At 62.6% G+C, this 52351-nt stretch carries 73 protein-coding genes and 4 tRNA genes (1 of these 77 running past the window's edge); 64 read left to right on the forward strand and 13 right to left on the reverse strand.

What is annotated here, in order from left to right:
* Positions 1 to 190 precede the first annotated feature (190 nt).
* From FF100_RS04660 to FF100_RS04685, 6 genes are all read right to left on the reverse strand, one after another.
* Positions 191 to 817, reverse strand: a complete 627-nt coding sequence (locus FF100_RS04660) for a trna delta -isopentenylpyrophosphate transferase (RefSeq protein ID WP_139034415.1) — start codon at positions 815 to 817, stop codon at positions 191 to 193.
* Positions 814 to 1002: a hypothetical protein gene (locus FF100_RS04665; RefSeq protein ID WP_139034416.1), complete on the reverse strand. Its 189-nt coding sequence runs from the start codon at positions 1000 to 1002 to the stop codon at positions 814 to 816. The genes FF100_RS04660 and FF100_RS04665 overlap by 4 nt, the downstream gene beginning before the upstream one ends.
* On the reverse strand, positions 999 to 1205 hold the full coding sequence (locus FF100_RS04670) for a hypothetical protein (protein ID WP_139034417.1): 207 nt from the start codon (positions 1203 to 1205) through the stop codon (positions 999 to 1001). Before FF100_RS04670 ends, FF100_RS04665 begins: the two co-directional genes overlap by 4 nt.
* A gap of 4 nt (positions 1206 to 1209) precedes the next feature.
* Positions 1210 to 1533 carry a hypothetical protein gene (locus FF100_RS04675; protein ID WP_139034418.1) on the reverse strand — a complete coding sequence of 108 codons (324 nt, stop codon included), beginning with the start codon at positions 1531 to 1533 and terminating at the stop codon, positions 1210 to 1212.
* A gap of 438 nt (positions 1534 to 1971) precedes the next feature.
* Positions 1972 to 2214 carry a hypothetical protein gene (locus tag FF100_RS04680; protein ID WP_139034419.1) on the reverse strand — a complete coding sequence of 81 codons (243 nt, stop codon included), beginning with the start codon at positions 2212 to 2214 and terminating at the stop codon, positions 1972 to 1974.
* A gap of 83 nt (positions 2215 to 2297) precedes the next feature.
* Positions 2298 to 2999, reverse strand: coding sequence for a LexA family protein (locus FF100_RS04685; protein WP_246101925.1), 702 nt, complete (start codon positions 2997 to 2999; stop codon positions 2298 to 2300).
* A 548-nt stretch (positions 3000 to 3547) separates the two neighbouring features.
* On the opposite strand from FF100_RS04685, the gene FF100_RS04690 reads away from it, so the two are divergent.
* The gene (locus FF100_RS04690) at positions 3548 to 3802 is read left to right on the forward strand and encodes a hypothetical protein (protein WP_139034420.1); all 255 of its coding nucleotides are present in this window, start codon (positions 3548 to 3550) and stop codon (positions 3800 to 3802) included.
* Between the two features lie 699 nt (positions 3803 to 4501).
* Here the strand turns inward: FF100_RS04690 and FF100_RS04695 are convergent.
* On the reverse strand, positions 4502 to 4768 hold the full coding sequence (locus FF100_RS04695; protein WP_139034421.1) for a hypothetical protein: 267 nt from the start codon (positions 4766 to 4768) through the stop codon (positions 4502 to 4504).
* A gap of 164 nt (positions 4769 to 4932) precedes the next feature.
* Between FF100_RS04695 and FF100_RS04700 the strand changes: the two genes are divergently transcribed.
* The 40 genes from FF100_RS04700 (at position 4933) to FF100_RS04890 (ending at position 30034) form a co-directional block, all read left to right on the forward strand.
* Entirely contained in the window at positions 4933 to 5301 is a 369-nt protein-coding gene (locus FF100_RS04700) for a hypothetical protein (RefSeq protein WP_139034422.1), read from the forward strand.
* Positions 5298 to 5669 (forward strand): LexA family protein, encoded by a 372-nt coding sequence (locus FF100_RS04705; protein WP_139034423.1) that lies wholly within the window; start codon positions 5298 to 5300, stop codon positions 5667 to 5669. The genes FF100_RS04700 and FF100_RS04705 overlap by 4 nt, the downstream gene beginning before the upstream one ends.
* Positions 5666 to 6187 carry a VRR-NUC domain-containing protein gene (locus FF100_RS04710; RefSeq protein WP_139034424.1) on the forward strand — a complete coding sequence of 174 codons (522 nt, stop codon included), beginning with the start codon at positions 5666 to 5668 and terminating at the stop codon, positions 6185 to 6187. The genes FF100_RS04705 and FF100_RS04710 overlap by 4 nt, the downstream gene beginning before the upstream one ends.
* Positions 6150 to 6338, forward strand: a complete 189-nt coding sequence (locus FF100_RS04715) for a hypothetical protein (protein ID WP_139034425.1) — start codon at positions 6150 to 6152, stop codon at positions 6336 to 6338. The genes FF100_RS04710 and FF100_RS04715 overlap by 38 nt, the downstream gene beginning before the upstream one ends.
* Positions 6339 to 6343: 5 nt before the next feature.
* Positions 6344 to 6619, forward strand: a complete 276-nt coding sequence (locus FF100_RS04720; RefSeq protein ID WP_139034426.1) for a hypothetical protein — start codon at positions 6344 to 6346, stop codon at positions 6617 to 6619.
* A gap of 121 nt (positions 6620 to 6740) precedes the next feature.
* Positions 6741 to 7712 (forward strand): helix-turn-helix domain-containing protein, encoded by a 972-nt coding sequence (locus FF100_RS04725; protein WP_139034427.1) that lies wholly within the window; start codon positions 6741 to 6743, stop codon positions 7710 to 7712.
* Positions 7713 to 7824: 112 nt separating this feature from the next.
* On the forward strand, positions 7825 to 8346 hold the full coding sequence (locus tag FF100_RS04730; protein WP_139034428.1) for a hypothetical protein: 522 nt from the start codon (positions 7825 to 7827) through the stop codon (positions 8344 to 8346).
* A 133-nt stretch (positions 8347 to 8479) separates the two neighbouring features.
* Complete coding sequence (locus FF100_RS38300; RefSeq protein ID WP_281287256.1) at positions 8480 to 8614, forward strand: hypothetical protein; 135 nt, start codon at positions 8480 to 8482, stop codon at positions 8612 to 8614.
* A gap of 27 nt (positions 8615 to 8641) precedes the next feature.
* Complete coding sequence (locus FF100_RS04735) at positions 8642 to 9115, forward strand: hypothetical protein (RefSeq protein WP_139034429.1); 474 nt, start codon at positions 8642 to 8644, stop codon at positions 9113 to 9115.
* Positions 9116 to 9141: 26 nt separating this feature from the next.
* A complete protein-coding gene (locus FF100_RS04740) occupies positions 9142 to 9567 on the forward strand; it encodes a Ros/MucR family transcriptional regulator (protein ID WP_139034430.1) in 426 nt (141 codons plus the stop codon).
* A complete protein-coding gene (locus FF100_RS04745; RefSeq protein WP_139034431.1) occupies positions 9567 to 9800 on the forward strand; it encodes a hypothetical protein in 234 nt (77 codons plus the stop codon). The genes FF100_RS04740 and FF100_RS04745 overlap by 1 nt, the downstream gene beginning before the upstream one ends.
* Positions 9801 to 9864: 64 nt before the next feature.
* A complete protein-coding gene (gene nusG / locus FF100_RS04750; protein ID WP_139034432.1) occupies positions 9865 to 10704 on the forward strand; it encodes a transcription termination/antitermination protein NusG in 840 nt (279 codons plus the stop codon).
* A 243-nt stretch (positions 10705 to 10947) separates the two neighbouring features.
* Positions 10948 to 11024, forward strand: a tRNA-Pro gene (locus tag FF100_RS04755).
* A 33-nt stretch (positions 11025 to 11057) separates the two neighbouring features.
* Positions 11058 to 11133 (forward strand) — tRNA-Thr (locus FF100_RS04760).
* 17 nt (positions 11134 to 11150) lie between these two features.
* Positions 11151 to 11224, forward strand: a tRNA-Gln gene (locus FF100_RS04765).
* Between the two features lie 4 nt (positions 11225 to 11228).
* A tRNA-Met gene (locus tag FF100_RS04770) sits at positions 11229 to 11304 on the forward strand.
* A 1461-nt stretch (positions 11305 to 12765) separates the two neighbouring features.
* Positions 12766 to 12990: a hypothetical protein gene (locus FF100_RS04775; protein WP_139034433.1), complete on the forward strand. Its 225-nt coding sequence runs from the start codon at positions 12766 to 12768 to the stop codon at positions 12988 to 12990.
* Positions 12991 to 13684: 694 nt separating this feature from the next.
* Complete coding sequence (locus FF100_RS04780; protein ID WP_139034434.1) at positions 13685 to 13855, forward strand: DUF3309 domain-containing protein; 171 nt, start codon at positions 13685 to 13687, stop codon at positions 13853 to 13855.
* A gap of 4 nt (positions 13856 to 13859) precedes the next feature.
* Positions 13860 to 14342: an HNH endonuclease signature motif containing protein gene (locus tag FF100_RS04785; RefSeq protein WP_139034435.1), complete on the forward strand. Its 483-nt coding sequence runs from the start codon at positions 13860 to 13862 to the stop codon at positions 14340 to 14342.
* Positions 14343 to 14606: 264 nt separating this feature from the next.
* Positions 14607 to 15326 carry a terminase small subunit gene (locus tag FF100_RS04790; RefSeq protein ID WP_139034436.1) on the forward strand — a complete coding sequence of 240 codons (720 nt, stop codon included), beginning with the start codon at positions 14607 to 14609 and terminating at the stop codon, positions 15324 to 15326.
* 9 nt (positions 15327 to 15335) lie between these two features.
* Positions 15336 to 15521 carry a hypothetical protein gene (locus FF100_RS04795; protein ID WP_139034437.1) on the forward strand — a complete coding sequence of 62 codons (186 nt, stop codon included), beginning with the start codon at positions 15336 to 15338 and terminating at the stop codon, positions 15519 to 15521.
* Positions 15522 to 16189: 668 nt separating this feature from the next.
* Complete coding sequence (locus tag FF100_RS04800) at positions 16190 to 17833, forward strand: TerL protein (protein WP_171070051.1); 1644 nt, start codon at positions 16190 to 16192, stop codon at positions 17831 to 17833.
* Complete coding sequence (locus FF100_RS04805) at positions 17833 to 19218, forward strand: DUF1073 domain-containing protein (RefSeq protein WP_139034439.1); 1386 nt, start codon at positions 17833 to 17835, stop codon at positions 19216 to 19218. The genes FF100_RS04800 and FF100_RS04805 overlap by 1 nt, the downstream gene beginning before the upstream one ends.
* Positions 19219 to 19319: 101 nt before the next feature.
* Positions 19320 to 19595: a hypothetical protein gene (locus FF100_RS04810; RefSeq protein ID WP_139034440.1), complete on the forward strand. Its 276-nt coding sequence runs from the start codon at positions 19320 to 19322 to the stop codon at positions 19593 to 19595.
* An 80-nt stretch (positions 19596 to 19675) separates the two neighbouring features.
* Entirely contained in the window at positions 19676 to 20233 is a 558-nt protein-coding gene (locus FF100_RS04815) for a hypothetical protein (protein WP_139034441.1), read from the forward strand.
* Positions 20233 to 20832, forward strand: coding sequence for a hypothetical protein (locus FF100_RS04820; protein WP_139034442.1), 600 nt, complete (start codon positions 20233 to 20235; stop codon positions 20830 to 20832). Before FF100_RS04815 ends, FF100_RS04820 begins: the two co-directional genes overlap by 1 nt.
* A 13-nt stretch (positions 20833 to 20845) precedes the next feature.
* Positions 20846 to 21361, forward strand: coding sequence for a hypothetical protein (locus tag FF100_RS04825; RefSeq protein WP_139034443.1), 516 nt, complete (start codon positions 20846 to 20848; stop codon positions 21359 to 21361).
* Positions 21362 to 21367: 6 nt separating this feature from the next.
* Positions 21368 to 21769 carry a gp53-like domain-containing protein gene (locus FF100_RS04830; RefSeq protein ID WP_139034444.1) on the forward strand — a complete coding sequence of 134 codons (402 nt, stop codon included), beginning with the start codon at positions 21368 to 21370 and terminating at the stop codon, positions 21767 to 21769.
* Positions 21770 to 21774: 5 nt separating this feature from the next.
* The gene (locus FF100_RS04835; protein ID WP_139034445.1) at positions 21775 to 22656 is read left to right on the forward strand and encodes a phage head morphogenesis protein; all 882 of its coding nucleotides are present in this window, start codon (positions 21775 to 21777) and stop codon (positions 22654 to 22656) included.
* A 10-nt stretch (positions 22657 to 22666) separates the two neighbouring features.
* The gene (locus tag FF100_RS04840) at positions 22667 to 23857 is read left to right on the forward strand and encodes a DUF2213 domain-containing protein (RefSeq protein WP_139034446.1); all 1191 of its coding nucleotides are present in this window, start codon (positions 22667 to 22669) and stop codon (positions 23855 to 23857) included.
* A gap of 24 nt (positions 23858 to 23881) precedes the next feature.
* Positions 23882 to 24358, forward strand: coding sequence for a structural cement protein Gp24 (locus FF100_RS04845; RefSeq protein ID WP_139034447.1), 477 nt, complete (start codon positions 23882 to 23884; stop codon positions 24356 to 24358).
* A gap of 30 nt (positions 24359 to 24388) precedes the next feature.
* Positions 24389 to 25348: a DUF2184 domain-containing protein gene (locus FF100_RS04850; protein WP_139034448.1), complete on the forward strand. Its 960-nt coding sequence runs from the start codon at positions 24389 to 24391 to the stop codon at positions 25346 to 25348.
* A 10-nt stretch (positions 25349 to 25358) separates the two neighbouring features.
* Positions 25359 to 25676: a hypothetical protein gene (locus tag FF100_RS04855; protein WP_139034449.1), complete on the forward strand. Its 318-nt coding sequence runs from the start codon at positions 25359 to 25361 to the stop codon at positions 25674 to 25676.
* Between the two features lies 1 nt (position 25677).
* The gene (locus tag FF100_RS04860) at positions 25678 to 26088 is read left to right on the forward strand and encodes a DUF4054 domain-containing protein (protein ID WP_139034450.1); all 411 of its coding nucleotides are present in this window, start codon (positions 25678 to 25680) and stop codon (positions 26086 to 26088) included.
* A complete protein-coding gene (locus FF100_RS04865) occupies positions 26085 to 26567 on the forward strand; it encodes a hypothetical protein (protein WP_139034451.1) in 483 nt (160 codons plus the stop codon). The genes FF100_RS04860 and FF100_RS04865 overlap by 4 nt, the downstream gene beginning before the upstream one ends.
* Positions 26567 to 26968, forward strand: a complete 402-nt coding sequence (locus FF100_RS04870) for a hypothetical protein (protein WP_139034452.1) — start codon at positions 26567 to 26569, stop codon at positions 26966 to 26968. Before FF100_RS04865 ends, FF100_RS04870 begins: the two co-directional genes overlap by 1 nt.
* Positions 26922 to 27494 (forward strand): phage neck terminator protein, encoded by a 573-nt coding sequence (locus FF100_RS04875; protein WP_139034453.1) that lies wholly within the window; start codon positions 26922 to 26924, stop codon positions 27492 to 27494. The genes FF100_RS04870 and FF100_RS04875 overlap by 47 nt, the downstream gene beginning before the upstream one ends.
* A 4-nt stretch (positions 27495 to 27498) precedes the next feature.
* Complete coding sequence (locus FF100_RS04880) at positions 27499 to 28929, forward strand: DUF3383 family protein (RefSeq protein ID WP_139034454.1); 1431 nt, start codon at positions 27499 to 27501, stop codon at positions 28927 to 28929.
* A gap of 16 nt (positions 28930 to 28945) precedes the next feature.
* Positions 28946 to 29566, forward strand: a complete 621-nt coding sequence (locus FF100_RS04885; RefSeq protein ID WP_139034455.1) for a hypothetical protein — start codon at positions 28946 to 28948, stop codon at positions 29564 to 29566.
* Positions 29567 to 29575: 9 nt separating this feature from the next.
* Complete coding sequence (locus FF100_RS04890) at positions 29576 to 30034, forward strand: phage structural protein (RefSeq protein WP_139034456.1); 459 nt, start codon at positions 29576 to 29578, stop codon at positions 30032 to 30034.
* Positions 30035 to 30049: 15 nt separating this feature from the next.
* Here FF100_RS04890 and FF100_RS04895 read toward each other — a convergent pair whose 3' ends face one another.
* Positions 30050 to 30517 (reverse strand): Arc family DNA-binding protein, encoded by a 468-nt coding sequence (locus FF100_RS04895; RefSeq protein ID WP_205824769.1) that lies wholly within the window; start codon positions 30515 to 30517, stop codon positions 30050 to 30052.
* A 54-nt stretch (positions 30518 to 30571) separates the two neighbouring features.
* Between FF100_RS04895 and FF100_RS04900 the strand changes: the two genes are divergently transcribed.
* The 4 genes from FF100_RS04900 (at position 30572) to FF100_RS04915 (ending at position 32378) form a co-directional block, all read left to right on the forward strand.
* On the forward strand, positions 30572 to 30775 hold the full coding sequence (locus FF100_RS04900; RefSeq protein ID WP_171070053.1) for an Arc family DNA-binding protein: 204 nt from the start codon (positions 30572 to 30574) through the stop codon (positions 30773 to 30775).
* Positions 30776 to 30801: 26 nt separating this feature from the next.
* Positions 30802 to 31200 (forward strand): hypothetical protein, encoded by a 399-nt coding sequence (locus FF100_RS04905; protein WP_139034458.1) that lies wholly within the window; start codon positions 30802 to 30804, stop codon positions 31198 to 31200.
* A 106-nt stretch (positions 31201 to 31306) separates the two neighbouring features.
* Entirely contained in the window at positions 31307 to 32173 is an 867-nt protein-coding gene (locus tag FF100_RS04910) for an ORF6N domain-containing protein (protein WP_171070054.1), read from the forward strand.
* Entirely contained in the window at positions 32166 to 32378 is a 213-nt protein-coding gene (locus FF100_RS04915) for a hypothetical protein (RefSeq protein WP_139034460.1), read from the forward strand. The genes FF100_RS04910 and FF100_RS04915 overlap by 8 nt, the downstream gene beginning before the upstream one ends.
* Before the next feature lie 375 nt (positions 32379 to 32753).
* Here the strand turns inward: FF100_RS04915 and FF100_RS04925 are convergent, their stop codons facing one another.
* Positions 32754 to 33218 (reverse strand): hypothetical protein, encoded by a 465-nt coding sequence (locus FF100_RS04925; protein WP_139034462.1) that lies wholly within the window; start codon positions 33216 to 33218, stop codon positions 32754 to 32756.
* Between the two features lie 39 nt (positions 33219 to 33257).
* On the opposite strand from FF100_RS04925, the gene FF100_RS04930 reads away from it, so the two are divergent.
* The 18 genes from FF100_RS04930 (at position 33258) to FF100_RS05015 (ending at position 50704) form a co-directional block, all read left to right on the forward strand.
* On the forward strand, positions 33258 to 33653 hold the full coding sequence (locus FF100_RS04930; protein WP_139034463.1) for a phage tail assembly chaperone: 396 nt from the start codon (positions 33258 to 33260) through the stop codon (positions 33651 to 33653).
* Between the two features lie 241 nt (positions 33654 to 33894).
* On the forward strand, positions 33895 to 35781 hold the full coding sequence (locus FF100_RS04935) for a phage tail tape measure protein (RefSeq protein WP_139034464.1): 1887 nt from the start codon (positions 33895 to 33897) through the stop codon (positions 35779 to 35781).
* Positions 35782 to 35820: 39 nt separating this feature from the next.
* Entirely contained in the window at positions 35821 to 36312 is a 492-nt protein-coding gene (locus FF100_RS04940) for a phage baseplate protein (RefSeq protein ID WP_139034465.1), read from the forward strand.
* Positions 36312 to 36620, forward strand: a complete 309-nt coding sequence (locus tag FF100_RS04945; RefSeq protein WP_139034466.1) for a phage baseplate plug family protein — start codon at positions 36312 to 36314, stop codon at positions 36618 to 36620. The genes FF100_RS04940 and FF100_RS04945 overlap by 1 nt, the downstream gene beginning before the upstream one ends.
* Positions 36620 to 37513, forward strand: a complete 894-nt coding sequence (locus FF100_RS04950) for a phage protein (RefSeq protein WP_139034467.1) — start codon at positions 36620 to 36622, stop codon at positions 37511 to 37513. The genes FF100_RS04945 and FF100_RS04950 overlap by 1 nt, the downstream gene beginning before the upstream one ends.
* Positions 37513 to 38148 (forward strand): Gp138 family membrane-puncturing spike protein, encoded by a 636-nt coding sequence (locus FF100_RS04955; protein ID WP_139034468.1) that lies wholly within the window; start codon positions 37513 to 37515, stop codon positions 38146 to 38148. The genes FF100_RS04950 and FF100_RS04955 overlap by 1 nt, the downstream gene beginning before the upstream one ends.
* 1 nt (position 38149) lies before the next feature.
* Positions 38150 to 38593 carry a contractile injection system sheath initiator gene (locus FF100_RS04960; protein WP_139034469.1) on the forward strand — a complete coding sequence of 148 codons (444 nt, stop codon included), beginning with the start codon at positions 38150 to 38152 and terminating at the stop codon, positions 38591 to 38593.
* Complete coding sequence (locus FF100_RS04965; RefSeq protein ID WP_139034470.1) at positions 38593 to 39498, forward strand: hypothetical protein; 906 nt, start codon at positions 38593 to 38595, stop codon at positions 39496 to 39498. The genes FF100_RS04960 and FF100_RS04965 overlap by 1 nt, the downstream gene beginning before the upstream one ends.
* Complete coding sequence (locus FF100_RS04970; RefSeq protein ID WP_139034471.1) at positions 39495 to 40319, forward strand: baseplate wedge 1 family protein; 825 nt, start codon at positions 39495 to 39497, stop codon at positions 40317 to 40319. The genes FF100_RS04965 and FF100_RS04970 overlap by 4 nt, the downstream gene beginning before the upstream one ends.
* 9 nt (positions 40320 to 40328) lie before the next feature.
* Positions 40329 to 41630, forward strand: a complete 1302-nt coding sequence (locus FF100_RS04975) for a hypothetical protein (RefSeq protein ID WP_139034472.1) — start codon at positions 40329 to 40331, stop codon at positions 41628 to 41630.
* Positions 41605 to 42081 (forward strand): hypothetical protein, encoded by a 477-nt coding sequence (locus FF100_RS04980; protein WP_139034473.1) that lies wholly within the window; start codon positions 41605 to 41607, stop codon positions 42079 to 42081. Before FF100_RS04975 ends, FF100_RS04980 begins: the two co-directional genes overlap by 26 nt.
* A gap of 112 nt (positions 42082 to 42193) precedes the next feature.
* Complete coding sequence (locus tag FF100_RS04985) at positions 42194 to 44692, forward strand: hypothetical protein (protein WP_139034474.1); 2499 nt, start codon at positions 42194 to 42196, stop codon at positions 44690 to 44692.
* 2 nt (positions 44693 to 44694) lie between these two features.
* A complete protein-coding gene (locus tag FF100_RS04990) occupies positions 44695 to 47688 on the forward strand; it encodes a hypothetical protein (protein WP_139034475.1) in 2994 nt (997 codons plus the stop codon).
* 7 nt (positions 47689 to 47695) lie between these two features.
* Entirely contained in the window at positions 47696 to 48553 is an 858-nt protein-coding gene (locus FF100_RS04995) for a hypothetical protein (protein WP_139034476.1), read from the forward strand.
* A gap of 63 nt (positions 48554 to 48616) precedes the next feature.
* A complete protein-coding gene (locus FF100_RS36905) occupies positions 48617 to 49288 on the forward strand; it encodes a phage tail tip lysozyme (RefSeq protein WP_171070055.1) in 672 nt (223 codons plus the stop codon).
* A gap of 1 nt (position 49289) precedes the next feature.
* Positions 49290 to 49853, forward strand: a complete 564-nt coding sequence (locus FF100_RS05005) for a hypothetical protein (RefSeq protein ID WP_139034477.1) — start codon at positions 49290 to 49292, stop codon at positions 49851 to 49853.
* Positions 49854 to 49862: 9 nt separating this feature from the next.
* Positions 49863 to 50246 (forward strand): hypothetical protein, encoded by a 384-nt coding sequence (locus tag FF100_RS05010; protein ID WP_139034478.1) that lies wholly within the window; start codon positions 49863 to 49865, stop codon positions 50244 to 50246.
* A gap of 5 nt (positions 50247 to 50251) precedes the next feature.
* A complete protein-coding gene (locus FF100_RS05015; RefSeq protein ID WP_139034479.1) occupies positions 50252 to 50704 on the forward strand; it encodes a hypothetical protein in 453 nt (150 codons plus the stop codon).
* A gap of 51 nt (positions 50705 to 50755) precedes the next feature.
* Here FF100_RS05015 and FF100_RS37550 read toward each other — a convergent pair whose 3' ends face one another.
* From FF100_RS37550 to FF100_RS05030, 3 genes are read right to left on the reverse strand one after another with little or no spacing between them, the layout of a single operon-like run.
* On the reverse strand, positions 50756 to 51250 hold the full coding sequence (locus tag FF100_RS37550) for an HNH endonuclease (protein ID WP_205824771.1): 495 nt from the start codon (positions 51248 to 51250) through the stop codon (positions 50756 to 50758).
* 2 nt (positions 51251 to 51252) lie between these two features.
* The gene (locus FF100_RS05025; protein WP_139034480.1) at positions 51253 to 51492 is read right to left on the reverse strand and encodes a hypothetical protein; all 240 of its coding nucleotides are present in this window, start codon (positions 51490 to 51492) and stop codon (positions 51253 to 51255) included.
* Entirely contained in the window at positions 51492 to 51839 is a 348-nt protein-coding gene (locus FF100_RS05030) for a hypothetical protein (RefSeq protein ID WP_139034481.1), read from the reverse strand. The genes FF100_RS05025 and FF100_RS05030 overlap by 1 nt, the downstream gene beginning before the upstream one ends.
* Before the next feature lie 129 nt (positions 51840 to 51968).
* On the opposite strand from FF100_RS05030, the gene FF100_RS05035 reads away from it, so the two are divergent.
* Complete coding sequence (locus FF100_RS05035) at positions 51969 to 52208, forward strand: hypothetical protein (protein WP_139034482.1); 240 nt, start codon at positions 51969 to 51971, stop codon at positions 52206 to 52208.
* On the opposite strand, the gene FF100_RS05040 is transcribed toward FF100_RS05035, so the two are convergent.
* Positions 52205 to 52351: the 3' end of a hypothetical protein gene (locus FF100_RS05040; RefSeq protein WP_139034483.1), read on the reverse strand. It continues 261 nt past the right edge of the window; the window shows 147 of its 408 coding nt (coding positions 262–408); its start codon lies off the right edge, out of view; it ends in the stop codon at positions 52205 to 52207. The genes FF100_RS05035 and FF100_RS05040 overlap by 4 nt on opposite strands.

The following is a 52351-nucleotide window of genomic DNA, read 5'->3' on the forward strand; positions in this document are numbered from 1 at the left end:
AAGACGGCGCCGCAGACGCGCGGGTCAATATGCGATGGCGGAGGCGCTACCGCGCGAACGTCATCTATCGTGAGCGATCGGCCATCTTTGCCGAGTTCGGCAGCTACCCTGCGAGCGTGGGCTAGCCAATCGCCTCGATGCTCTTCGAAAAGCGGCAAGACAGCCTGCTCGAAAAGGGATGGCTGCCGGGTCATTCGGCGGCCTCAGTCTTCGGGCTCACCGCGTTGACGCGGTCCATCAGCCGGCTTTTAATGGCCGCGATCTCGTCAGGGCGGATGTCGAAGTCCCGGCACGCCTGCTTGCGCTCCTCCGAGTTCCACCAGCGGATCAAGCTGCCAGCTTCATGAGCCTTTTCAATCCGGCTGTAGCACTCGGCGATAAACCGGCTGGCGGCCTCGTCTTCGTCCGGTGCGCCAGCGGCGGCGCGGCCTGGCTTGAACTCATCGGCCTCGTTCTCAGAATAGACGATGCCGTGCAGGCCGATGAGCTTAAGGACGACGCGGTCAACCGCCCTCTTCTCCGCCATCGCCCAGACGTAGGCCGCCTGCTTGCCAGAAACGCGATAGTTCACGTTGACCATCGCCTCACCGATCGACCAGACCGTCATGTCGCCAAGGCGTCCGGTGACGAGGATCACGGCCTCATCACGTTCAGCGCGAAGGATCTGCGGAGGGTCAAACCGGATGCCGGCCTTGGCGGCGATGCGTTCGATGGCGCGGTGATAGATGACCGTGGCGCTCTGCACCTTCCAAGTCGCAGACCGCACGTCCTCATCGTACTTCGCAAGGATGTCCCGAATGGTGGTGTCGGCGCTCATGGGGCGCGATCTCCGGTCTGAGACTTGCCTGTGTCGTCGATGATCTGCTGGAGCGATTGGGCGAAAGCTGAGCGATCAGCAGGGCTCAGTGTCTCGCCGTATGCTGAGCGGGCTTCTTGAGCAGCGGTGACGAGTTCACGGCCGTTCTGCTCGTAGTCGGGGGCGTTGCCGTCGTCGCCGATCACAGCGCGCCCCCGAGCAGCCAGCGGGTGACAGCGGCGAAGATGATCGCGAGTGCGACACATCCGAAGAGCGCCCTCCTCTCATAGGCGCGCCGCGCAGATTTGGGAGGCGCGTTCACCCCGTCGATGAGTGCGGAGATGGACGCCAGCAAAAACAGGGTGGCCATGCCGTAGCCCGGGACTGCAATGAGCAGGGTGCCAATCACGCCCCTACTCCGCGGCCTGCCGCACCGAAGCCGGTGCGAGCGATTGCAGGATGTCGAGGCCGACAGGCTCGCCGAGGCCGAAAGGGTCATGGATCCTGAGGATCGCACTGAGCTTCACGTCTTCTTCGCGGAGCCGGCGGCGAAGCTCGCGGATGCTGTCGGCCTGAGACGGGGCGAGGTAGGCCGTCCGCTCGGCAGCATGAGCGAGGCGGGTCCGACCGTGCATCAGGGCAGTGATGCCGCGGCTGCAATCGCCGACAGCCTCGCCGAAGGGATCGGAAGCCGGGAGAGCGTCCAGGCTGGAAGCGACAGAGAGCAGCGCGTGCATGGTCACGCCTCGACGTTCGAATTGCGGGATTGACGGGCTTCGGCAGACCAGCGCCGGATGTCGGCAAGCGGATCGGCCAGGATGGCAGCGCAGTGACGCTCAGCGGAGGCCACCACAGCCTCGCAGGCGGCGTTAATGGCTGGGCTGGCGACAGGCAGCAGCACTAAGGCTGCTTGGGCGCCAGTGGACCGCGTGGCGCGATCGAAGGCCGAGCTAGGGGCGCGGCGCTTGGACGGGTCGGGGATGCGGGGCGCCCAGCGCATCACTGGCCCCGGATCGCAAGGAAGACCTGGATCGCCAGCGGCACAGCGACTGGCGAAAGGGCGAGGCAGAGTGCGATGAGGAAGCCGCACTCACGACCGCGCTGATGTTCAGCGTCGTTCTGAGCCTGCTCGTCAGGGGTGAGGGGCCAGTGAGCGGGGCGGGAGATGGGGCGCATCACAGCCACGCCTGCACAAAGACGGTGCCGGCCGCGGCGACGATGAAGAGGCATGTCGCGCTGAAGTAGGTCTTCGCCTTCGCTACTTGGCGAGCGCGGACCTGATCCGGCGCCATGCCGAGCATTCGGCGATAATCAGCCGGGCTCAGGCGGGGGATGGAGACCTGTTCGCAGTTATGGCGCACGCCCTGATGGCGGCCGGCGAACTGGTCGAGATGGTGGGGGTGAAGGACGTTCGGCATCGGGGCCATCCGTGCTGGGATGGCCCTATAATCGCGATTTCCGCGATTAGGTCAAGCGGTCAATCGCGATTTTGTCGATCGGCCTAAAAGCGCGTACCGGAGCGCATGAAGTCCAACACGAACCCGATCACTTTCACGCTATCGGCTTCGCCATCTTCGACGATGAGAGGATCCTGGAAACGCTGGTCGTCGCTATCTGGCCACAGCTCCCACGAGCCATCCGAACCCTTGCGGACCTGCTTAACGGTCGTTTCCTTGAGCCCGCCCTTCACACGCTCGGCAACGACCCAGTCCCCCGCTCTGAATGAGCGAGGAGCTTCGCCTATATCGAGCATTATGACGTGGTCGCCATCTCTGGCTTGACGGTTTATACTCTCGCCGCGCACTACTAGTGCACGCACCGCCTCCGGACTCCACCGTGGGTCAGCAAGGTATGGGATGGTGTACTCTGCGAAATCCACGTAGTGCATATCGACGAACGCCCCAGCCGCGACTTCGCCCAAGACTTTAACGTAGGACACTTTTCGCTCAGACGGGGCGGTTGTCAACGGCGGCTGCTCGCCGAAAAAAGCACTTATGCGGCTCAGGTCCTCGGCTTTGATCGTTCGCTTGCCGGAGAGCATACGGCTCATTGTGTCGGCGCTCACGCCGATCGCCGCCGCTAGCTCCTTCTGCTGGATGCCCCGAGCCTCGATCTGCCCGACGACCCACTTTCGCAGCATAAGCCGCTCTCCGTTTTTCTGAACGCGTCGTCGGGTTGTCGGCGGCTTGATCGCGGTTGTCATTCGCCTAATTCCCAACGCATCTGGAGAGGACGATAGACAAAAACGCGATTGAGGTTGACACCAATCGCGATTTCCGCGAGTGTGCGCCTCATGAAGCGCCGTGACCACTCCATCGTTCTGAGGCGGGAGCCCGCCGCGTCCGTCATCCAAAAGTTGGGTGGGATTGACGCGGTAGCGGATCACCTTGGTCTCCATCGTAGTCGTGTCTGGGCTTGGATGCGGCCGTTCAGTCGCACACAGCGGTCCGGCACGAACGGCACCATTCCGCAAAAGCATCACGTGAGGTTGCTAGATTTTGCGCGACTGAAGGATGTGCCGATGACTGCTGGCGATTTTCTTCCGCGCGAGCATGTAGAATGCCGCCGTCCTTTGCGCGACCAGCAGACAGGGGCGGCGGCATGAGCGCTCGCGCCCCTTTCATATGGGCCACATGGCTCGGCGTGCTTGCCGTCTCGATCGTCTACGCGGTTGAGGCAGAGCGCCCACTGACGCGCCAGCCCAATCCCCTCAACGGTCCCATCCACATCCTCACGCAGGAGCGCTGAGCCATGGCTGACGTGATCTCCGAATTGTCCGAGGACGGACACGTCAGGGCGATGATGCGCCTGGATCGCCAGCCTGACGGCTCGCTGATGGTCGAGATTAATGACGGCGGCCCGAACACCGCTCAGATGCGGTTGACGCCGGAGAAGGCTGCGCTTCTCGCCGAGATCGGGTTCAGATTTGCGACCGAGTGGTCGCCGGCCCTCGCTCCCGATCGCGTCAACGGCCGCATCGCTGCTGCCATGCAGAGCGGCTTCTGAGCGATGTCGGAACGCTCCCTTTCCATGGCGCGCATCCGCGCTGACTTCGCGGCTCTCGGCACTATCGTCGCAGTTGCAAGAAAGCACGGGGTTTGCGTCGAAACGATCAGGCGTCGGGCTCCTGATCTCTGCCGCGGCCCTCAGCCTGGATACAAAGATCCGGAAGTTCGTGCTGCCTTTCTGCATTGGGCGGGCCTCACAATGGATGAGGTCAAGAGCCGGACGGGTCTCGGCTACGAGGCCATTATCTCGGCTGTTCGCGCTCGCCACGTCCGCCAGCAGGGGGCGTGAGCGATGGTCGCCCCGACATACCGTTTCTCCCCTTTCGATCGGCAGCCCAACAGCCTTGCTGCTGATCGAGACGCGCCCGGCCGCCCTTGCGCAAGCCCCCCTCGTGCCCCGGCCGGGCGCACCCCCTTCGCCGAGATCGCTCGCCATGCCGGCGACGATGCGCCCGGTGAGCCTTCCGACCTGTTGGCTCCCGGGCGCCACCCCTCTTCCGCTGCGGAGATGGACCATGCGCAAGCCTCGCTATCGTATCCTGTTGTCGGACGGCCGGTGCCAGATGTGCACTCACGACGGCTGGGTGACCCTTCTGAGGATCGCGCCGCCGGTCTTCTGCATCTCGCTCGCCGTCTAGAGCGTGGGGCTCGGGATGCTGGTCGCGTCGCTGGCAACCTCGACATCCTGGCGGCTCGCCTATCGGTCCCCGTGGGCCTTTGCGAAAGCTACAGCCACCAGGGCCTTGCCTACGCGGTGAACGAACACGCCGAGCACGCGCAGTTGCTCGCGGATGCCCATGCGGTTGTCGTTCGCATGGCGGCTTACCCCGAAATCATGGATGTTATCTCGGCGCTTGAGAATGGCGGCGAGGTAGTTGTCAGGACGGCAGAAAGTCACGCGTCCTCGTCGTGCCACGCCGCCGGCGTCCGGTCCTGCAAGACCGGCGCCGTTGGCGGTGAACACAACCCGACCTCTCGGCCTCGCAAGCTCTGGTCGGGCATCATCGACTTCGTATCGGCGGGACACCGCAAGTCCTCCAGTCCTGCGCATCAGTCTGCTCCCGCTGTGGTGATCAAAGAACACCACAGGAGTGATGTCAGGTGTGCCAAAACTCGTGGCAGGGTCGCATGACCTCCTTAGCGTTCGAAGCCGCCGAGGGGCTGAAACAGCTCGCTGAGCCCATTCCGGCTGGAGATAAGATCAAGGCGCAGATTAACCGGGCGGCTCGCGCCGCCGGGCTGTCCTACGCTCGCGCCTGGGGCATCTGGTACGGCAAGGCCCGCCGCATCGACGCTCACGAACTTGAGGCTATCCGCGCGGCCAAGATCCGTCGCGAGAAGGAAGCGTCGTATGAGTTGGAAAGCATCGCGTCCGATTTTGAGGCGCTTGCACAGCGCATGTCCCGAGTGGCTGCGCTCTCGTCTGGGCAAGATGCTGATCGCGCTCGGGTACTCGGTGACCGAATTCGGCGTCTGGCTAGCGGAGCCGGACGATGAGCACCGCGAATGGTTCTAGCGGGCGATATGGCCTCACCCCCAATCTGCGCGTGCTGCTGGACTACATCAGCGGTTTCATCGAGCGCAACGAGGGGATAGCCCCATCGTTCGATGACATGCGGGTGCACCTTGGGCTTCACAGCAAGTCCGGCGTTCATCGCATGGTTGGTCTCCTTGAGGAGCGCGGTTACATCCGCCGCCTCCAGCATCGCGCCCGCGCGATCGAGGTGATCAGGCAGGCGCACGCGGTGTCGCTGCCTGACGACGTTGACACCGTTCTGCGCATCGCAGCCGACCGCGAGGGCATACCGCCCGCGGCCTACATCGCACGAGCCGTTGAGGCCTACCTGCGGAGCCCGCAGGCATGACCGCGAAGCGCACCTATCGCCTCTCCGAGGCCGCGATCCGCCGGGCGACCTTCACGCACTGGAAACTCCTGCGCACGCCGGGCACCGCGATCATCAGCATCCCGAACGAGGGGGCCGATCGGCGCAACCGCTTCGTGGTGCTGGACCACATCGCCCAGGGAATGCTTCCGGGCGCACCGGACTGGGGCTGCTTCGGGCCTGAGCCGGGCAAGGTCCGTTTTCTGGAGTTCAAGGCCGACGACGGCAAGCTGAGCGACGAACAGCGCTCCTGCCACGCCCTGCTGCGCTCCCTCGGGTTCGAGGTCGAGGTCACCTGGGGCCGTGACGAGCCGATCATCGTGCTTGAGCGCTGGGGCATGTGCCGCGCTCCGGCAACCCGTTTGATCCCGCAAATGGAGACCGAAGATGAGCAAGCGCGTGGCCGTTCAGGATCTGCCTGTCCGCGTTCAGCGGATCATCAACAACGTGCGATCGGGGCAGATGCTCTGCCGTACCTTCCGCATGAAGGAAACAGGTGAAGGCGAGACGCTGTTCGCTTTCGAGCCCTCCGGTCGCTCCTGCGGCCCGAAGAGCGCCGAGGCGGCCATCGGATCAGGTTGGCTCGTTCCGCAAGCCGACGGGCTGTTCGGCGCCGAAAGCTCCCAGACCTTCGTTGCCGCGCAGGTCTGACACCGATGTCTGCCGCCTTCCGCCGCCCCAAACTCACGCACATGCCGCATCAGGTGTTTGCGCGGGAAGAGCGTGCGGCACAGCGGCTGGAACAGATCGCGCAGCACGACGAGCATTTCTGCGGTCACTGCGGTGTTGCCGGCGCTTCACGGGGCTTCAAGCGCCCCGGTTGGGCGCATGTCCGAGACGAGGCGATCTGGGCCTGCTTCGATGCTGAATGCTTAGCGTGGGCAGAGAACGCTGTCGATAAAGATGACAGGCAGGGGAGCGAAGCTGCATGACCTCTTGCTTAACAGCAATCGACCGCTTTTGTGCGACTATCTCTGCTGCATACGGTCAAATTAGGCTTGTGGCAATACTTACCGCGTACATTTTTCAGTCTGAGCAGAGGAGCGCGGAGGCTTGAGTATCGACGCCTTGCGCTGGGCTAAACGCCAGCGGACAGATAGCCCTACCCGCAAGGCCGTTCTCATGGTCCTCGCGGACTATGCCGACGAGCGCGCCCGCGCTTGGCCCTCTCAGGAGCGCATCGCCGACGAGACCGAGCTTAGCGAGCGGAGTGTCCGCACAGCCATTGGCGATCTCGTCAAGCTTGGGTTTTTGGTCCGCCAGATCCGCAGGCGCGACGACGGCACGCGCGGCACCGACATTCTGCACCTTCAGCTCGATTTCGACAGCCGGAAGGAGTTGCCGGCTGATAGCAAGCGGCAAGAGCTTCCGGCTGATCATCAACCGGCAAATGGCGTCAAACCAACCGGCAAATCACGTCGTATCAACCGGCAAATGGCGTCAAACCAACCGGCAGCAGTTGCCGGGAAACTACCAACTGAACTACCAGAGAACCCCCATCCGAACGGTTCCGATGCTAACGCATCGGGCAGCCCGGCTTCGCCGGACGTGCCTTTGCCGCTGTCTTTGGTCGATCAGCTCTGGATCGAAGGCAAGGCCGGCATGATGGGCAACGGGGTCTCGGAGCGCGAGGCCGGCAGCGTCATCGGTCAGGCTCTCAAAATCAGCGGCAACGACCACGGCCGCGTCCTTTGGGCAGTAACGGAAGCCATCCGGCGGGGCTCAGGCGATCCTAGGCCGCTCGTGATGCGCCTGATCCGCGGCCAGCCCGAAAACCGAAGCGCTGCGCCGCGAGCAAGTCCGGGCGGCTTCAGCAGACAAGGCACCCACCAAGTTCTAGCCGAGTTCATGGGGTACGGGCATGACCAGCATCACGACGAAGGTTCAGACCTCGACTTTGGCTCCCTCGCCGCTGACTCGGCAGATGGCGGATCTAACGGCGGTCTACACGAACCGGCTCGAAGAGAACCCGAGCGATTTTCGGGGCCGCGTCATCTCCGCGTCGTTGGCTCCGACTGGTACTGATCAAGACGCGCTTGAGGATCGGCGCGAGGAATTACGCGCCTCGCTCCGAGCTGATCCTCGCTCTGCGGCGGCCGAGGTGGCGAAGCTGCTAGCGACTTTCCCGAGCTACGGCATGGACGCCAATGCCGCGCGCCAGACGATCGCACTCTACGTCGAAGCCCTCGACAGCATTCCTACATGGGCCATCGAGGCTGCTCGCAAGCGGTTCTCCAAGGGACAGGCTAAGGTTCTGTGGGACTTCAAGTCCTGTCCGTCTTCGGCGCAGTTGGTGGGCGAGAGCCGGCACATGATGCTGGACGTTGAGGAGGAGCTTCACCGCCTCAACCTGATCCTCAACGCAACGATCGTTGACACCGACACAACCGAAGACGAGCGCAAGGCGGCTCTGGCTCATTGGGAAACGCTGAAGCGCGAGATCCTGAACACTAACGGCGCCGACAGCCCGCGCAATCTTCAGGTCGAAGCGTTGCGCGAGACGAACCAGCGCGAGAAGCTGAAGGAGCACGCCAGGCTCGCCGCCGCCGGCATTGACCTGCCCGTTTCGGCTGATGGCCTGACCGTCTCTCAGTCCCTCCGCGAGAGCAACCAGCGCTATGCCGCCGAGCGCGGCATCCGCCTTCGGCAGGATGCCTGACATGCGCGTCCCCGAGGTCGCTGACCGTCTCCGCGAGAAGGTCGCAGAGCATTCGGATCCAGAGCTTGCGAGCCTAGCGGATCATCTCCGCAGGCGCCGTCCGGTTCGCAAAGCGAAGCCTGTCTCTGCAAGAATGACACCAGAGCTTGAGGCGAAGATCCAGGATTACGCCAGGCTCAACCCCAGCCAGCCCTACTCCGTCATCGCCACGATGCACGGCGTCAACATCGGCCGGATCAGCGAGGCCCTTCGGGGCTTCCGGCGCTAACCCCCTTCACCCTGAGGAGACAGTACGATGTCTGCGATGCTCGACGAAAGCGCGATCCTGTCTGCGAAGAGGCTTGGCCTTAGCGAAGAAGAGCTGAACGCGTTGATACAGACACGCCGGATGCTGGCGGAGGCTAAGATCGGCCACGCGCCAGGGGAAGGCATGGCTGGGTTTAACATGAACTATCAAGCCAAGCGCTGGGATTGCGGAGCGGCCTGTTGCATCGGCGGGCATATGTCTTTGCTGATGCAGGGTGTTCCATCCAGTGACGGCGTATTCGTGCTGACTCGCGAAGAGGCTATTACCGCCGGCGACTACGTTAATCGTAGGGAGTTTGATCACGTTCTCAGCCCACTATTTTTCCCGAGAGAGCTTGAGGAACTTGATAACGATATAGGCGGGCTTTGGGACAAAATTACACCTGAGATGGCTGTCAGAGCAATCGATAGTTTCCTCCTGACTGGAAATCCCAATTGGATAGTCGCTGTTTCCGTTGCCTAACCCCTTCACCCTGAGGAGAAGACACCATGACAACCGAGACCACCAAGCACGATCTGATCGCCCTCACCGCCGAGATCGTCACCGCCTACGTGGCGAAGAGTAGCGTTCCGCTGAGCGAGGTCCCTGCGCTGATCAGTGGCGTCTACGCCTCGTTGGACGGCCTGACAACGCCGCCGGCAGAGCCCGTCGTGGACCACACCGTCTCACCTGCCGCCATCCGCAAGAGCATCACCCCTGACTACCTCGTCAGCTTCGTCGATGGGAAGCGGTATAAAACGCTCCGCCGTCATCTCAAGCGGCACGGCCTGACGCCTGAGCAGTATCGGGAGAAGTACGGCCTGGGCTACGAATATCCCATCACAGCGTCTTCATATTCGGCTCAACGCTCTGAACTCGCAAAGGGTTCTGGCCTTGGACAGAAGCGCGGGCGCAAGCCGCGGCTGGTGGCGTGATGAAACTTGACGAAAAACAGTTGGAGCGAGCATCCCGCGAATATTGCGACTTAATGGGCATTGATCCCAACGAGACCATTTCGCGCAAGCACCCTCACGCTGATCGGCCCCCTTATTTTGGCAAGCTCCTGATGACCAAACCACAGTGGGCGTGGGCAATGGATGACGTGCGCTCGATGATCGCAATGCGTGAAGCGATCTTGCGCGCTGAGGTTAAGTCACAGCCCGATTGATCTTGAGCGGCCGGGATCTCTCCCGGCCCTCTCCCCTCTCAGCGTAGCGTAGGAGACAAGGACGATGTTCGCCAAGAACGCTAGCGGACGTGCGATCAAGGCTCAGGCCACTCCGGTCCACTATGGCCGCTTGCCTACGAAGGTGAAGATCGTTGAGGACAAGCCCTTGGCGGAAGAGGACCGCATGGAGGCGCCGGAGATCACTCCTGGCGCTCCGCGGAAGCTGCCGAAGGGTGCGTTGGGCACGCCCGCCATCACGCGCGATGCTGAGGGCCGGCGCTGGTACGCCCTGACCGTCATGGCCCAGACCGAGCGCAAATGCTGCCTCGGCCTGCGCAAGCTCGGATATGCCGCCTACAGCCCCGCAGAGACGATCTGGGTGCCCTATAGCCGGCAGCAGCAGAAGGCCAAGCGCGAGGTGCAGCGGCCGTTCTTCGTCCGCTACGTGTTCATCGGCATGCACGACGACGACCCGTGGTGGCCGCTGCGCGAGCGCGACGCCTTCGGCCGTAACAAGCTCGGCATCGTCGGCATCGTGTCGAACCAAGGCAAGCCGATGCTGATGCGGGTCGATGAACTGGCTAAGATCGCCAACCATGAGCGTGAGGGCTGGTACGACGAGAGGAAGCGCCCGCTCTTAGAGCAAGGCGAGAAAGAGTTGAGCCGTCCCAAGGTCGAGGCCGGTGAGATGGTCAGGATCATCGACGGCGCCTTCGCGACGTATGAGGGCCGAGCAGACGAGGACTCTACCGCGGAAAAGGCGCGCGTGTGGATCAACGTGTTTGGACGCGAAACGCTGATGGTGATGCCGATTGCTGACGTGGAAAACCTGTCGCGTCGCTCGGGTAGTGGAGAAAATCGTGTCCGCGGCCCCTTGATCCCTCAGACGGATGCTGTAGTTTAGCGCGCACGATCAGGGCGCCTGCTGAGCTACGGCATTTGCCGAGACCCGGGCGCGCCGCCCAGAACGCCGGAGGCACGGGCGGATCGCGAAGCCGGATTGAGGATCGCAGGTGATCCAAGCCGGTTTTGCGCTGGCGAAGCTATGGAATTCGCCCCGAGCAGCGACGACGCGCCGAGGCAGAGAGAGGTTCAGGAGTTTCCTATGTCGGGCGCGAGTTCAGATCGACCGCGACCCTCCGCCTATCAGGGCGTGGGGAAGGTGGTCATCCCGCCTGCCTTGGAAGCAGGAGATCGCTGGTTCGACGCCAGTCGCCCTGACCATTTCGTTGCTCGAACGACCACACGCTAGCTTTTGCTGGCGTAGCTCAGGGGTAGAGCAGTTGCCTTGTAAGCATCAGGTCGGGGGTTCAAATCCGCCCCGCCAGCACCATCGACAACGTTAGACGCTCTCGCGTCGTCTAACGGTAGGATGTCAGATTTTGGCTCTGAAGATACTGGTTCGAAACCAGTCGCGAGATCCAGTTTTGCAGAGTGGAGCAGCAGCTAGCTCGTCTGGCTCATAACCAGAAGGCCGCCGGTGCAAGTCCGGCCTCTGCAACCAAGTTCGGTGTGGCAGCCCGGAAGGACGGGCAAGCGGATTAGGCTGCGGGGTGTCCCGCTTCGCACCTGACGCGGGATAGTCGGATAATCGCCGGGGGAAGCCCTCGTAGACCGGCGCCCTCTCTGAGGTCCGATTGGGGCAAGCCGGTATCAAGCCCGGTCCACACCGATAGAATGTCCCCTTCTGGGCCTGTCGCCGGTTGGGGATGTACAGAGCGACTGGTGCTCCGTAGCTGGGCGAGGGCTACGGTTAAGACAAGCTGATCAGCCCTCGGCAGATGAGCTAGCTCGCCCCAAATTCAGAGTTCGGTGTGGGGCCCGTTCGCGGGCGGCGGTTGATCTGGCAAATCTCGGGTGATGTCGGCGTTTGTCGGAGAACCCCTCCCCTAGTACCCAGTGATCTGCGCCGGGCTAGCGTTAGCTCCGAAACGCCCGGCCCACACCGATAGAGTTCGATGCGGCGCCCCGGAGGTGGGGCTTAATCAGCCGTCCGCCGGGTAGCGCCCGAAGCCACGGCCGCGTCGATCCAGTCGGGAGTGCTCTCCCGAGCCGACGTTCACTGCACCCTGCCGCGGTGGGCGCTTATCCTCAGGGCAGTGGTCTGCCAGTTTTAGAGACCGCCTCAGCGCTTGCACGCAGAGGCATTCAGGGCCTCGGTATCGGGGTTCCTGCTAGAGCGGTCCCAGGCTATTGCCGGGGATACCATGCAAGTGGGAAGGCCCTTCGGGGCGCCGCATATCCAATTCGAGATCGGGGCTCTGATGAAAATCGCGAACGCCAAGACGCCTCGGCTCTGATCCCCGCGAATAGGGCGCGCGGGCGCCTGGGATCGGAGCCGGCGTCAGAGGGTCCCTTGGAGAAGTTTCACCGCGGAGTGCGGCGCCATCACCTCGGCCGGATGAAGGCCAAGGTCATTCGGGTTTACGGCCGGTTCAATCCCGCCGATCCCACGAGTTGCGAGCGCCTGGCGAACCACCTTGCTCACTGCTCCGGCTGGTGCTGCGGCAACCCGCGGCGATGGTTCGGAGAGTCCACGATGCAGGAGCGGCGAGCGTTTCAGGCGATTGAAGTTTGAGTTTCGAGGACAGATCCCCTGAGGGCTCCACGGCCCGATAGCCTCGACCCGCCACCGCAAGGTGGTCCACGCGCAGCGAGATAGCCAAGTGGCTGGGGAGAGTAAGATGACCAAGCGGTATTTTGGTCCGTTTGGAAACCTTCCGGCTTGGCTCGCCAGCCCTCAATTCAAGGCTGCCCTGCGCGCAAACGCGGCAGCAATGCGCGCCATGAAGGCGGAGCAAGCTCAGAACCCCCGACGCCTCTCCACGGAAGCGCCTCACGAGCCCTGAGCACAGGGCGTCTTACGACGGGGTCACTTAATCAGGCGGCGAGGGCCTTGGTGTACGGGAGCCCGTACATCTGATTTGGAACTTGGCCTTCACAATCCGGCTCCGGAGCCGCCTGTATGACCTACCAGTTCGCCGATGCCATCGACGCTCTTGCCGATAGCTGGGCCAGCATCGACGGCAAGCGAGGTGAGTACCGTGCTGGCAAAGGTGCCGTGACGATCCTTGACGAGCCCGGCGGTCACTTCACCGGTTATCAAGCCGACGCACAGTCCATGATTGATCGCCTTCGGCGCCGTGGCTGGGATGTGACGCCGCTTTCCCCGGCTCCGGAGTCGCCCTGATGCTCCCCCTTACTCGGGCTCTCCTCACAGGCGCAGGCCTCGGGTTAGCCCTAGGCGTCCTGGTCCTGATGCTGACGTCCCTAGGGCTGCTGATTACTCGATAGCTCTTCCCGTCTCCACACAGCCCCGCCAGCGGCCATGAGCATCCTCGGCTTCTACATCGTGGATCGATACATCCACCCCAACGGCTCGACCTGCATGTTCGTACGGTCGAACCCTTTCTGCCGAGACTGGAAGGGCCTCGACTGGGCTCGCGAGAATGCCGCGCAGTCCGAGATCCTTCCGCGGGTCCGCAGGTTTGGCGCGTAGCCCCTCAGATCCCATTACAGCCCCGCCAGCGGCCGAACGCAGGCTAGAGCATGAACCGCCGCGATATCCTTCTCGCCGTCTCCAGCGCCTATCTAGTGCCAGCTGTCGCATCGCTAGCCTCGGCCGCCAGTGGCAGCGTGGCCGCGATGACGAAGGACTGCGCCCGTCAGGATTGCCGGATTTCGGAGTGGGGTGGCCGCTCTACGCTGTTGGGTTGGCAGCCGACTTACGATCGAAACGGCAATCGCGTGGACAAGGGCGATCCTAATATTACGACCTGGAATGCAAGCTGCGCCACTTGCGGCAAGCAGTGGGTCGTAACGAGCCGGTACGGCGAGACAGAAGCTACCCTGATTAAGCCGCCAGCGGCCGACTGAGGACCCATATGGATCCGCTCCTAAAGATCGTCCTCATCGTGCTCGTGATCGGCCTACTGTTCGGTGGCGGCTTCTACGCCGGCCCCTCAGGCGCCTACCCCTACCGCACAGGCGGATGGAGCATCGGGGGTATCCTGATTTTTGTGCTGGTGGTTCTGCTGCACATGGGACGTATCTAGCGTCATGTCCCGCACCATCCTCGCTCTTGCAGCGCTTTTGTCCGCCTCTCCCGCATGGGCGATTGACCCTACTGGCACGCGTCCTGATCCGGTTCTGACGCCAGGCGCCGTGCGGACGGCTGATACCGCCGAGATCTGCGACAAGGCCAAGCACACTGCGGACGTGCGGAACGTCTCTGGCGCTGAGAAGCAGGCGGTTTACCGTCGGTATGGCCTGACTTCGAACCGCGCCGATTGGTGCAACAGCGAGGAAGGGTGCGAGGTTGATCACCTCGTCAGCCTCGAACTGGGCGGGTCGAATGACATCACCAACCTCTGGCCCGAACCTTTCGTTGGAGAATGGAACGCTCACGATAAGGATGCCCTTGAAAACCGGTTGCATAAGCTGGTCTGCGCCGGTCGACTCGACCTGACTGCCGCGCAGACCGCAATCCGCACCGATTGGGTCGCCGCCTACAAGCAGTACGTCGGCCCCAAGCCCGAATGACCTGCACCAACCGCACCCACCCCTGCCCAATTTGCAAGATGGGCCCCTGCCGGGAATGGCAGGGCCGAGGGGCAGTGAAGTAGCCGATGGCCTGCCTCTCCTGCGCTCAGGCCCGAAGTGCTGCCGCTGCCGCTGTGAAGGCTGCCAGCACGGGCAATATCCGCGAGGCTGCCGCCCAAACTGCCCGCATGACCGACGCGCTCAAGGACAAGGCTGAGAGCCTGAGGGTGCGGATGCTGACGCGAAAGACTGGATAGAGCCCACATGGCGCTCAATGACAAACAGCGCCGGTTCGTTGAGGAATACCTTGTCGACCTGAACGCGACCCAGGCGGCGATCCGCGCCGGGTATAGCGAGAAGACCGCCCGGTCGCAGGCCGATCGTCTGTTGACAAATGTTGACGTCCAGGCCGCGATCTCCGAAGGGCAAGCTAAGCGGTCGGAGCGGACCCAGATCACCGCCGATATGGTACTCAACCATTGGTGGGATCTGAGTCGGGCTGACCCGAACGAGCTCATCCAGTACCGGCGCCAGTGCTGCCGACATTGCTGGGGCGAGGGCTTCGGCTACCAGTTCACCCCGGCCGAGTTCGCCAAGAAAGAGACTGAAGCGAACGACGGGCCGGAGGTGCTGCCGATCGACCCGCAGGGCGGTATCGGTTTCGACGCGAAGCGCGAGCCCAACCCTGATTGTCCTGAGTGTCACGGCGAAGGCACGGGCAAGCTCCACGCGCTCGATACCCGTAAGCTGAAGGGCTCGGCGAAGCTGCTCTACAAGGGCGCCAAGCGGACGAAGGACGGCCTTGAGATCCTGATGCACGATCAGGCCAAGGCGCTCGAAAACGTTGCGAAGCATCTCGGCATGTTCGTCGAGCGGCGCGAAGTCAGCGGTCCAGGCGGCAAGCCTGTCGAGCTGGTGACCAAGGACATGTCGCCCAAGGAAGCGGCCGACGCCTATGCCGGCACCATCAACGGCGACGACTGAGAGTTCACCATGGACGCCAAGCGCCTAAAAACGGCCTCCTTCCAAGAAATCCGAACCCGCTTGACCGAAGAGAGGCGCTTCCTTTCTGATCAGACTTTCTCTGAGTGCATCACGCGTGCGCTCGCCGAAATGTTTGAGCGAGGCGTTGCCGCCGGACGCGAGTTTGAGGCCAAGAACTTGAGCAAGTCGAATTGAAGCCACTGCGCTTCGGGCTATAATGGACGAGCCGCCGGGTGCTTGCGACACGCCGACGGCTCTGACCAAGCCCGAACGCAGGAGGTTCGAGTGGCTGACTTCGGTTTATGCTCAATTGAGGGCTGCGGCAAGAACGCCGCGAAGAAGGGTTGGTGTCTCGCCCATTACACTCGGTGGTATAGGCACGGCGATCCAGAGGCGGGAGGCCGAGCCCAAACGGCGGCTGGCGCGTCCTTAGCGTGGATGCAGGCCAATCTTGACCACGACGGGGCCGGCTGCCTGCTGTGGCCCTTTTCGCGTTCGCCGAACGGCAGGGCACAAATAGAGGTCGATGGTCGCCGGCATACAGCCGGCCGAGTGATGTGCGCCTTAGCTCATGGCGAGCCGCCGGATCCTGACTGCGAAGCGGCGCACTCGTGCGGAAAAGGTCATCTTGGCTGTGTAAGCCCCGCGCACCTGCGCTGGGCTACTAAGGTTGAGAATGAGGCGGACAAGGCAGGGCACGGCACGCTTAGGCGCGGTCGTTCGGTCAACACGAACAAGCTGACCGAAGCTGAAGTGCGTGAGATCCGTTCACTAGAAGGGCGGCATACTCAGCGCGAAATAGCCGCTCTGTTCGGTGTTAGCCAACTCAACATTAGCCACATTCTGAGACGAAAGAGTTGGTCTTGGCTGGAGTGAGCAAGGCGTGGCCTCCGGACTATACGGAGGCATTCGCTCAGCGGCAAAAGCGTTTCTTTGCCCTTCGGAAAAATCCTGATGGCGCCAAGGAATTCTATCGTACGAGGCCGCACGAGTTCATTGATCACTGGGCGACGACTTACGATCCGCGCAATGCGTCTGGGGCGTTGCCCGCTAAGCTGCCGTTCATCATGTTCCCTCGGCAGCATCAATTCGTTGATTTCCTTCTAGAATGCGTCAAGGCGGAAGAAAACGGGTTAGTCGAAAAAGCGCGCGATATGGGCGCAACCTGGGTCTGCTGTGCCTTCTCGGTCTGGCTCTGGTTGTTCTGGCCGGGCGCCGCGGTTGGCTGGGGCTCACGCAAGGAGCAGCTGGTCGACCGTATCGGTGACGCCGACAGCATTTTTGAGAAAATGCGGATTATCGTCCGTGGGCTGCCGCGACAGTTTTGGCCGGCGGGCTTCCGCCCCGATGACCACATGACCTACATGCGGCTCATCAACCCAGAGAACGACGCGTCAATCACGGGCGAAGCCGGCGACAACATCGGCCGCGGCGGGCGAAAGCTCATCTACTTCAAGGATGAGAGCGCCCACTACGAGCGGCCCGAGAAGATCGAAGCGGCGCTCGCGGACAACACCAGGGTTCAGATCGACATCAGTTCGGTCAACGGCCTAGGCAACGTGTTCCATCGTCGGCGCGAAGCCGGCGTCGAGTGGGTCAGCGGTCCGGTCACGAATGGCAAAACGAACGTCTTCGTCTTCGACTGGCGCGACCACCCGGCTAAGGATCTGGCGTGGTACGAGACTCGACGGAAGAAGGCTCAGGCCGACGGCCTGCTGCACGTCTTCGCGCAGGAGGTTGACCGGAACTACGCCGCGGCGGTCGAGAACGTCATCATCCCGTCGGAGTGGGTGAAGGCGGCGATCGACGCGCATAAGCGCCTCGGGTTCGATGATGCGGGTGGTTGGTGCGCTGGTTTGGACGTGGCGGATGGCGGTGGCGATCGTAACGCGCTGGCGCTCCGCAAAGGCGTCATTCTGAAGGTTACGCAGGAATGGGGCGAGCGTGACACAGGCGTCACCGCTCGCCGCGCCGTCGCAGCCTGCAAGGAGCTTGTGCCGATCGCCTTGCAGTACGATTGTATCGGCGTCGGCGCGGGCGTGAAGGCCGAGACGAACCGCCTGATGGATGAGGGGCTGATGCCCCGCTCGCTGCATCTGGTTCCCTGGAACGCTGGCGCCGCGGTGCTGCGGCCGGACCAGAGGGTTGAGCCCGGCGACCCGGACACGCCGATCAACAAGGACTTCTATTCGAACCTGAAGGCGCAGGCTTGGTGGCAGCTGCGGCGGCGGTTTGAGCGGACGTGGCGCGCGATCAACGAGCCGGGCTTCACCTGGAAGGTTGACGACCTGATCTCGCTTCCCTCGGACCTGCCGCAGCTTCGGCAGATCGAAAAGGAGTTGAGCCAGGCCACGGCGAGCCAGGGCGCGCGGCTCCGCCTTGTCGTCGACAAGACGCCCGAGGGCACGAAGTCGCCGAACATCGCCGATGCGATCGTGATGGCGTTCTGGCCCCTCCCCCGGCCCGGGGCCGGCCTTATGGACCTCTACGGTGACGCAGCGGCCTGATGTTCCTCTTTGACCGCCTCGCCAACCTCGTCACCGGCTCCGGCACCGCCAAGGACAAGGCCACCGGCGCGCGTTTCGTCCCGAGGTTCCTGACACGACAGGAGCTTGAGAGCGCCTACCGGTGTGATTGGCTCGCCCGCAAGATCATCGACATCATCCCCTTCGACATGACCCGCGCCTGGCGCGAGTGGCAAGCGGATCGTGAGGAGATTGAAGCCCTTGAGGCGGAGGAGTGCCGCCTTCAGGTGAAGGCGAAGTTCGGATTGGCGCAGCAGCGGGCGCGGCTTTATGGCGGCTCTGCAATCCTGATCGGCGCCGACGATGAACGCCCGCAAGACGAACTTCGGCTGGACCGCATCGGCCTAGGCGGGCTCAAATACCTGCACGTCCTCGCGCAGCACGACATCTCGGCCGGGACCTTGGTCCGGGACCCGCTCTCGCCCTATTACGGCGAGCCGTCGATCTACCAGATGGGCGCCACCGGTGGCGCGCCCATCGATGTGCATCCATCCCGGGTGATCCGGTTCATCGGCGCCGAACTGCCCGATCCGTTCGGGATCGCGGGCTCTGCTATCGGCGGCGGATGGGGAGACCCAGTGCTCCAGATCGTCCACGACGCGGTGCAGAACGCCGCCTCGTCACAGCAGACGGTCGCGAGCCTCCTGCCGGACGCCAAGACCGACGTCATCACCGTGCCGGGCCTGACACAGCACCTCGCGACCCCGGAGGGTACGGCCCGCTACAGCCGACGCTTTGCCGAGGCGGCCCTACTCCGCAGCATCCACAACGTCACGCTGATTGACGGTGGTGACGGCGCGGCGGGGGAGAAGTGGGAGCAGCGGCAGATCGACTTCGCGAACTTCGCGGAGCTGCTGCGTATGTATCTTCAAGTGGCGGCTGGCGCGGCCGACATCCCGGCGACCCGGCTTCTCGGGCAGGCGCCGGCAGGCCTGAACGCTACCGGCGACAGTGACGTTCGCAATTACTACGACCACATCAGCGCCAAGCAGGAGAGCGATTTCCGCCCTCGCTTGGATCGCCTCGATGAGATCCTGATCCGCTCGGCGCTCGGCGATCGGCCCAAGGAGATCCACTACCGCTTCGCCCCGCTCTGGCAGCTCAGCGACGCCGAAAAGGCTGAGATTGCAGCCAAGAAGGCGACGGCGCTCAAGACGCTTCAGGACACCGGCCTGATTGACGACGAGGTGCTTCGCGTCGGCGTCCAGAACCAGCTTGTCGAGGATGGCACCTATCCGGGCCTTGAGGGCGCCTTGAAGGATCAGAAGGAAGGCCGGCTCAAAGTCGCCGGTGAAGAGCCTGACGAGGACGACCCGTTCGCCGAGCCCGGGAACGAGAACGACGTGAAACTTGAGGCGGCCGAGTAACTATGTCCGCTCCCGCTCGGGTTGATCAGGATATCTGGCGCGGCGACAACAGCCCTCCCCTCTCGTGGGGCTTCGGGCCGGCGGCTGCGCCTGAGATCCCGGTGGGCGCCCAGTTTCAGCTCGACGTCGAGTGGGACGCTTCGGCCATGGCGCTCGCGATCGACGGTCCTCTCATCGGCACCATCACAGCGGCCTCGCCTGCCGGGCTCACGGTCGATGTTCCGACCGGCACGGTGACGTGGCCCTATACCACCACGCAGAGCGCTTCGATCCCGCGGGGTGCCCGCGCCAGCTACACGCTCCGCTGCGTTTATGGTGGAACGACGCAGACCTGGGCGTATGGCCGGCTGATCGTACGGGATGGGGGCTCGGCGTGACCTGCTGCGGCGTTCGTCACGTCAGACCACCGGCGCCACAGGCTCGCATCATCCGGGTTCCGGCGCCGAGCGCGCCGAGCGTGGTTCGGCAGCAGATTGCCGGGATCCCGGGGCCGATGGGGCCAGCATCGTCCTTCCGCGGCTTCGGGACAGTCGATTACTCGGATTTGGATGCTGTTACGCTGAGCCCGAGCAATGACGTGCTGTCTGGCATCCCGCTCCCCATGGTCGCCGGACAGTGGACCCGAGTGACCCGCGATTTGCAGCCGTCGGACAGCAACAGGAACCCACTCGCCGACCCTTTTGCCGGTTTCTCGTTCTGGGATGGCGCTCTGCTTCGCGCTCACGCGGTTGGCGACATCTACCTGTACAAGCTCACATACCGTGTGATGCCTACCCTGCGCGGCAGCAGTCTCCGCTTTGCCTTCAGGCCCGGCGGCAACCCGAACTTCGACTTCGGGCCGCAGCCAATCGTGCTCAGCACTGACGCCGGCTCAGAAGAAATCGGATCCGAGACGTTCGTCACACAGGTCCGCAGCCGGTTCGCCACAATGGGCGCCGAGGTCTACGTCTGGTCCTCGTCAGGCGGTCAGCTCCTTGAGTTCAGTCCCGAGATCACGCCTCTAGGCCACGCCTGATGCACTGGATCGGGTACGATGAGAGCGTTAACGTTCTCGTGATCGCGGATGAGGGGGTCTTTCCCGCTGGCAGTTTGTCTGTCGCAATGGACGGACAAGGCATGGTCCGGATCGTCGGTCTCGCGCGCCGGACTGAGCTTTACGCCCATTGGACGGATATCGGCACGCTTGAGAGCACCACGTTTGCCGACGGTGCAACAACCCTTGCCTATCTGACGGCGGAACTCGCCAAGCAACGTACGTCTAAGCCAATCGCACTCCCCTTCACGGCCGGCGAGCCGATCGGGGGCCATAAGGGCGTCAGGATCGCCGCTGGCGGCCTTGTGCAACTTGCTTCATCGGATGACGCCTCGCAGGCCGGGACGGTGCTCGGCGTGTCTCTCGCGGCGGCGGACGATGGTTCTGGGCTTGACGTCGCGATCATCGGCGAGGTGACCGAGTCGAGCTGGTCGTGGGCGGTTGGCCCGGTATTCCTTGGCATCGGCGGCGCTCTCACTCAGGCGCCGCCAGCTTCTGGGTTCGTGCAGCAGATCGGGAAGGCCATCGGGCCGCACTCGCTCGTCGTGTCTCTATCCACCCCCATCGTGCTCGCGCAGTAGGAGCCCCGGCGCCATGCCCGCGAAGAAGTACCTGCGATCCGCCACAACGGGCTATCCGACCGAGCAGGCTGCCACGGTCGTCAGCACAGGCGTGACGAACGGCGGTGATGTGGTCGCCCTCGACGACACTGGGCGGCTGGACTCCAGCGTCCTGCCGGTCGGTATTGGCGCAGATGTCGCCATCCTTGCGGCCACTGAGGCGCTGACCGCCGGTGATTTCGTCAACGTGTACAGCAACGCAGGCGCCTTCTCCGCTCGCAAGGCTGATGCCAGCAACACCGGCAAGGAAGCGCACGGCTACGTGCTCGCCGCGGTGACCAGCGGCGCCAACGCTACAGTCTACTTCGACGGCCGCAACACCAGCGTGACCGGCATGACGCCTGGCCCGGTGTTCCTGTCGGCTACCAATCCAGGCAAGGCCACGTCGACCTGCCCGACCGGCTCGGGCCAGCTTCAGCAGCGCATCGGTGTGGCCGTCGCTGCCACTGAGGTGAACTTCGAGGCTGTGACCCCGATCGTTCTCGCGTGATGGCTCATGGCAACCCGGCGCCCTCTCGTCGCGAACAGCGGCCGGGCAGACGAGATCTCTGCCTCTGACGTTCTGGCGCCAGCCACACTCGGCTATTCGTCCGGCTCAAACGCAAATGGGACGTGGTGGAAGGCGCCGGACGGCATCATTGAGCAGTTCGGTACGGTGACGCTCACCAACGGGACCGTAACAGTTACTTTTCCGATCGCCTTCCCGAACGCCTGCTTTCACGTTGACCCTGTTCCGGTATCTGTCAGCGCGGTCGGCACTTCGGTCTCGGCTTGGTTGAACGCAGTGCCATCCAAAACAAACGCCACTATCAATGGCCGGTCCTTCACAACTGTGCTTGGTGTCCTGAACATCGGCTTGGGCTCCTTCGATCTGAAGTGGCACGCGATCGGCAACTGACGCTGATGGACCTCAACGCCCGCTTCGATCTCGCCGCTCTCGCCAAGGGCAGGACCAAGCGCAAGGTCATCGAGTTCCGGGAGATCAAGCCGCGACTGGCGTCGGAGCAGGCGTTCTATCGCATCATCATGAGCGTGCTGGTCGAGGCCACGAGCCGGCGCGCGGAGATCCTGGAGGCAGCGGCTGCGACCCGGCGCGAGCTGATCGGCGACGCGGCGACGATCGGCGCCATCATGGCGGAGATGCGGGCGGCTATGAGTCAAGCTGCATCGCTCGCCACCGGCCCGTTGATGAGCCTATTCGCCAACGACGCACGCCGCCACGGCGAAACGTGGATCGGACAGGTCAACCGACTGATCGGCGTCGATCTCTCGGCGGTGGTTCGCAGTAGCGATGTGCAGACCATCCTTCAGCTTGAGGTGCAAAAGAGCGTCGCCCTGATCCGTGGCCTGTCCGACGACGTGGCGAAGCGGATCGAGTTTCAGGTCATCGATCTCGTTTCCCAGGGCAAAAGCCAAAAGGACATTGCGGCGGCTCTGGCCGAGACGGCTGGGTTCACCCGCAAGCGGGCGATGTTCATCGCTCGTGACCAGGCGGCCAGCTTCAACGGCGCGCTTAACCAAATCCGGCAGGAGCAGGCCGGTGTCACGTCGTACATCTGGCGCACGGTCGGCGATCAGCGGGTGCGCCCCGCGCACCGGCTCAGGAACGGCCAGCGGTTCCGGTGGGATAGCCCGCCGAGCGACGGTGCGCCAGGTCGACCGCCGAATTGCCGCTGCACCGCGCAGGCGGTTCTAGACCTCGATGAGACGCCTCGCTCTGGTCGAGCCCGCGCTTCTCGCGCCGGCCTCTCCGCCGTGGCCTCTGCCCTCGGCATCGGACTGTAACAGGTAGACCATGCTTCTGATCGACGCCGCGCCCATCGCCGGCACGCGCATCACTGCCGACGGCTACCTCGTGGCGGATGCCCGCGTGGCTCGCGTCGGCGTGCAGCAGTACCTTGGCGTCGAGGTCGAGCGGCCGGACCTCGCCATCGTGTCGGTCTACCGGCCAGCGGAAGAGGTGTTCAAGGCTGATAGTCTCGCCAGCTTCGCGCATCGCCCCGTCACGATCGGGCACCCGCGCGACGCCGTGAACGCCAAGTCCTGGCGCCTGCACTCCGTTGGCAGCACCGGAGGCGACATCGCCCGCGACGGTGACTTCGTGCGTGTGCCGCTCGCTGTCATGGACGCCGACGCGATCCAGTCGGTTCAGAGCGGCAAGCGCGAAGTGTCGATGGGTTACCGCTGCCGCCTGGAATGGTCGGATGGCATCGCCCCGGATGGGACGCCGTATCAGGCGATCCAGCGGGACATCAACATCAATCATGCCGCCATTGTCCCCAAGGGGCGGGCAGGCTCGGAATGCCGGATCGGGGATGGGCTCCCGGCGGACATTGATTTTCAGCCCGCCACCCCCACCCCGCAACCACAGAAGGACGCGTCTTCGATGAAGACCCACCTTGTTGACGGGCATCCGGTTGAGATGTCCGATGCGGCGATCATCGCGGTTTCCGCGCTTCAGAAGCGCGCCGCCGACCTGACCGCCGATAATCTGAAACTCGTGGCTGACGGCAATCTCGCTGCGACTGCTCACGCCGAGGCGATCAGGGCCAAGGATGGCGAGATTGCCGAGGCGCGCAATGCCGTAGAAGCTCGCGATGGCGAGATTGCGGTACTTAAGAAGCAACTCGCGGATGCTGAGATGACCCCGGCCAAGCTGGATGCGGCTTTGGCGGTTCGTAACGCTGTTATTGGTGCGGCCCGTTCCGTCTTGGGCGACAGCTTCAAGGCAGATGACAAGACTGAAGCGCAGATCCGGCGCGAGACCGTCTCTGCTCGTCTTGGTGACGCCGCGGCGAATATGGGCGACGCGGCGATTGAGGGCGCCTTTGCAGCACTGACTAAAGATGTCAAGCCGGCGGATCCGCTTCGGAATGCCATTGCAAACGGCCTCACTACTGTCGGAGACGCTGAGGCTGAAGCACACGCGGCCCATGCTCGCCGCGTGGAGACTTTGCGCAATAGCTGGAAGGGCCAGGCGGCCTAACCGCCCAGAATTAGGAGCACTTCCATGGCAGTTCTTCAGAGCACCTACACTCAGTCCATCGCTGTCGGCTATCCCGGTATGGTCGCCAATGGCGAAGAGGGCAACCGCATCTCGCGTACCGTTGAGGACGTCGCGGGCCTTCCGTTTGGACGTGCAGCGTTTCGTGGTGTCGGCGATCGTGGTTGCACGGCGACCCCGTCCGCTACCGCTGGCGCCTTTCTCGGCATCTCTATCGCCAATCTCGCGGTGCAGCCGACCGTCGGCGTCGTCGCGTCTGGGTTCGCGGCGGATATCTATCATCAGAACGGCGAAGCGGGCCTCATGAACGAGGGTGTGATCTTCGTCACCGCCGGCTCGAACACCACGCAGGGCGCCGCGGCATACGTGACGAGCGCCGGTGCTTTCACCGCCACCTCGAACAGCAACACTGCCATCCCGGCGGTTTTCGATGACACCGTGTCGAGCGGCACGGTCGTGCGCCTGCGTGTCCGCAAGGCTTAACGTCAACTTTATAGCCAAGGAGTCCCAGAGATGGGCATCAACTTCCTCGACGCCCAGCAGGCTCTGGGTTTCGTTCGTCCGCAGTTCTACAATATTGAGCGGACCATCTACGAGCAGAAGTACCCGTCGTTTGATTACGCTTCGCTGATCCCGGTTGTGACCGAGGGCAATGAGTGGGCGCGCGGAACTCTTTTCTCGTCCGTTGACATGGCGGGTCAGGCGCAATTCATCAGCGGCAAGGGTTTTGATATGCCCTACGCCGACGTGGCGCACAGCCAGTTCACCAAGGGTTTTGCTCTGGCCGGCATCGGTTACGAGTGGTCTCTTGAAGAGGTTATGACCGCCCAGATGGAGGGTATTAACCTCTCGGACGTGAAGGCGACCGCGGCGCGTCGAGTGGCGGAGCAGTTCCTTTGGAACATCGCCATGACCGGGCGCCCTGACGGCATCAACAACCAGAAGAACTGGTCTGGTCTCGTCAACGATCCGAACGTGCCGACCGTCACGGCCGCGGCTACTGGCACTGGGAGTGGGACCGCTTGGACCACCAAGAACCCGGATCAGCAACTCGCTGATGCAAATGCGGCACTCACCGGCATTATCACCTCGACCGTTGAGGTTGAGATGGCTGATACGCTGGCGCTGCCGACATCGCGCCTGCTGTCGCTGTCTTCGACCGCACGTTCCGGTACCAGCGACTCCACGGTTCTGGAATACCTGCGCAACAATAACGTCTACACCGCTCGAACCCGGCAGCCGCTGACCATCATCGGTCTGCGGGCGCTTGAGACGGCTGGTGCCGGCGGCACTAAGCGCATGATCGCGTATCGCCGTAGTCCTGAAGTGCTGCGCTTCCACCTTCCGATGCCGCACCGCTTCCTCCCGCCGTTCCAGAAGAGCGGCATGACGTGGGAAATCCCCGGCATCATGCGGACCGGCGGGACTGAGATCCGGCTTCCGGGTGCCGTTTCTTACGTCGACGGCATCTGAGGAGATGGCAATGAAGATCAAGAACATCGACGTCGGCCCGCGAGGCGTTTGGTCTGATGGTGTGGTTGTGATGCTGGCTCCCGGTGAAAGCCGGGATCTCAGGGTTCAGAAGGGTGACCTTGAAGCCGCTCGTGCAACGGGCTGGTTCAGTCTTGAAGGCGTTTCTTCCGAGGAGCCGGAAGAGCCAGCACTTACTCCGTCACCCGCGCTTGACAGCATGTCTGAAGACGAGCTTCGGGCCATCCTCAAGGATAAGGATGTGACGGTGGACGGCCGGTGGGGACGCGACAAGCTCCTCTCTGAGGCCAAGAAGGCCGTGGGCAACTGACATGCCGCTCCCCATCGTCACGGCAGCGGACCTCAAGGCCCGCTATCCGGTGTTCAAGGACCAGCCGGACGCCCTCGTGCTGCTCATGCTTGAGGACGCCACCGGCTCGGTCTCGGATACCTGGATCGTGACGGATCAGAAGCCAGCGCTTCTGGCCTACGCCGCCCATCTCCTCGCCTTGGAAACCTTCGCGTCGAACTTGGCGACGGATGGGGCCGGCAACCCGGTCGCCGTCACCGGCCCGATGGAGAGCATTGAGGTCGGCGACGTGAAGGTAAAATATGCTCACCAGTTCGTGAGCGAAGCGGGCGCCACGGCCGGTGCGTCGGGCTCCAGCCTCGCCTCTACGCCCTACGGGCGCCGCTATCTTGAACTGCTGCGCAAGTCGAACCCGGGCATCCTCGTCGTATGAACATCCGGGTTACGGTCGACCTTGAGCGCAAGGGCGACATAAAGAAGCTCCTTGAGCGCGTGCTGCGCAACATGGGGCAGGAAGCGAAGGTGAAGGTCGGCTTCCCGGCAGGCAAAGCCTCCAGCGACATCATCGCCATCGCCACCTATAACCATGAGGGTACGCGTGGTGGCGCCTCCGGCGGCGGTTGGGGTGGGCCGATCCCGCCCCGCCCGTTCATTACGCAGGCGCTGTTCAAGGGCCGCGGTGAACTCAAGCAGTTCATGCGGGCCGAAGCGCGCAATATTTTGCTCGGCAAGATCACGCCGAAGCAGGCCCTGCCTCGCCTTGGGATCTGGGGTCAGCAGCAGATCCAAGCGCAGATCCGGTCGAATATGCGACCGAAGAATTCTCCCGTCACTGTGCGGCTAAAGGGTAGCGACCGCACCCTCATCGACACGGGCCGCATGCTTCAGAGCGTCACCTGGGCTGTTGAGTGATGGATCTCTCCCGCGCCTTCGTGGCGATCGCCATGCTTCAGCGCCCCGCGATCCTCAAGACCCCGGGCGGCCGGCGGGTCATGGGCAAGTGGGAAGACGCAGGGCCTGCCGCGGTGAAGATCAAGGCGGTTATCCAAGCTGCCACGCAGGAAGATCTCGTCCAGTACAACACCGAGGACAAGCTTGACGGCTTCGTCCGGATCTGGACCGCAGCCGAGCTGCGCACAGTGGACGAAGATCTCCAAGCTGACGCACAGCAGATCATCACGCCCGAGGGTGCGGCGTATCGCATCGTCAAGGCAGGCCGTCGCAACGAAGCCGGGTTTACCCGCGCCATCGGTAGGCTCGTGAAGAATGACCGAGGACGAAGCGTATCGTCGGCTATGGACATTCCTCGTTGAGGTCGATGCGGAGAGCGTGGTCCTCGGCCAGACGCGCCAAGCACTTGAGGACGTCGTCTTTCACCATCAGCGCGCCCCCCGTCCCGAAGGACCATACGCGCAACTGACCCCTCTCGGGTCGCGAGACACCGGCGAGGGCCACGCGCTCTGCTACGAAGCCGTCACCATCGGCGGTGAAGAGCGCATCGTCGAGCGCAGGACTGAGGGCGTCGCCTACGGCTGGCGCATCGACGTCTACGCGACCGAGGCTGGCGACTACGCCCGTGCCTTCCGGGCCGCACTCCTCTCGGCCAGAGCGCAGCTGCATTTCCTGCCGTTCGTAGTTACCGAGGTTGCCGAGATCACGCAGTCAACCGATCGGCAGCAAGAGAACTGGGAAGCGCGAGCAAACTTCAGCGTGACCCTTAGTGGGTCGCGGACGCAGCGCACTCTCATCGACGTGATTGAACGCGGCCACATCGCCATTGCTGGTGTCCGGGGCGGCGGCTCCGTCATCCAAGACAGCATCGAATACGCAAAGGACTGACACGATGGCGATTAAGTTGCCGATCGATCGCTCCGTCGTTGTGACGGTCACGCGTGCGGACAAATTCCCGACTACGGCTGGTTTCAACACCGCCCTCATGCTGAATTCTACGGCGCTGAGCGGCAAGGTCGACGCCACGACGCGGACGCGCCTCTACTCAAATATGACGGAAGTTGCCGTTGATTGGTCTCCGGCTACCGAAGCCTACAAGGCGGCTACCCGCTTCTTCCAGGCTCAGGTGCGCCCGCCGCAGCTCAAGATCGGGTATCTCAATCCTGCGGCCTCTAGCGTCACGGCGGAACTGGACGCGCTCTACCAGTACGATCTGGACTGGTTCTGGCTGCTGCATACGAACGAGTTCAACGACACCGCTGCTCAGCGCGCCATCATGGATTGGGCCGAGACGAAGGAAGTCATCTTCGGCGGCGACAGCAACGACACCGACACGGAGTTGCCCGCCGAGATTGATGACCCAACGTCCACGGTCACGATCTCCATCGCATCGCCTGGTGTCGTGACCTGGACCGCGCACGGGCTTCAGAACGGCGATCAGGTCCGGTTCACCACTAGCGGCGCGCTGCCTGGCGGGCTCTCGCCTGTCGCCACCTACTATGTGGTGGGCGCTTCGACGAACACCTTCAACGTTGCGGCGACGGCCGGCGGACCGGCCATCACGACGACCGGCACCCAGAGCGGCACGCATACCGCAACGTCGCCACGCTACGGCGGATCGGTCGCTGAGTACGCCGAGCAGAAGGCCTACGACCGCACGGCGGTGTTCTACCATACCGACCCGGGCTCCTATCTCGCGGCTGGCGCCTTTGCGTACAGTTCGGGCCGCGACTTCGACCGCTCGAACTACCGTCTCGCCCAGGCCGGTCGGATCGACAGCGGGCAGGCCTACACGCTGAAGTTCAAGACCTTCCCGGGCGTGACCCCGATCAGCCGGCCGTCGGCTGTCGTGCAGGCGATCACGGGCTTCATCCCCGGGCTCGGCTCCGACGAGGCACAGGGCCATCGCGCCAACACCTACGTGAACATGGGCGGGCGTAACATGCTCGTCGAGGGCACGGTGGCGAGCGGCGCCTTCATCGACGAGATCCACACCATCTCCTGGATCAAGGCGCGTGTGCAGGAGAGCGTGTTCGGCGTTCTGTCGAACAATCCGCGTATTCCCTACACCAACCAGGGCGTCGGGTTTCTGATCGAGGCGGGCATCAACCCGCCGATGCGTCGCGCTTTCGCGGCCGGGTTGATCGCGCCGAGGGTCGGTGATGACGGCCTGCTGGTGCCGGAGTTCCAGGTCGCAGTTGACGACGTGGCGAACATCCCCGTCTCGCAGCGTCGCAACCGCATCGCCCCGGACATCAAGGTGACGTTCCAGTATGCGAACGCCATTCACTTTGTATCAGTGACTATGCAGCTTCAGTATTGACGTGCTATGATGGGCCATGATTGAAAATGGTTCCCGCTTTGGTCGTCTCACGGTGGTTGGATCGGAGATCCGAGCGCATGAAAACGGCAGCAAACGACGGTTCTACGTTTGCCGCTGTGAATGCGGCGGCTCTGCATTCGCCGCCGCTTCATCACTGAGAACGGGCAACACCACCACGTGCGGTTGCCTGCAAAAGGAGAAGGCGGCAGCTCGCCTTCTCAGACATGGGGAAAGTGGAGCGGCTGGCAAGCGCACCGCGGAGTACGCCATTTGGGCCGGGATGCTGAGCCGGTGTCGCAACCCTCAGGGGAAACAGTTCGCGGATTACGGCGGTCGTGGCATCACTGTCTGTGAGAGATGGAGCGATTTCTCAAACTTTCTCGCCGACATGGGGCGGCGGCCGTCCCAAAATCATACGATCGAACGTCAGAATAACGACAAAGGTTATGAGCCAGATAACTGCGCATGGGTAACGAAGGCGGCGCAGGCAAGAAATAAGCGATCCAACGTAATAGTTGAGTACCGGGGCGAGACGATGGCTCTCGCTGCTGCTGCTGAACAGGCAGGCATAAAAGCGAATACTGTCACTGTACGCCTGCGTCGCGGTTGGACGCTTGAACGGGCGCTAACCCCATAGAGGTCAAACATGGCTGAAGATTGCGCCCCGTTTGGGACTTACAGCTTTCAGAACGTCGCATTCTCGATTGATGGCGTCCTTGTGGTCGGCTTCGACGAAGGCGACGACTGCATCTTGGTCGAGCCTACCACCGAACTCGGCACGCCGAAGGTCGGGGCCGATGGCACTTCCATCGTATCGATCACCACCGACCAGTCGGCCACGGTGACGATACGGCTACTGCCGAACAGCCCGTTCAATGCCTATCTGCGCAACCGCGTGAAACGGATGCGTTCGGGCGCCCTGACCGGGCTCACGATGGCGATCGGCATGACCGACCTATCCAGCCGCGAGACGGGCGGCTGCACGACAGCGATCATTACGCAGCAGCCCCCGGACACCCGCGGCGCCATGGTCAACAATCTGGAGTGGAAGTTCTTCTGCGCCTGCTGGCAGCCTGGTTTCGTCGAGGTCGTGACGGCGAGCTAACGCGCAAGCGATGGGTCAAGGATCGGGCTTGCGGCGGGGTGAAGAGGGGTCGGCCGCGCGAGCTTCCTCTTGAGATTTGGCCATCTGCTCCGCCTGCATCTTCTCGATATAAGATGGCGGGCGGGCCATCTCGGCAGGATCAAACGCCTCGTCGTTAATTTTTTCCCTGAGTATGCGCAGCGCTTCAACTAATATCTTGCGGTTATCTCGCCAATTGTGCGCATTTGCGTGCCAAACAACTTCTTCAATCCAGTGCATTAGGTCGCGAAGTTCTGTTTCAGGCGGATAGTGGTCTTCTAACGTTTGCACGATTTCAGCGTTCATGCTCCGGCCGTTGGCCTTGGCCGCTCTCGCTATCCGATCGCGCATGCCTTCCGGCATCCGCAGCATGAACTTATCGGCGAGGTCACTGGGGGCGGGCGGCTTGCTCATGCCCGAGCCATAATAGCGATTTGACACTTTTGCATCGTAGCGACTTGACATGATAGCGGATCGCTATGAAGATCGATGGTGTCAGGTCGCTACTACGGAGGCGGGATGACCCAGACCAAGTACCCCAGCGATACTGCGGACCGCTTCATGGTGCGCATGCCCGCAGGCTTGCGGCCCTGGATCGCCGATGAAGCCAAGCGAAGCCACCGCTCTGCCAACGCGCAGACGGTGTGGATGCTTCAGCAGATGCGAGAGCAGATCGAAAAGAAAGCGGCCCCGGAGAGCGCTGGAACGCTCGCCGAGGCCTGAAGCCATCCGAACCTTGCGAGAACGAAATGACCAAGACCGTACATAGCACACGCCGCAGCATGTTTGTAGGGGCTGCGGCGCTCGCCGCGGTACCTCTCGCCACGCCAGCCATGGCCCTCCCTTCCCCCGACGCAGCGCTCATCCGCGACGCCGAACGCGCAATCAGCCTCAAGCACGAGATCAACGCGAAGGCGGTTGCCGAGAACTGGGACGACGACACTGTGGCCGCCCGCTGCGAGGAGCTGAACGCTCTCTTCGATGCTGTGAGCGAGATGCCAGCGTTCAGTCGAGCCGGACTGGAGGCGAAGGCCAAGTTGCTCGCGGTCGACACTGCTCGGTCCGAGCCTGCGACGGATCAGGTCGAGATCCTTCTCGCATCGCTGCTGCGCGACCTAATCGGCGCGGCGGCTCAAGTTCCTGCTTAGGCAGGCCGGCGGCGGGCAAGCTTCCTACGGCGACAGCCCGCCGCCTCTTCGCACCCTCGGTTCCAAGGCCGAGGGCACTTCCCACCGGATGCAAAGGACGCATCGGATGAGTAGCGGCACTTCTATCACACACGGACCCCAGCCGACCATTTCCATCGGCGGCGTGGATCTCACTCGCATCGAGTACCGCGGTGAGCAGGTCGTGACGTTCGCGATGGTCGACAAGGTCCACGGCCGTCCAGAGGGCACGGCGAAGCGCAATTTCAACGAGAACGAGGGGCGGTTCGAAACCGGTACGGATTTCGTACTGGTAAAAGCCGCCGACCTGCGCCGCCTTGCACCGGAGGCGGTCGGATCCCGGGGCGGCGGCGACGTCACCCTCATCACCCGCCGCGGCTACCTCAAGCTCGTCAAGCCGATGAACGACGATCGAGCCTGGGCCGTCCAGGGCGAGATGGTCGATCGCTACTTCGCCGTGGAGCGATTGCCCGTCGCTCCGGAACCCGCCCATACCGGGATCAATGCCCGTGAAGCGCGACTGACCTTCAAGCACCACCTCGGCATCGCCAAGATGCTGAAGCTTGAGGGCAACCAAGCGGTGCTCGCGGCGAACCGGGCGACCAAAGCGATGTGCGGTGTCGCTCCGCTCGACGCCATGGGCATCACGCACGTGACCGCGCCGCAGAACGAGCCGTTGTTGAACTGCACGGACATCGGTAAGCGTCTCGGCGACTACAGCGCCCAGGATGTGAACCGCTACCTCGTTCAGTTCGGCTATCAGGTTGCCCTTCGTGACGCCAAGGACAAGCTCTACTACGAGGTCACCGACTTGGGCCGCGATGCGGGCGGCGTGATGCAGGACACGGGCAAGAGTCACGGCGATGGTACACCCGTGCGTCAGCTCCGGTGGGCGTCAGGCATCGTCGCGAAGCTGAGGGCCGACATCGCCAAGCCGGAGACGATCCATGGGTGAGCATCAGCCGCTCACCTACGCCCAGATGGGCGAGGTCGCTGGCGCAGTTGCAAAAGCGATTATGGACACGGTTGGCGATGACCGCGCCCAGGAGGTTGTCGATCGCTGGGCCGAACTTGGCCTCTACGTGCCTCTCGGCTTCACGTGCATCGCCGCTGTGCGGGAAGCGATGAAGGGCGAGATCAGGAAGGCGATGCGCCGCTAACCCACCACCCAGCAGGGCACCTCAGCCCTGCTGGGCTATCTCCGCCGCCCCCTTCTGGAGCGTCCTCCGCTTCCGCCTTCGCTGCTTGACCCCTCATAGCCGTGACATGTTCGTGTCGAACGGCTGAAGCTTCCATCGTTGCAGAGGAAGCGCCCGCCAGAGCAGGCCTTGACGCCGCCCTTTGATTGCGAGCACGGGTAGTTTCTGGCCTCCGCATCCAATGGCGCGAATGTGACCAGCCCGGCGAACGCGGCCGGCAGAACCAACTTCAAGCGCAAGACATCCTCCCTATTTGAGGGAGCCGATTGGACGCTTGTAGATCTTAAGAAAGAGAGTCGCGGCTTCAGTCCGTTCGCTGATGCCGGATACACTCAGCTAACCACACTTCTCCCCTAGGCGCGTGTTAAGCTCGCTCCGCCATTTGTTAACATCCCCGTCGTCCGAAAATATCTTAACAATTCCATTGCCGCGCCAGCTATCATATATGTCCGTCCTCAAAATATTCTGCAAATCTCCATTATTGTCCTTAATCTTATAAGTGTGAACAGCCCCGGAGGTATGTCCGTTGAGGGCTGCGAATTTCTCACCAACACGTATAATGCGCAACTGCGAAGAGCATATCAACTCGATTTTATCGGTCGGAAAAATCCAATTTTGACCTACAGCAGTGCTTGCGGCAGATCGAAATTCATGGAACTTCGCATTATGTGATGGGTAGCTATTGCTAGATGAGACAAAAACGTAATTGTTCTGATTTTTTGCGCCTGACCCGTCAAAAAAAGCCGATACTGTGTATATAATAAAGAAAATACCAGCTACGGTTACCAAAAATTTACGCACGTTGCACCTCCGCCCCAAACTTGCGCTTCAAGGTCTGCCATGGCGACAGAACGAAAAATCGGCCCTCACGTCTACCGCTGCGAGAAACTTCCGGCCGAGCCAGCGATCCGCCTGTTCCTACGGGTGAGCAAGTTCTTTGAGAACGCGCCCGAGATGATGGCTTCCGTGGCCTTTGGCGGGGAGTCTTCGCGGGCGGCATTCATCGCGGTGGCCCTCGGCGGAGTCGACCCCGACGAAGCGCAGGGATTGCTGCGCGAGCTGGCGGAAACCTGCACGACCGGCGGTGACCCGTGCGTTGTGGGTGTGAAGCCACAGGGCATGACGGACCTGATCGACGTCGCATGGTTCGCCATGGAGGCGCAGTTCAAGGATTTTTTGGTCGCAAGCCTGCCACGACCCCGCCCCGGGGAGACAGCGGGCGCCGACGCGGTCTAACCGAACGCGAGATGAAGGCTGCAATCCCAAACCTTTTAGATCGCACTTACCTGTTGCGGCCGACGCAGATCTTCGCAGATCCGCCGCTTTGCACACTGCAAGAACTTCGCACCACATACACGATTGATGACCTAGCCGACTTTCACGAGATCTTGGACTTCCGAGAAGCTGAAATTGACCGGGTGCATCGCGAGATTGCACGCGAGCGTGATAGCAAGGCGACGCAAGTAAGGCGCAGGCGATGATCGTAGACGAACTTATTGCTCGCCTTGGCTTCAAGAGCAGCGGCCAGTCGGAAGCACGGAAATTCATTCGTCAGCTTGAGCAAATCAAGAAAGCTGCGAAAGATGCCGGCAAGGGGATGAACCTCAACTTTAGCGGCAAGTCAACCGGCCTCGATCGGATGGCGGCTGATGCGCAGCGCGCGACGGTGGCGCTGCAACGGCTCCGGCGCGAGGCGATGCGTCCGCTGCGGGTAAACGGCTTTGGCGGTGGGCTGGCTGTCGGCCCTGGCGGCTACTTGCCGCTTAGCCGGCGCGGCCTTGGTCGGGGCCGGGCTGGGCATGGCAGCGCCGCCGGGAAGATCGGCGCGGGCGAGGTGGCGCAACGCGAATTCCTCTCGGGCGCCGGCGCAGGCTATGTCGCCTCTCGCGGGACCGGAGCGGCTGGCGCCTTGCTCGGCGGTCTCGCCGCCGCCTCTGCCACGAAAAGCTCTATGAGCTTTGAGCGCGGCATGATCGACGTGCAGAAGGCGACCGACGCCACTCCGCAGCAGTACAAGGATTACGAGGAATTCATCCTCAAGCTTGCCCGTAAGACCGGTAAGTCCAAAGAAGAGCTGGCATCGCTTCTCGCGAGTGGCGGGTTCGCAGGCAGGCCGCAAGGTGAGCTTCGCGACTTCACCGAGTACGGCGCCAAGGCTGCGGTAGCCTGGAGAACGACGCCCGACGAGACCGGACAGGGTCTCGCCGAGATCGGCAACATCTTTGGCGTTAATCAGAAGCGCATTGAGGAAATCGGCGACGCGATCAACACGGCGGCCGATAAATCGGCCTCAAAGGAGGCGGATCTTCTGGAGTACATTCGCCGCGTGGGCGCGTCGGGGAAGCTCAGCGGCATAAGCGCTGAGGAGCTGTTGGCGTTTGGCGCAGCAATGAAAGAAGTTGGTGTCCGCACAGATGTGGCTGCGACCGGCATGGAAGCTTTCATGAATGTCATGAAGCTTGGGGAGGAGTTCTCAAAGAACGCTGGGGACGGCCTCAAGGAGCTTGGCTACGACTCAACCAAGATGCGAAAGGCGTTTAACAAGGCGCCGGTCGAAGAAATGATGAAAATGCTTGATAAGCTCAACAAGGTGGCAGACCCGCTTAAGCGCTCTGAAATCATGGTCAACTTGTTCGGCAAAGAGTACCAAGACGACATCGCCAAGCTAATGAACGCAGTCCCGCGCCTCAAGGAGTTGCTTGAGTTGCTGCGCGACCCGAAAAAATCGCAGGGCTCCGTCCGCGAGCAATTCGATAAGCAGCTTGAATTTGATGTCAGCAAGATTGACCAAGCGAAGCAGTCAACGGACGTGCTACAGACTCGCGTCGGCAACTACATCAAGCGCGGACTAGGCGTCATCTCAGAGGTGTTTAACGGCGCGATCGATGGCCTTGAGGGTGAGGCTATCAGCCCGCAGCAACGCGAGGGGATGACGAAGAAGTTGAACGCATGGCTTGGCGTGTCCCCGCTTCGCACCTCGCCCGGGATCACCGCCGACGAGTTCAGCCAGCGCTTTGGATCGGGAGCCACCGCCCGGGGCACCTTCGGCAGCCTGACCGATCGCATGAAATGGGGGGCGGCAGCCGGCAAGATGCCAGGCGCCCCGTCCTTCGGCAGCCTTTCCGACCGGCTGAACTGGGCAAAGACCGGAACGCAACAGGCCACAGGGGTGACGAACACCATCAACAACACCAACACCGGCAACGACCAGCGGACGCAAAGCGTGACAGTCAACCAGACCGTGAATGGCGTTCCCGGCGTGGCATCCGCCGCAGCCGAGGGCGCCAAGAGTGGACTTGCTTCCATGGGGGCTTCGGTCGCCAAGGCCAACTCCACTCCCACCGCCGGCAGCACGGCGCCGTAAGCTATGCCCGTGTTCTTCCCACGCTCAATCGGGCCTGTCGTGGTCGACGTCGTGATTTCGGAAGAGGCTGAGGCCTCCATGGAAATCCCGTCTCATCCGGTGGAAAAGGGCGCCAAGATCAGCGATCACGCTTGGCGTCTCCCGACCACGCTGACGATGGAGTGCATCAACGGCGACGTGACCGGTACGTGGCAGGCATTGACCGACCTGATGGCGCAGGCCGAGCCGTTCGACATCCTCAACGGGTTTGACCTGTTTGAGAGCATGATGATCGAGCGCATCAACCCGCGCCGCGACGTGACGCTCTGCCAGGTCATCTCCTTCTCGGTCGAACTCAAGGAGGTCGTGATCGTTGAGACGGCCACGACTGCGGGGAATGCTGGTACCGGGGGCGATCAGCGCGGGCAGGGTAAGACCACCCGCGGACAAGTCCAGGCTCGCGAAGTGTCTACCGCGAGCGGGCGCGGGGCGCAGGTAGGTGCGGCGGTAGCTGCTGCGCCTACCGCTTCTTCGATCCCGGGGCTGTTCTAATGGCGCTCTACGAGATCACCGTCATCGACGCGCCTTGGCAGCGGCTTGAGACCTATCTGAGCGACACGCAGGTCGCGCTAGAGCTGTTCTACAACACCTTCCTCAATCGCTGGTCGCTGACGTTCGAGGTGGCGGGCACGGTCGTCCTGCGCGGACGACGCATGGTGCCGGGCACCGATCTATTGGCGGGGTACGATCTCGGCCTTGGCCGGCTCTTCCTTGTCAACTGGGCGCAGGATGGGAGCGAGCCGGGGCGCGATGAACTGCCGAGCGGGCAGTATCGCCTGATCCACGACGACGGTCTCTGATGGCGCATCAGTTCGGCCGCATCATTCGCGTGACCGTGAGCGGCAAGGCCGGCTCCGCCACATTCGAAGGCTCTCAGAGCCCGACGCCAGGGCTCAAGATTGAATTCACTTGCACAAAAACGATTGGTAGCAAACAGAATACCGGCACGGTGACCATCACGAACTTGTCGAAGTCTCGTCGCAACATGCTCGGTGAGGAGTACGACAAGCTGACGCTTGAGGTCGGCTATAAGGATACCAAGACTTCTGTGCTCCTGACCGGCGAAATCCGCGACGTTAGCCATGCCAAGACCGAGCCGGACATCACCACGACGATCGAAGTGGGCGATGGTGACAAGGCGATCCAGAAGGGCAAGGTGTCGAAGACCTTCCCCGCCGGGACCAAGCCGAAAGAAATCATCGAGTACCTTCGCGACCAGATGCCGGGATTGAAGAAGGGCGAGATCAAGGGCCTAGACGATCTGCCGTCCACGAAGCGTCCCACGACTGTCTACGGCTACGCCTACCGCGAGTTGGACACGCTGGGCCGGCAGCACGGCTTTTATTGGTCGGTGCAGAACGACAAATTCCAGGCCGTCAAGTCGGATGAGCACCTCGGCGGCAACATCCTGATCTCGGCAGAAACCGGGATGCTTGGGACGCCAACGCCGACCGACAAGGGCGTGAAGGTCAAGTGCCTTATCAATCCCGAACTTGCGCCGGGGAAGACCATAGACGTTCGTTCTGACTTCCTCGACACGGGATCGGGCAAGGCCAAGGAAAAGCGCTCGACCGACGCAGGCGGCGGCATCTTTCGCATCGCGAACATCAGCTTCACCGGCGGCTCCCGGTCGGATGACTTTTATGCTGAGGTCGAGGGCCATCGGGTCGCGGGCAACAAGGTCAAAAAGTAATGGCCGGCTATCAAGGCACTTCAACGCGCCGGGATACCCAGGAGTATCTTGCGGCGATCCCGGAGACTGAGCGCGCCGACATCAACACGACGGCTGTGGGCATCGTGCAGTCCTACGACGCCAAGACACAGACCGCCGTCGTGCAGCCGAAACTCACGATGCAGATCGACGGGGAGACGATCCGAGCCCCCGAGTTGCAGAGCGTGCCGGTCGCCCACCCTCGTGCCGGCGGGCTGATCATGCACAAACCCTTAAAGAAGGGCGACGAGGTCAACTTGCACTTCGCGCAGCGCTCGCTCGACGACGCGGTGCAAGATGGTAGCGACCAATCAGCCAATCGAGGCCGAATGCACTCGCTGAGCGATGCGCTCGCGGTGCCGGCCGCGCACTCTAAGGCCAAGCAACTCGCGAACCTTCCCGCCGACCGCGCCCACCTGGGCAGCGAGGATGGGAAGAGCGGCCTTCAGATGAAGGAAGACGGCTCCTTTGATCTCGTGCGGAATGGCGACACGGTCTTCAGGATCCTTGAAGATCTGACGAAGGCGTTTCGCGACCATCTTCAGCCCGGGGCTCATGACAAGATCGCAGATGCAAATGCGATCCTGACCCGCATCGGCAAAATGAAGGCTTCCTGACGTGGCAAAGTACGTCGGCCTGGGCATTACGCCTGAGCATTCAGAACTGCTGGCAACCGAAAATGGCGCGATCGTCGTCTCGGAAGCCGGTCTCGCGATCCTCGCCTATCAGACCAAGAACGACCTGACGCTCGACGAGACCGGCAACCTCCGAATGGTCTACGACGCGGAGGCCGTTGGGGAGCACGCGCGGCAGCGGCTCATGTTCTTCAAGGGTGAGTGGTTTCTGGACCCGTCCATCGGTGTCGACTGGTTCGGGCAGGTACTCGGGTTCGCCTCAAGCCGGATGCAGGTCGCCGAGGCGATCGTTAAGCGCGTGATCCTTCAGACGCCCGGTGTTACGGGCCTGCGTCAAGTTTCCACCACCTATGACCGGGCCATCCGCGGCGTTCGCATCGAGGGCGTCGAGGTTGACACCGAGTTTGATGAGCCGGTGATCCTCTGATGGCCGATTACGGCGTCCTGCCCGAAGGCTTTGCCCGCAAGCCCTTGCCCGTGCTTCTTAGCGAGATCGAGGAGAAGGCGCGCGAGGTGTTCGGAGATGGCGTGATCCAGACGCCCCAGAGCCCGCTTGGCCAGCTGAATGGAATGTACGCCTCGCTCGCCTCCACCCTGTGGGAGATCGCTGAGGGCACGTACCAGAGCTATGACCCCGACCAAGCCGAGGGTTCTCGTCTCGCCATGCTTGGGCGCATCCGCCTCGTTGAGCGGATGGACGGCGAGCAGGATCCCGAATTCCGCCTCGCGATCACGAACAGCGGGCGAGCCCGCATCGATATAGCCGACATTGACCGAGCGGTGTCTAGGGTCGGCGGCATCACCTTTGTTCGGACCTACCTCAATCCGAGCGATGTGACGGACGCGGACGGGCTGCCAAGCCACTCTGTAGCCGTCGCCGTTCTCGGCGGCGATGATGCCGAGATCGGCGCTGCGCTTCGTCCCTACGTCGTGCCCGGGATCGACACGTACGGGAACGCCCGAGCCGATGTCGAGGTCGATGGCTACTGCCGTACGGTATATTTCGTCCGCCCGGTTGAAGTGCCGCTTGGGCTTCAGCTTCTCGTGTCCGCCGAACCCGATCGCCTCGGTTGTCCCCCGCCGTCAGCGGCGGCCATTGCCTTGACCGTCGCCAACGCCCTTACCGGAGCGACCCGCCCTGCCAACGGCGTTGACATAACCCTGCACATGCTGCGCACCATCGTGTCGGCTGCGCATGGCGTCAACGTCGAGGTCTTGAGCGCAACCGCCAATCTGCTGGTCGACGGGCCGCTCGTTGCGCTTCCCTACCCGATCGGCTTCCTTGAGATTGCAAAGATTGATCCGACGAAGATCACGGTGGCCTTCGCGTGATCGACGCTTGCCCCTCTACTGGCGATCTCGTTGCGGTTGAGCTTGGCCGCATCGCCACTCAGTATCGCGAGGCCGAGCATCTGCGCGGCTATATGACGGCGGCGCTGTCCCAGGTTGAGGAAATCGCCCGCGTCACATGCGCGATCCCCGACTACTTTGACATCCGCACTGCCGTTGGCGAGCAGCTGACGTTTCTGGGCAAGCGGATGGGCTTTCCGCGCTGTCACTGTGTCTGCGATAGCCGGCCCGTCGTCGGCTTCGCCTGCGAGACGCAAACGACGCCATACGCCATTGTCGGCTTCTGCGAAGACAGCACTTGGCTTGGCTGCGATGGGTACGCTGAGATCTGCCTGAGTGATGACGAGGTTTACCGAGCGCATCTGTACGCCAGGCGCTACCAGATGCTCGGCTTGTTCGACCTACAGAGCCTCGGAGCGGCTGTGCGAGCCGTATGGGGCAACGCCGCTTGGATCCCCCAAGCGGGCGCCGGCCGCGTCGTTCTCGCTCCAGGCCGCGATCTGACGACCGCCGAAACGCAGCGCCTGTCGGTCACCTTGCGCGCCCTGCCGATTGCCCCCGGCGTCGGGATCGCGATGCACTATGGCCCTGCCCCTATTGCTGGCTTTGGCGCGGGCTGGGCTGGCTTCTGTGACAGCGTGCCGGACCAGATCGTGGTCGGCTTCGACTGCGCTGACGAGCCGAGCCAGCGCCCCATCGGAGGCTTCTGCACGGATGCCGTGTGGACTGCCTGCGCCCCCTCTGTTGTGCCCGCCGGCTACTGGCTCTGCCCGGTCCCGATAGACCCTTACGCCTGCCCCTAAGGAACATCCATGAAGGCGGATTTCAATGCGCGCTGGGCTGAAGCCCCGGCGACGCTTCGTCGTGAGCCGTCGGCTCTCGAACTTGCGGGAGGCTTCCCTTGCGGGCCGCTTGACCTCCCGCTTTGGAACGAGCTGACGTACCGTCTCACGCAGGTTTACGGCGAGCTGGCGACCGTCGTTCGTCAGTCGGGGCAGACCCCGAACCAGAGCAATCTGGGACAGGTTTGGCAGGCGATCCTGAGCGTTCTCCCCGCTTCAGTCGGGCTTTGGCATGTCGGGACGACAACGCGTTCAGGCTCAACGCTTACCGTTGCGTCCGTCACGCCTCCGATTACGGCCGAGGCTGATTTCCTTCCTTGCCTGATCCGCGTGCCATCCGGCGTAGTCGCTGGTGATACACTTTCGATAAGCGGCCTTTCTGGCCTGCTGAAACGCAATGATGGCTCTCCGATCCAGACCGGCGATGTGCCGCCAGACGGCGAGATGCTGGTTAACCGCCACGGATCTGAGTGGCGGCTGGTCGGGTTTGGCCGAACCGAAGTGATTATCCCGCGCGACAGCCCGACGTTCTATGTGCGAACCGATGGTAGTGACGGCAACGACGGCTCAGAAAATAGCCCTACTAAGGCATTTCGCACGCTCGGCGCTCTGCTGAATAAGGCCGTATCGCAGTACGCTTTCAGCCAGCTCAATGTTCGCATGGGGATACCGGGCACATATGAGTCGCCAGGCGCAATTCCAGTTGCCGCTGGCAAAATCAGCATTTACGGCGATCAAGCAAATCAAGCAGGCTACGTGATACAAGGAGCCGGATCGCCAGGTCGAGGCTCCATTCAGGCGGCCACTTCTGTTGATTTGATTGGACTGACAGTATCAAACACAGGCAATCAGAGCCATACGCTTGTTGCTACCAATGGGGCGCAGGTCGCATGCTTGAATGTTGATCTGCGAAGTCTTGCTACCACGACCGGGTTCCATGCCTACGGGTCAGGCGGTCGCGTAGTTTTCCAGACTGGGTGCTCCATTGGTGGCAACGCAGCCGCGGCGCTCTGGGGCGAGGCAGGAGGCGAGGCGGCGATTAACCCGTCTACTTCTTTGGCCGTTGTTGGCAATCCGAATTTCTCAACGGCTTTTGCCGTAGCAATCGCCACGGGCCGAGTTACCGCGCTATCCGGGTCGTCGGTTGCCGGGTCTTCCACTGGCAATCGTTACAATGCGCAAAGCTACGGGATCATCAATACGAACGGCGGTGGTCCAAATTTCTTCCCCGGAGACCAGGCCGGATTTGTCAGCAACGCTTTGTACCTTTGAGGCTGCTAATATGCTTGCGTATAATCCTAGTGCGTGGTTTTGGCGCGCGGACGATGGAAGGATCTATTCCAGCGCTACTCGCGCGATCGTTTCCGAGGAAGACGAAGCTTTCACCAATTGGTCGGCGGCGGGTGGCACTCCAACGATCTGGCCCCGCGACGACGCTGGGCACCAGACCGATGCTTCGCTCAAGGCTGTCTTGGATGCTGCTGGCGCTTATTTCACGTCGTCGGCGATTACCTACAAGGCAGACATTTATAGACGAGCCAGCGATGAGGAGGCGGAAGCGATTGAGACAGCGCTCATGCATGTGCCTGTCAGGCAGCGCCGCCTTTTTGAGAGCGCACTGCATTTAGATCACGCCGCGCCTGAGTTTGCGCAAATGAAAATTGCTCTTGAAGAAATGTTCGGGTCAGACAGGGCGGCTGAGCTTCTTTCTCCTTCGTCTTGACGAACAATTGGCGCCCTTCATAGCGTCAATTTAATTATCTATAAAAAAAATACTTCACTTACTACGTGGCTGCTCCAGCCGCGCCGCGATCTTCTGCGCGAGACCATAAGGCATGAGCGACATCATCACAGTCACGATCCCTGAGCTTCCGGCTGCGGCGCGGGTTGATGGCTCTGAGATGATTGCCGTCTTCAAAGGTGACCGGCTTCAGCGGATTGAGCAGTCGGCTATCCGTGGGACGAAGACCTTTTCCGGCACGACCCCGCCCCCGGATCAGCCGTCCTCTATCATGGCGCTTCAGCCTGTCCTTGGCGATCGGTGGCGCAACACTGACACCGGAGACGAATGGAAGGTCACCAACCTCGACCCATTCACTTGGACGTTTGACGGCAATCTCATGGGCGCCCCCAGTCAGGTGCCAGGGCCGGCAGGGGCGCCGGGTGCCGCGGGCAAAGATGGCAAGGATGGACAACGGGGACTCCCCGGCCCAGGTTTGACTGTGACCAAAATTGCTGCCTCGCCGGTTGCAGGCTGGTCAGCAATCGTCGCCAGCGGGCCCGATGGATGCCGCGCCAGCGATCCATCCGATCCGGCCCAACGGCAGCAGGTCATCGGTGTGACCGCCTATGGCGGGCTTGCGGGCTCGCAAGTGACGGCGCAGATCTCGGGCGATCTTCTCGGTCCGAATGCAGGCTTCGTGCCGGGCACGACGCTGTTCGTCGGCGCCGGCGGCGTCCTCACCTCGACGCCTCCCACCTCCGGCTGGCGTCAGGCCGTCGCGTCCGTCATCGCTGATGGTCACATCGTCGTGAACCTCGGCGAGGCGACGCTGATCACGGCAGAGGACGCCCTGATTGCCGAGGGTGGGTTTGCCACGGCCGCGACGGCGTTGGACGTGGCCAGCGGTCAGGCGACCGGCAAGTATGTGACGCCGCCCGCCCTTGCCAGCGCCCCGTTTCAGCCGGACGCAGCCTATGCCTTGCCGGCCCGCACCAAATCTCTCCGCCAGTGGTTCGTTGATCTCGCGACCGAGGGCGCCGATCTGCGCATGCTCGGCTTCGTCGGCGACGGTGCTAGCCATCCTCTGAGCCAGCGGTTCAGCACGCTCGCGGCGGCACGGGCTGTGTTCCCGCGGGCAAACGCCCTCTCTGAGGAGATTGACGGGCACGCGATCCAGCGCGTGATTGACCTCGCGGTTGCTGCGGACGCCAGCGACAGCACTCCGGGCGGAGCATGCGTCGTGCTCCCGCGCGGAACGGTAGCGCTGACCTCGTTCCCGATCGACAGCACGGCCACAGCATCGTGCAGCGTGTTCAGCCCCGGGCCCGCGACGATCAAGTGCGTAGGCTCGGCAGCCGGTGCCTGGACCCACGGCAAGCAGGGCGCGACCGCCTCTGGCCCGCTGACGTGGAGCGGCGTGGATCTCGACAGTTCGTCCACGGGTACGACGACGGGGCTGACGGCTTGGTTCGGTAGCGCTGGCGCCGGCCGCGGTCTCACCCTGACGATCGAGAAATCCCGTTTCAACCGCATGGATCGCGGAGCGCTGATTGCCGACTACCCGCGCGGCGTCAAGGTGGATAACGTCGTCGTGTTCGGCAAAGACAACGTCACGTCGCCGCTTCCTGGCATTGAAGTCATCGCAACAGCAACTGCCGGCTATGGCCCGGCAAGCGCTAAGTTTACCAACTGCCTGATCGCCAATTACACATGGGGCTGGAAATTCACCGACAACGCTGGCCTGGAAGGGTCCGTGTTTGAGAATTGCCGCTCCTATAACGGCTGGGGCCTGTGTCAGGTCCGCGTGCTGCGGCAGAACTATCGCTCCGTCCTGTGGACGTTCCAGAACTGCGACTGGCAGGGCAAGGGCTTTGCCCTGGACATGTACAATGTCCGCAAGCTGGAAGTGACTAACGGCTATTGGGCGATGGACCCCAATTCCGACAATCTGCCTCTCCCGTCCGATACGGTCACCAGTTCTGGCGAGCGCCGGATTTTCAATCTCAACAACGTCCAAGGCTTTGACATCGTCAACGCCGAGGTCGTCGTCTCGGGACCGAACCAAGACGTGTCGCCCGGAGCGCTGGAGACCAACTTTGTCATCGGGCACGTTGACGCAAATTGCTTCCTTGGTCGCTTCGACGGGACAATTATTACCTGCGATCACGCTGTAGCAACGGCCTTGTTCCGCCTCTCGGGACAAAAGAAAGCCACGATCGCGGTACGCGGTACGCGGATCAACTACGTTTGGAGCAATCCGCCCGTGGTTGTCTACACGGGCACCGGAGACCAGCCCTACCAGATTAGCGCCGACGATGTCGCGGCCAAGTCCGGCAGCGTGTCCGATGCCGGATATTACCGATTTTCCGGTGTGACGGTTGTGACTACAGGCAGCGACGGGAAGGCCACGATCCCGCTGCCCAAGCGGGCCCCGGGTATTCTTCCGTTTTTCACCGGCTTTCCGACCGTAACGGCGACATCTGAAAACAGTAACGGCCCGGCCATCCCGGTCACAGTGACCGCAAGGTCATCAACTGACTTTACTGTAATCGCAGCCAACTCCGCAAGCGGCGCAACAATTGCGGTCAACTGGAACGCCGAGGGCTTCTGATCATGGCGGACAATAGCTCGAAGTTGCGCACTTTTGAGAACGGCGAGCCAGTCGACCGTGATCCGGTGCCGTACATGGGGGGCGTGCTCCCGTTGGTGCCGATCGTACGGCAAGGGCAGGTAGTCCCTGCCGGCGATGTGTTGTCAAGCGCCGCAGTGCTCAGCGGCGTCGTCGGACCTGATGCGGACTGGGCCATCCCAGCGACCGCCACTCACGCCGTCATCCCGCCGCTCACCGCGTCGCGGACGTGGGCGCTTCCCGACGTGGATGCGTACCCCCGTAGCCAGGATCTCGTCATCACCGATGAGGAGAAATACCTCGGCGGCGCCTACACGATCACGCTGGTGCCGCTCGCCGGCTCGGGCGATGCGATCCGCGACTACCCCAACGGCATCGTCATGCAGGACGCGGGCACTACGGTGCGCCTGCGCCGCAGTCTTATTTCCAACACGTGGGCCCTCTCCTCCGCGAAGACGTCGCTTCAGACGGCGCCCGAGACCTCTCCCAGCGTGGTCCGCGATCTGCTCGCCACAGTGCGGGAGATGCGCTCGCCCCGCAGCTTCGGGGCCGTCGGTGACGGCGTGGCGGACGATACGGCAGCGATCCAGGCCTTCTTTGACTGGCTGGCCGCGGGCAACGTCGGCCGAGACTATCGCGGCGGTCGCTATAGGCTTACCGCACCTATTCGGGGATACGCCTGGAACTGCTATAAATTCACCGGCGCCGGCATCGGCGTGACGGTCTTCATCTGTGACTTCAACGGCTACGATAAGGCCGTCCTCAATCTGTCTCACCCCACCAATCCCGCCGAGAATACGAGGCCGAAAGCGCATACCCTCTCCGATTTCTCCATCGAGATGAGCGGCAAAGTCACGCAGCCTCCATGTAATATTGAGGAGAGATACGCCACAGATCTGTTTGCAGCGCGGATCTACGTATCGCATTGGACCCCGTTCCTGGGCCGCGGCACGGCTGTCAGGATCAGCAACGCCTACAACTGCGTCATCAACGAGTTCAAGGTCTGGGGTGCGGGCTGCTCTCGGCTGTCTCGCGTCGTGACACCAACCACCCGCTTCACGATCGCAGCGGGCACCCAGACCCTCACGGCTTCGGAGGCGTGCTTCACCAGCGCGGACGTCAACCGCGGTATCCAGCTTTTCGACGGCAGCCGCCTCGAATACTTCGTGATCTACGGCGTCACGAACTCGACCACAGCGACAGTAAACCGCAACGCCTATCAGTCATTCTCCTCTTCGACCGGATGCTTCGAAGGGGTCAAATGCAACATCGGCGCCGGCTCAAACACGCTGTATATCACCGGCCAGTTCCAGACGAGTGATGTGGGGCGGGCCGTCTACATTCCCGGCGCAGGGGCGACAACGTTCCGCGGCAACCGCCCTCCACTTCGAGCGATCATCACGTCGATTTCAAGCGACCGTCGGTCCGCTACCCTCAACAGGACCGCGGGCAATTCGGTAGACAATCGATATCTGGTCATCTCTCCTGCCTTTGAGCTGTATGGCGAGTCTGCCACCGGCGATTACGGCAGCAACGACATCATCATCGACCGCCTCCACGCGGAAGGGAATGCCGGCGTTCCGGTCCTGGCCGGCTACGGCAATAATATTTACTTCGATCGCCTGAAGACCCACGGGAATAACCTCGAATACATTGGCGGCACCTTCGGCGCGGTTGAGCACGTTAGCTTGTGCAACCTGTGCCTTTTCAATGGTGAAGTCACCATCGGCGACGGCTCCCTCATTGAGGGGGCGATTGTCAATGGCTCGGGACAAATCTGGGCGCACGCCGCGATCACCGTCACCATTGGATCGACGATCGGCATTGGCTGGGCCGGCACGCCCTTCATTTACCTGAATGACACGGGCGCAAACGCGACGGTGAAGTGGGGCAACCGAGAAATCGGCACACCTTACAGCCCTGACTTGCCCCTGCAAGTCAATGACGGTGCCGGGGGCTTTATCCAGCACGTCGGGACATTCACCGACTCTGGTTTCAACCTTCCGCGAAATGGTAACAACTTTCTTGCGCCGCTGAAGCCAAATGGCACTCTTCAGGCCTCTGCCGTCAGGGTGTCCAGCTATTACGATTTCAGCTATGGGTACGGGTTGCGGGTCAGCCCAGAACAGGGGCCGACCAGCGAGGGCGGCAACAACTTCTGGTCCAACGGTACGGCAAAACTAATTACCGTCTCTTATGACGGTAATTTTGATGCCGTCAATATTTATACGCCAGGCGGACAGCGCAGCGCCCCGATCATTACACTGCGTTCCAACGGGAGCGCAGGCGTCAACACCCAGGCCCCGGGCGCGACGTGGGATGTGAATGGGTCTCTCCGGGCGCAGGGCGCGGCTACCGTCGGCGAGACGGCGGCGCAGTACCCCACTGGCCTGATCGTATCCGAGAGCACTCACGCAAGTGGATCGAAACGGGCCGGGATCAAGCTGGGGAGCGAGTGGCAGCTTCTCCAAGATAGCGCGGGAAGTGGGGCGAAAGACTTCGCGGTCTACTCCGGCACGCTCAATCGTAACGTCTTAGCTATCGCGCCGAACGGCATCGCCTCGTTTTCCGACGGCGTGAATGCAGGCGGGCCGCTTTCCGTTCGCGGCATCTCCACTCTTGACCAGCAGGGCGGCTATACACGACTTAAAGATGGGTCAGGAACATCAAATGCAATTAATCTAGGAGGTGAGGCTGATAAAACGAATTATTACAATAATAACTCTCATTATTTTCAAGATAGAGGGGGCAGTGCTAATTATGCAATAATATCATCAAGCGGATTTGTTTCGCTTGGAAAGATCCGTCCCGCCGCCTTTACAGTCACGACCGTGCCCTCGGGCACGGCAGGCGATATAATCTACGTGAGCAATGCCCGCAAAGTGGGCGAAGGCGCGGGCGCCGGCACGGGCGTGATCGCCTACTACTCCAACAACAACTGGCGCCGGCTGTCGGACGATAGCCCGGTCGCGGCGTGAGGTTAACATGGATCAGCCATTTCTCTATGAGTTCCTGTATCGCGGCCGGCCGGCCGGCTCGGCCGAAGCGCCGGCCTGGCACGTCATCCTCGGCCAGTATGTGACGCTCCCCGGAGCGAGCAACCCGCAGTTCACGGACAGCGGCGCCCTGACCCCGGCGCAAGCCGAGGCTGCCGGCTACCCGCTCGCGACGGTGCTGGCGGGGATCGACGCGGCGGCGTTGGCCGGGCGGGATGCGGCCCTGGCCGAGGCTGAAGCTGCGCGGCAGGAGCGGGATGCGGCGACCGCTGATGCCGCGGTGGCCCGAGGGGAGCGGGACGCTGCAACCGCTGACACGGCCAAGGCGCGGCAGGACCAGGAGGCCGCGGCAGCTCAAGCGGCTGAGGCGCTGACGCGCATCACGAGCGAGCGGGACGCCGCACTGGCCGATGCCGCGGCGGCCCGTCAGGATCGGGATGCGGCCATGGCCACGGCGGCAAAGGCCGCCAGCGAGGCACCATCCCGCCGGGACTGGGCCGAGACCGTGCGCCAGGAGGGAGAGGCCAGGGCCGCTCAGAGCGCCGTGCAGGTGCCGCCCCCCGCCCTGCCCGCGGTGTCCGACCGGCAGTTCTTCCAGGCGCTCGCGCAAGCCGGGACGATCAGTCAGGACGAGGCCTTGGCCGCCGTGATGACCGGCGTGCTGCCGGCGCGGATCGAGGCGGCGGTGGCAGGCCTGCCGGAGGCCGAGCAGTTCGCCGCCCGGATGCTGCTGTCGGGCGCCACCACCTTCGACCGTCACCACCCGATGGTGGCGCAGCTCGGCGCGGCGCTCGGCTACGATGACGCGGCTCTGGATGCGCTGTGGGCCGCCGCCGCGGCCCTCTGATCCTCCCGTGACCGTTGCGCCACCCGGCCCGGTCCTGACACCAATGACAATCCGGAGATCCTGATGACCCCGCAGTTCAAGGCGGCCGTGGAGACCTATGGCCCGCGGTTCATGACGGACCTTGGGCTCGACAAGCTGAAGGTAGCTGGGATCTTCGGCAATCTCGCTGTCGAGAGCGCGCAGTTCACCGCCCTTCAGGAGTACAAGCCTGTTGTGGCCGGCTCCCGGGGAGGCTGGGGCTGGGCCCAGTGGACGGGCCCCCGCCGACGAGCGTTCGAGGCCTGGGCCGCTGAGAAGGGGTTTAGGCTCGACAATCCGGAGGCCTTCTACGGCTACATGCTCGTTGAACTGCGCGGAGCGGAGGTGGGCGCGCTTACCGCTCTCCGCGCCACCACGACGCTCGACCGGGCGACCGAAGTGTTCATGCTCAAGTATGAGCGTCCCGGCGTGCCGCACCTTGATAAGCGCAAGGCGTACGCCCTTGAGGCACTTCGCGTGCTGGAGGCCGCTCTGGCGGCCCGCGAAGCCGTGAAGAAGGATCTGGGCCTTACGCCCGCGCCGGCCCTCCCAACACCTCCCCACGTCGATCCTGCCGGTCCTCTCACTCCCATGGCACCGACAGCGGCAAGGCCGCCGGTGCCGGACGAGCCCGCGCCTGTCTCGGCTGCCACCGTCACAACCGGCGGCCTCTGGGCCGCCGTGAAGTCCCTGTTTGCGAAGAAGAAGGCTGCCTGACATGGATTGGTCGTCACTCGGCGGGCAGCTTGCCCAGATCGGGCTTCCAGCTCTCGGGACGCTGCTTGGCGGTCCTCTGGGCGGTACCGTAGGCGCGGTAGTCGGCAAGGGCATCGCCGCGGCACTCGGCGTTGCGCCGACGCCCGAAGCCGTATCTCAGGCCGTGGCGCAGGACCCCGCCGCCGCGCAGACCAAACTCGCCGAGATTGAGGCTGAGACCAAGCGTCAGGATGCTTATCTCGCTGACATCGCCAACGCCCGGCAGATGCAGGTCGCCCTCGTTCAGGCTCACAGCTGGACGGGAACTACGCCCGCGATCCTGACCTATCTCGTCGTCGGCGCTGCCATCGCGCTCACATTCTGCCTCTTCTTCGTGAGCCAGGAGATCCCGGAGCGGATCTTCAACCTGCTGAACCAGTCCTACGGCGCTTTATGGCTAGCTGTCGGGCTCGGTGTTCAGTTCTGGTGGGGTTCATCGCGCACTTCTCAGCAGAAGGACCAGCAGGCGGCCCAATTCTCGGCCGCCGTCACCAACGCAGCGCTAACGTCGATTAACAAGCGGTAGCCATATGCAATGTCGCGTCCAAAATCCGAGGTTACCGAAGATCACGCTCGCCACACCTTGGAAGCGATGCGGCGGCTTCTTAATGACAAACTGCCGGCTCCGGATAATGTGAAAGGCGGGGCAGAAGTGGATGACGAGCTTCGTCGGGAAAACAATAGTGGACATCCGCAAGCTTACCGGGAGCTTCCGCATCATACTCGGAAGTGGATCGAAGGCAAATCAGCTAAAGAGCTTGAGATGCTGGACGAGATGTTAGATAGCTATGCAACTGGGCGTCTTGCTCTCAAAATTGCTAGATGGTTTGCAATAATGGTGGGTGGCTTGTTTGCTTCATCATTTGCCGCGGCGAAATTTGGTCTTGATATCTGGGCCATGATCCGAGGTGGCAAATGAGGACCATGGTAAGCGCCCTTCAGATTGCCGTTCTTATCCCTCTCGCTCTCGGCAGTCTGTTCGCTGCCGTCGCCCTTGGCGCCTGGGTTGCGGATCGCCGAGAGCCGGTGAGGGTTGACAGCTTCAGAGTCATTACGCCTGAGGTTGGTCCCGGCGGTGAGCTTCAGATCGAGTTCAACGTCACCTACCTGCGGGCTTGCAAGCTCCACGCGGACCGGATCATGACCGATAGCGCGCACCATCGCGCCGTTCTGTCGGATACCGACTTTGAGCGCCCTCCGGCTGACATCGGCAAGCCGCAGCGGTTCATTGTGACGGAGCGTGTGCCGAGCTACTTCACGGATGGGCCCGCCGTCCTCATTACGAGGCCATGGTACGCCTGCAACCCGCTGCAAGAGTTTGTTTGGCCGATGGTCCCTCAGGGGATCACAGCGCCATTCACGGTCAAGACGCCGTAACCCGCCTCTCCCGAGACACCCTTCAGCCCCGCCGGCAGCCGCCGCGCGGGGCTAATTTTTTGCGAAATCACCCCAGAGCGCAACCGCGGCGCCTCGATAAGCCGCTGCGGCCTCCTCAGGTGTTTTAAATGTTCCCAGGTGTATTTTCCGTCCGTTTGGAGTTATCGTAGCTCTGAACTTTCCACGAGCGGCTGAAACGCCCTTCAAGCCGAGTAGATTTCGACGTTCTACGGCTTTGTTGGCCATATTCTGTGTTTGCGTGGCCAGTCTCATGTTAGCCCGACGGTTATCTAATCCATCCCCGTTGGCATGATCGACGTACATCTCGGACGGAGCATCGGTCAAAACCCGATGCATGGCGATATACCCCTTGCCGCACCTCACCGCATAGGCGTGGCCATGCGTCCCTATGTGTGCACGCCATCCCCAGGGCGCGATCAGGGGCACATCTGCCACGTCGATCATCGCTTCAAGCCCGCGCCCGAGTTCGACGTAGGCAACATCACCCTCAACCCGGATAGAGGACGGTTCTCGCTTCCATGCCATTGTCAGCACCCGAAGCGAGAGTTGCGGATCATGCGGATGCCGTCGCGCCACCGGTAGGTGAAGCGAGTGGCGGTGCACGCCTCAACGAGGGTGAACCGGCCTTGGGTGCCTACCGCGAGTAGCGCGGCCTTCAGCGCTGCCGGGCTGCGAGGCATGGCGACGATGATCCCGGTTTTATCGCGCCAGGAGATCCAGTCGCGTCGGCCGCAGCGGGCTTTGCGGGTGAGGGTGGCGTGATCCATTACACCTGCTCCATCGCCATCTGTTCGGCCCGATGTTTGAGCGGGCCAACTCGCGGCCCGCTGGCGAGCGTCTTGGCGAACCCCTTCGCTGACATGCCGCTACCGAACAGGCCGCACTTCTGCCCCTCAGTCCGATGTGAAGCGCGCTCGGCTACGTCGATGAAGAAAGGCGTCTCGCAATCGTTCACGAAGAGGCGCTGACGGGTTACCCCCTCGGGCATGAAGTTGTTCTGGTCGACCCAGCGGCACGAGGGTGCGCTGTTGCCGCTCCGCGTGGCTTTCTCGCGCTCAAAGATCGGCTTGCGAGGGAACCGGGCGACGAGGGCGGTGGAGGTCAGGGCGCTCATGGCTCATATCCGGCTTGAAAATCAACCTTATGTAGATAATCTACGCCACGTCGATACGGGGCGCAAGTGGAATTCTACATGGCGTTGATAATTTGCAGGGCGGACGGCAGCACGCTACGGCCCCGTCCCATGGACAACGAACCGTGGCAGCGTCGTGCGAAGGCGGCTGGGCTCAGCCAGAAGATGCTTGCCGAGATGACCGGCAGACCCGTGAACACGATCTCGCGTCAGATCCGCGGGGAGCACGGCGCCGTGCCGCTTCACCTGATCGCCGTCATTACGGCGTGGGAGTTGATGGGAGAGGAGCAGCGCGACGAGTGGCGGCGCCTGCTGGCGCGTGAGGCTGCTCGGCAGGACGCGGCCGGCTAAGCGTTCTTGCCCCACCCCTCCGGCCACGGCACGTCCCGGCCGATGATGATCCGCACCGGCGGGCGCATCCAGTCCAAGCGCGGGTCGGGGCCCGGGTCAGCCGGTCTCAGCGACAGCGGCTGACTCTGCTTGGCGAGCCACTG

Source organism: Methylobacterium terricola (assembly GCF_006151805.1).
Classification (GTDB): Bacteria; Pseudomonadota; Alphaproteobacteria; order Rhizobiales; family Beijerinckiaceae; genus Methylobacterium; species Methylobacterium terricola.

Bases quoted from the DNA above. Each gene is read 5' to 3' on its own strand.
- FF100_RS05015 (WP_139034479.1), top strand. From the start codon at position 50,252: ATGGTAAGCGCCCTTCAGATTGCCGTTCTTATCCCTCTCGCTCTCGGC.
- FF100_RS04775 (WP_139034433.1), top strand. From the start codon at position 12,766: ATGACCTACCAGTTCGCCGATGCCATCGACGCTCTTGCCGATAGCTGG.
- FF100_RS04840 (WP_139034446.1), top strand. From the start codon at position 22,667: ATGCTTCTGATCGACGCCGCGCCCATCGCCGGCACGCGCATCACTGCC.
- FF100_RS04700 (WP_139034422.1), top strand. From the start codon at position 4,933: ATGACCTCCTTAGCGTTCGAAGCCGCCGAGGGGCTGAAACAGCTCGCT.
- FF100_RS04785 (WP_139034435.1), top strand. From the start codon at position 13,860: ATGTCCCGCACCATCCTCGCTCTTGCAGCGCTTTTGTCCGCCTCTCCC.
- FF100_RS04985 (WP_139034474.1), top strand. From the start codon at position 42,194: ATGAGCGACATCATCACAGTCACGATCCCTGAGCTTCCGGCTGCGGCG.
- FF100_RS04865 (WP_139034451.1), top strand. From the start codon at position 26,085: ATGAACATCCGGGTTACGGTCGACCTTGAGCGCAAGGGCGACATAAAG.
- FF100_RS04675 (WP_139034418.1), bottom strand. From the start codon at position 1,533: ATGCACGCGCTGCTCTCTGTCGCTTCCAGCCTGGACGCTCTCCCGGCT.
- FF100_RS04890 (WP_139034456.1), top strand. From the start codon at position 29,576: ATGGCTGAAGATTGCGCCCCGTTTGGGACTTACAGCTTTCAGAACGTC.
- FF100_RS04820 (WP_139034442.1), top strand. From the start codon at position 20,233: ATGCACTGGATCGGGTACGATGAGAGCGTTAACGTTCTCGTGATCGCG.
- FF100_RS04730 (WP_139034428.1), top strand. From the start codon at position 7,825: ATGGACGCCAATGCCGCGCGCCAGACGATCGCACTCTACGTCGAAGCC.
- FF100_RS04680 (WP_139034419.1), bottom strand. From the start codon at position 2,214: ATGCCGAACGTCCTTCACCCCCACCATCTCGACCAGTTCGCCGGCCGC.
- FF100_RS04975 (WP_139034472.1), top strand. From the start codon at position 40,329: ATGAAGGCGGATTTCAATGCGCGCTGGGCTGAAGCCCCGGCGACGCTT.
- FF100_RS05005 (WP_139034477.1), top strand. From the start codon at position 49,290: ATGGATTGGTCGTCACTCGGCGGGCAGCTTGCCCAGATCGGGCTTCCA.
- FF100_RS05035 (WP_139034482.1), top strand. From the start codon at position 51,969: ATGGACAACGAACCGTGGCAGCGTCGTGCGAAGGCGGCTGGGCTCAGC.
- FF100_RS04805 (WP_139034439.1), top strand. From the start codon at position 17,833: ATGTTCCTCTTTGACCGCCTCGCCAACCTCGTCACCGGCTCCGGCACC.
- FF100_RS04685 (WP_246101925.1), bottom strand. From the start codon at position 2,999: ATGACAACCGCGATCAAGCCGCCGACAACCCGACGACGCGTTCAGAAA.
- FF100_RS04710 (WP_139034424.1), top strand. From the start codon at position 5,666: ATGACCGCGAAGCGCACCTATCGCCTCTCCGAGGCCGCGATCCGCCGG.
- FF100_RS04860 (WP_139034450.1), top strand. From the start codon at position 25,678: ATGCCGCTCCCCATCGTCACGGCAGCGGACCTCAAGGCCCGCTATCCG.
- FF100_RS04875 (WP_139034453.1), top strand. From the start codon at position 26,922: ATGACCGAGGACGAAGCGTATCGTCGGCTATGGACATTCCTCGTTGAG.
- FF100_RS04735 (WP_139034429.1), top strand. From the start codon at position 8,642: ATGTCTGCGATGCTCGACGAAAGCGCGATCCTGTCTGCGAAGAGGCTT.
- FF100_RS04930 (WP_139034463.1), top strand. From the start codon at position 33,258: ATGGCGACAGAACGAAAAATCGGCCCTCACGTCTACCGCTGCGAGAAA.
- FF100_RS04855 (WP_139034449.1), top strand. From the start codon at position 25,359: ATGAAGATCAAGAACATCGACGTCGGCCCGCGAGGCGTTTGGTCTGAT.
- FF100_RS04885 (WP_139034455.1), top strand. From the start codon at position 28,946: ATGATTGAAAATGGTTCCCGCTTTGGTCGTCTCACGGTGGTTGGATCG.
- nusG (WP_139034432.1), top strand. From the start codon at position 9,865: ATGTTCGCCAAGAACGCTAGCGGACGTGCGATCAAGGCTCAGGCCACT.
- FF100_RS04955 (WP_139034468.1), top strand. From the start codon at position 37,513: ATGGCCGGCTATCAAGGCACTTCAACGCGCCGGGATACCCAGGAGTAT.
- FF100_RS04790 (WP_139034436.1), top strand. From the start codon at position 14,607: ATGGCGCTCAATGACAAACAGCGCCGGTTCGTTGAGGAATACCTTGTC.
- FF100_RS04850 (WP_139034448.1), top strand. From the start codon at position 24,389: ATGGGCATCAACTTCCTCGACGCCCAGCAGGCTCTGGGTTTCGTTCGT.
- FF100_RS04905 (WP_139034458.1), top strand. From the start codon at position 30,802: ATGACCAAGACCGTACATAGCACACGCCGCAGCATGTTTGTAGGGGCT.
- FF100_RS04795 (WP_139034437.1), top strand. From the start codon at position 15,336: ATGGACGCCAAGCGCCTAAAAACGGCCTCCTTCCAAGAAATCCGAACC.
- FF100_RS05025 (WP_139034480.1), bottom strand. From the start codon at position 51,492: ATGGATCACGCCACCCTCACCCGCAAAGCCCGCTGCGGCCGACGCGAC.
- FF100_RS05030 (WP_139034481.1), bottom strand. From the start codon at position 51,839: ATGAGCGCCCTGACCTCCACCGCCCTCGTCGCCCGGTTCCCTCGCAAG.
- FF100_RS04745 (WP_139034431.1), top strand. From the start codon at position 9,567: ATGAAACTTGACGAAAAACAGTTGGAGCGAGCATCCCGCGAATATTGC.
- FF100_RS05010 (WP_139034478.1), top strand. From the start codon at position 49,863: ATGTCGCGTCCAAAATCCGAGGTTACCGAAGATCACGCTCGCCACACC.
- FF100_RS04690 (WP_139034420.1), top strand. From the start codon at position 3,548: ATGGCTGACGTGATCTCCGAATTGTCCGAGGACGGACACGTCAGGGCG.
- FF100_RS04720 (WP_139034426.1), top strand. From the start codon at position 6,344: ATGTCTGCCGCCTTCCGCCGCCCCAAACTCACGCACATGCCGCATCAG.
- FF100_RS04910 (WP_171070054.1), top strand. From the start codon at position 31,307: ATGAGTAGCGGCACTTCTATCACACACGGACCCCAGCCGACCATTTCC.
- FF100_RS38300 (WP_281287256.1), top strand. From the start codon at position 8,480: ATGACACCAGAGCTTGAGGCGAAGATCCAGGATTACGCCAGGCTCAAC.
- FF100_RS04915 (WP_139034460.1), top strand. From the start codon at position 32,166: ATGGGTGAGCATCAGCCGCTCACCTACGCCCAGATGGGCGAGGTCGCT.
- FF100_RS04995 (WP_139034476.1), top strand. From the start codon at position 47,696: ATGGATCAGCCATTTCTCTATGAGTTCCTGTATCGCGGCCGGCCGGCC.
- FF100_RS04935 (WP_139034464.1), top strand. From the start codon at position 33,895: ATGATCGTAGACGAACTTATTGCTCGCCTTGGCTTCAAGAGCAGCGGC.
- FF100_RS04950 (WP_139034467.1), top strand. From the start codon at position 36,620: ATGGCGCATCAGTTCGGCCGCATCATTCGCGTGACCGTGAGCGGCAAG.
- FF100_RS04835 (WP_139034445.1), top strand. From the start codon at position 21,775: ATGGACCTCAACGCCCGCTTCGATCTCGCCGCTCTCGCCAAGGGCAGG.
- FF100_RS04705 (WP_139034423.1), top strand. From the start codon at position 5,298: ATGAGCACCGCGAATGGTTCTAGCGGGCGATATGGCCTCACCCCCAAT.
- FF100_RS04825 (WP_139034443.1), top strand. From the start codon at position 20,846: ATGCCCGCGAAGAAGTACCTGCGATCCGCCACAACGGGCTATCCGACC.
- FF100_RS37550 (WP_205824771.1), bottom strand. From the start codon at position 51,250: ATGGCATGGAAGCGAGAACCGTCCTCTATCCGGGTTGAGGGTGATGTT.
- FF100_RS04895 (WP_205824769.1), bottom strand. From the start codon at position 30,517: ATGTCAAGTCGCTACGATGCAAAAGTGTCAAATCGCTATTATGGCTCG.
- FF100_RS04870 (WP_139034452.1), top strand. From the start codon at position 26,567: ATGGATCTCTCCCGCGCCTTCGTGGCGATCGCCATGCTTCAGCGCCCC.
- FF100_RS04660 (WP_139034415.1), bottom strand. From the start codon at position 817: ATGAGCGCCGACACCACCATTCGGGACATCCTTGCGAAGTACGATGAG.
- FF100_RS04990 (WP_139034475.1), top strand. From the start codon at position 44,695: ATGGCGGACAATAGCTCGAAGTTGCGCACTTTTGAGAACGGCGAGCCA.
- FF100_RS04830 (WP_139034444.1), top strand. From the start codon at position 21,368: ATGGCAACCCGGCGCCCTCTCGTCGCGAACAGCGGCCGGGCAGACGAG.
- FF100_RS04715 (WP_139034425.1), top strand. From the start codon at position 6,150: ATGCTCTGCCGTACCTTCCGCATGAAGGAAACAGGTGAAGGCGAGACG.
- FF100_RS04740 (WP_139034430.1), top strand. From the start codon at position 9,142: ATGACAACCGAGACCACCAAGCACGATCTGATCGCCCTCACCGCCGAG.
- FF100_RS04900 (WP_171070053.1), top strand. From the start codon at position 30,572: ATGACCCAGACCAAGTACCCCAGCGATACTGCGGACCGCTTCATGGTG.
- FF100_RS04845 (WP_139034447.1), top strand. From the start codon at position 23,882: ATGGCAGTTCTTCAGAGCACCTACACTCAGTCCATCGCTGTCGGCTAT.
- FF100_RS04780 (WP_139034434.1), top strand. From the start codon at position 13,685: ATGGATCCGCTCCTAAAGATCGTCCTCATCGTGCTCGTGATCGGCCTA.
- FF100_RS36905 (WP_171070055.1), top strand. From the start codon at position 48,617: ATGACCCCGCAGTTCAAGGCGGCCGTGGAGACCTATGGCCCGCGGTTC.
- FF100_RS04945 (WP_139034466.1), top strand. From the start codon at position 36,312: ATGGCGCTCTACGAGATCACCGTCATCGACGCGCCTTGGCAGCGGCTT.
- FF100_RS04965 (WP_139034470.1), top strand. From the start codon at position 38,593: ATGGCCGATTACGGCGTCCTGCCCGAAGGCTTTGCCCGCAAGCCCTTG.
- FF100_RS04880 (WP_139034454.1), top strand. From the start codon at position 27,499: ATGGCGATTAAGTTGCCGATCGATCGCTCCGTCGTTGTGACGGTCACG.